Source organism: Niveispirillum sp. BGYR6 (assembly GCF_027568365.1).
Taxonomy (GTDB): domain Bacteria; phylum Pseudomonadota; class Alphaproteobacteria; order Azospirillales; family Azospirillaceae; genus Niveispirillum.
This window is the reverse complement of record NZ_JANLNL010000007.1, coordinates 1-57323: the sequence shown is the minus strand read 5'-3', so window position 1 is coordinate 57323 and position 57323 is coordinate 1. Positions and strand designations below refer to the sequence as shown.

Below are 57323 nucleotides of genomic sequence, written 5' to 3'. Positions count from 1 at the left end.
ACCTTCTACCGCAAGGCGGCAGGTGCCGCCGCCCTGCCATCGGTGCCCCCCTCAACGCTGGTGGTGCCGATACTGCCGGCACCGCCCACCCTGGCCCCTGCCCCTCCGCCCTTGTCCCCCCAGGGGCCGGATGATCTGCTGGCCCAGGTGCAGCCACTGTACCAGCAGGGACGCTATCGGGAGGCTATCGCCCTGCTGCGGGCCGATCCGGTGGTGCTGGAGGCCGATGGTACCGCCCTGGCCATGCTGGCCCGGCTGCACGCCAATGAAGGCCGCCTGGAAGAGGCAGCGCTTTGGTGTCAACGGGCGCTGAGCCTGGACCGAACCGCCCCGGAGCGGCATTACCTGCTGGCCATGATCAGCCAGGAGCGCGGGGAGCTGAAACAGGCCGCCGAGGCCCTGCGCCGTGCCCTGTTTCTGGACCCCGGCTTTGTGCTGGCCCATTTCGCCCTGGCACGGTTGGCCCTGGGGGAAGGCCGGGTGGTCGATGCCCGCCGGCATTATCGCAATACACTGGATTTGTTGCGCCGCCATGCGCCGGAGGACACATTGCCTGAATCCGACGGGCTGACCGTCGGCCGTCTGACGGAGATCATCCGCGTCGCCAGCGCCGAGGTTGGGTTATGAGTGAGAGCAGGATCGACTGGACCGCGATGCATCTGCGCCTTGCCGCCGCCCGTGAAGGGCTGGCGCGCGGGTTCGAGCCGGGGGAGGCGGAGACAAGCCGCCGGTTGCGGGAACGCGCCCGGCAACTGGCCCGCAAACCGGTGGAGCCGGCAGATGCGGCCGCGCAGCTCACCCTGCTGGAATTCCAGCTACAGGGTCGGCCCTTTGCCGTGGAAGGCCATCTGGTGCGGGAGGTGGCGACGGAACTGCGCCCCACCCCGGTGCCCTGCACCCCATCCTTCCTGGCCGGCATCTTCTATCTGCGCGGACAGGTGGTCTCGGCCATCGATTTCGGCCTGCTCTGCGGCCTGCCAGCGACGCCGGAAGCCGATGCCATCATCGTGCTGGAACAGGGGAAGCGGATGCTGGGCCTGCTGGCAGAACGGGTGATCGGCATGACCAGCATCGCCCGTGACCAGATCGACAACCTGCCGGCAACCGTTCAACAGGGCCGGCGTTTTTTCCATGGCATTTCACGGACCGGTACCATCCTGCTGGATGGGGCCGTGCTGTTCAATGATGACGACAATGGTTTCGCACAAGCGGGCCTGCCGGGACCGGCGACAAGGGGGCAATGATCATGCGCATCACCGTGGGCACGAAAATCTGGGGCAGCCTGTGCATGGTGCTGCTGGTTCTGCTGGTGGTCGGCGGCGTCTCCCTGCGGGTGACCGATCGGCTGACCGCCGACGCCGCCTGGCGCAGCCACACCTATCAGGTACAGGGCGCCATCACCGAACTGCTGTCCATCATGCAGGATGTGGAGACGGGGCAGCGCGGCTTCCTGATTACCGGCGACCCGAAATTCCTGGAACCTTATGAAAATGCGCTGGGCCGGCTGCAGCCGGGGGTCCGCAGTTTGCGTAATCTGATCGCGGATAATCCGGATCAGGTGCGCAATATGGACCGGGCGGAGGAATTCATCGCGGTGAAAACCGAATCCATGCGCATGAATGTGGATATCCGCCGCAACCAGGGTTTCCAGGAAAGCCAGGCGGCGGTGATGACCCTGCGGGGCCAGAAGGCGATGGATGATTTCCGCGGCGTCATTGCCCAGATGCACGCGGTGGAAGACACCCTGCTCCGCCAGCGGGAGGCGGAGCTGGAGGATACGACCGAAATGGCGCGGGCCAGCGTGATCGGCGGCGCGCTGATCGCCGGCCTGCTGGTGCTGGCCTCCGGCCTTTATCTCAGCCGCAACATTGCCACCCCGTTGCAGGAGATCACCCGCATTGCGGAGCGGATCGGCACCGGCGATCTGACCGTGACGCTGACACCCTCCAGCCGCACGGACGAGGTGGGCATCCTCTCCGACACCTTCATGCGGATGACGCGCAGCCTGCGGCAACTGATGCAGGAACTGTCGGAAGGCATCAATGTGCTGGGCTCCGCCGGCAGCCAGATTGTCAGCACCACGGCCCAGGTGGCCGCATCGGCGGCAGAGACGGCCACGGCCCTGGCTGAAACCTCCTCCACCATGGAGGAGGTGCGCAAGACCTCCCAGCTTTCCACCGAAAAGGCCCGCCATGTCGCCGATACAGCCCAGGCGACGGCACAAATCTCCGCCACCGGCAAGCGGGCGGTGGAACAGAGCATCGCCGGCATCAATCTGGTGCGCGACCAGATCGGCGCCATCGCCGAGGCGGTGATCAAACTATCTGAACAGAGCCAGGCCATCGGCACCATCGTCGCCTCCGTCAATGATCTGGCCGAACAATCCAACCTGCTGGCCGTCAATGCCGCCATCGAGGCGGCGCGGGCGGGAGAACAGGGCAAAGGTTTCGTGGTGGTGGCCACGGAGGTGAAAAGCCTGGCCGAACAGTCCAAGGAAGCGACGGCCCAGGTCCGCGCCATCCTGACCGATATTCAGAAGGCCACGGCCACCGCCGTGCTGGCCGCCGAACAGGGCTCCAAGGCGGTGGATGCCGGGGTGCGCCAGTCGCTGGAAGCGGGCCAGGCCATTGAGAACCTGGCCCACAATATCGCCATTGCCACCCAGGCCAGCACCCAGATCGTCGCGTCCAACCAGCAGCAGCAGGTGGGCATCGATCAGGTGGCGCTGGCCATGGACAGCATCCGGCAGGCCAGCACCCAGAATACCGTGGCCACCAAACAGGCGGAAACCGCGGCGCATAACCTGAATGCGCTGGGGCACAAGCTGAAATCGCTGGTCAGCCAGTATCGCGCCTGACGGGCGGCGGCGGGGACGGTCCATGAACAGCAGGAATGAACAGCTTCTGCAACGGCTGCTGGCCATGTTCACCGTGGAAGCGGAGGACCATGCCACCGCCCTGGGTGCGGCACTGCTGGAACTGGATCGCGGTGTCACGCAGGAGCGGCGGCGCGAACTGGTGGAACAGACCTTCCGGCAGGTCCACACCCTGAAAGGGGCGGCGCGCACGGTCAATCTGGGGTCGCTGGTGGCGCTGTGCCATGCGCTGGAATCCCTGCTGGCCCTGGTGAAGCAGGGCAGCATGGCGCTGGATGACGACCTGCGCGACCTGATGCATCGCAGTTTGGGGGCCATCCGCGTGATGATCCCCGGTGGTGGCAATGGCCCCAGCCCGACCGACCCGCCGGGGCTGGACCGGCTGGTCAGCGATATCAACCAGAAGGCAGGGGCGCCGGGCATGGCCAGCCCGCCACCCCCGCCCCTGCCGCCCCTGCCGCCGCCCATTCCGGCCGCGGCCCCTTCTGTGGCGACAAGTGCGGAAATTCCCGTCACCACCGCACCCGTCCCCACCCCCGATCATGCCGCCCCCCGACCCGTAAAACAGACGGTGCGGGTGCCCATCGTCCAGTTGGACCGGCTGCTGCATCAGGCAGAAGAGCTGATCAGCGCCAAACTGTCCGGCGTGGAGCGGGCGGCCATGCTGCGCGGGCTGGGACGGGAACTGGGGGAGCGCACGCGCAGCCGGAGCCGGTTGGGCCGGGCCGCCCAGGCTGACCATGACGCACAGACGCTGGCCTGGCTGGGATCGCGCTTGAGCAAGCTGGCCACGGAGGCCGATCAGGAGGCGCGCGGGCTGGCCAAAAGCGTGGACGGGCTGTTGAGCGGCACCAAACAGGTGCTGATGCAGCCCGCCACCAACCTGCTGGATCTGGTGGCGCAGAATGTGCGCGAACTGTCGCGCGAACAGGGCAAGGATATCCAGCTTGTCGTCGCCGGGGAAGGGCTGGAGCTGGACCGGCGGGTGCAGGAGGAGCTGCGCGATGCCCTGCTGCACCTGATCCGCAACGCCATCGGCCATGGGCTGGAGACGCCGGCCGAACGGCTGGCGCAGGGCAAGCCGGGCCAGGGCACCCTGTCGATCAGCCTGGCCCCCCGCGATGGCGGGCGGGCGGAGATCACCATCAGCGATGATGGGCGCGGCATGGATGGCGCCCGGCTGGTGGCGGAAGCCATCGCCCAGGGCGTGGTGGATGCAGAGGAGGCGGCAGCCCTGAACCAGGGGCAAATCCTGGCACTGGCTTTCCAGTCCGGCCTGTCCACCAGCAGCGGGTTGACCGACCTGTCCGGCCGGGGGCTGGGGCTGGCCATCGTGCAGGAGAAGGTGGAGCGGCTGGGCGGCACCATCGCGGTGGAAACCGCCCCCGGTGCCGGTACAACCTTCCGCCTGCTGCTGCCGGTGACGATGGCGGCCTTCCGCGTGGTGATGACGCGGGTGGGCACGCAATGTCTGGCCCTGCCCACCAACCGGGTGGAACGGGTGGCGCGCATTCCCTGGCGGGCGGTGGAGCTGGTGGACCAGCGGGAGGTGGTGCGGGTGGATGGCAAGGCCGTCGGGCTGGTGCGGCTGGCCGATCTGCTGCGCCTGTCGGGCGGGCCGGAACCGGAAGGGGAATTCCGGCATTATCTGGTGGTGGCCGCCGCCGGCCAGCGTATCGCCATCGAGGTGGACCAGATTATCGGCGAAACCGAAATCCTGATGAAAAGCCTGGGCTGGCCCCTGGCGCAGGTGGCCTGCGTCGCCGGGGCCATCATGCTGCCATCGGGCGGGCTGGGCTTTGTGCTGAATGTGCATGAGCTGCTGCGCAGCGCGCTGCGCCAGGATTTCCCGGCGCGCCCGGCCCGCAGCCTGACCAGCATGGCCGCCCCGGCGCGCAAATCCATCCTGATCGCCGAAGACAGCATCACCGCGCGCACCCTGTTCAAGCATGTGCTGGAAGCGGCCGGATACCGGGTGCGCACCGCCGTGGATGGGCTGGAAGCCTGGGGTCTGCTGGCGGAGGAGAGTTTCGACCTGATCGTCTCTGACGTGGAAATGCCGCGGATGAGCGGGTTTGAACTGACCGGCAAAATCCGCCACGATCCCCGGACGGCCGACCTGCCGGTGATCCTGATTACCTCGCTGGAAACGCGGGAGGATAGGGAACGTGGGGTTGATGTCGGCGCCAGTGCTTATATCGTCAAGAAAAGTTTCGACCAAAGCGATCTGCTGGATATGATCGGTCGCCTGATTTAAGGACGTACGTTGTGATTAAGGTTCTGGTCGCCGAAGATTCCCCCACGATACGGGCCTTCCTGGTCAGTATCCTGGAAACCCAGCCCGACATGCGGGTGGTGGGCGCCGTTTCCAGTGGCGAGGAAGCGGTAACGGCTGTGCAGGATCTGAAACCCGACGTGGTGACGATGGACATCCATATGCCTGGCATGGATGGTTTCACCGCCACCCGCCGCATCATGGAGACGCTGCCGGTCCCCATCGTCATTGTTTCCGGCATGATGACCGATCAGGTCGCCGCCACCTTCCGCGCGGTGGAGGCGGGCGCCCTGGCCTTTGTCCGCCGGCCGGCCGGCATCGGCCATGCCGACCATGATCGGGAGGTGGCCGATCTGGTGATGACCGTGCGGCTGATGTCGGAAGTGCGGGTGGTGCGCCGCTGGCGCCGCCCGCCACCGCTGGGCAGCACCCCCCGCACCGGGGCGGTTACTGGCGATCCGGCAGGCGGGCGCAGCCGACCCCGGCTGGTGGCCATCGGTGCGTCCACCGGGGGACCGATGGCGTTGCAGACCATCCTGTCCAGCCTGCCGGCGGATTTCCCCCTGCCCATCCTGGTGGTGCAGCATATTGCCAATGGCTTTGTCGAAGGCTTTGCCGAATGGCTGCGGCTTTCCAGCGCGCTGGAGGTGCAGGTGGCACGCGATTTCACCGGTACAATGCCGGGCCATGTCTATCTGGCGCCGGATGACCGGCATCTGGGCATTGACCGCAACGGGGTGATCCGCCTGTCCGACGCCGCCCCGGAAAGCGGCCTGCGCCCCGCCGTTTCCCACCTGTTCCGCAGCGTGGCGGACCAGTTCGGGGCAGAGGTGGTGGGCGTGCTGCTGTCAGGCATGGGGGCCGACGGCTCCGCCGAACTGGCCCATCTGCACGCGCTGGGTGCCACCACCATCGCCCAGGACAAGGCCAGCTCCGTGGTCCACGGAATGCCCGGCGTCGCCATCGACATGGGCGGCGCCAGCCATGTGCTGAACCCGACGGAGATCGGGGCGAAGCTGGTGGGGCTGGTGCGGGGGTAGGGGGAAGGGCTGCTACGCCCGTCACAACCCCGCAGCTTTACGCAGCGTTTCATTGATGCGGCTTTGCCAGCCGGGCCCCGTGGCCCGGAAATGATCCACCACCGCCGGGTCCAGGCGCAGCGTCAGCGCAACCTTGGGCGCTGGCCTAACAGCGATCAATCCTTGGGAGCCGGGCGGCCAGACCGGTTGGGTAACCCATCCTACGCAACACTACGCAACACTACGCAACACATTTTCACGCCCCGTTGCGCAGCCCCCTTCCCCAGGCACAAAACCCCAAACTAGGACTTTCACCCTATCACATCCCCACCCCCCGCACAATCCGCCTACCCCCGCCCGAGCATCTCCGCCAGTGCATTGCCCAGGAAATCGGCGACGCGGCGGATGCGGGGGTTGGTGCGGACGTCTTCCTGCATCACCAGCCAGACCGGCAAGGAGGGGCAGCGCAGCGGGAGCGGGACGGGCAGCAGGTCCGGCTGGCGGCGGGCGAGCAGGTGCTGGGCGAAGCCAAGGCCGGCGCCGGCCAGCAGCAAGTGCCAGTACAGCATCTGATCATCACAGCGCAGGGCGAAATCCTCCCGCGCCAGGGACAGGCCGTTTTCGGCCGCCAGCCGGATGATCATGTCACTGCGGTCAAAACCCAACAGGGTGTGGGCCGCCAAATCCTGCACGGTTTCAGGCAAACCATGGCGGGCGGCATAATCGCGGCTGGCGAACAGGCCGATGGGCGTATCCCCAAGCTTGCGGGCGATCAGGGCTTGCTGCGTCGGTGCCACCATGCGGATGGCGATATCCGCATCCCGATGCAGCAGGTTCTGGATCGTATCCGACGCCACAATCTCCACCTGAATAAGCGGTTCCGCCTGCCGCAGGGCCACAATCAGGGACGGCAACAGCAGGTTGGCGACAATCACCGATGCGGTCAGGCGAACCGTGCCGCGCAATGTCTGGGCCTGTCCCTGGGCCTTGAAACCCAGACGCTGGGCGGCCTGGCCCATGGCCCGGGCATCATCGATCAGGCGCAGGGCCGCTTCCGTGGGCTGCAGCCCACGGGCCGAGCGGGTGAACAGCAGCACGCCCAACAGCCGCTCCAACTCCCGGATATGGCGGCTGAGGGTGGGTTGCGTGGTGGCGCTCCGCAGCGCTGCCGCCGACAGGGAGCCGGTTTCCACCACCGCCAGGAAGGAGCGCAGCAAGGCCCAATCAATATCTTTCATTTTTGAAATATCCTTATCAGTTTTTCGGATATTACCATGCGAAAATGAATAAGGGAGAGTGGCCACACCAAGCATAAACGATCAAGGATCCATCATGCCGGGCATGGTTAATGGCACGCCAAAAGCACTGCTGCATCTGGAGGCCCTGGGCCTGTTTGCCGCCACACTCTGGGCCTATGGCCATCAGGGCGGGAATTGGGGGCTGTTCGCGGTGCTGTTCCTGCTGCCCGACCTGTCGATGCTGGGCTATCTGGCCGGGCCCAAGGCGGGGGCGCGGCTTTACAATCTGTTTCACGCCTATCTGCTGCCGGCGGCGGGGCTGGCCTGGGGCCTGGGGGCGGGGTGGGACTGGGCCAGCCATCTGGCGCTGATCTGGATCGCCCATATCGCCCTGGATCGTGCGCTGGGCTTCGGGCTGAAATATGAACAGGGGTTCCGGTTCAGCCATCTGGGTGGGGGTCTGCTGTCCCCCCGCCCTACCCCATCACCGGCTGAAACCGTTCTTCCAGATAGCTGAGGGCGTGGCCGGCGGCGGTGCAGAAATCCGTCAGCCGGGTCAAGGCCGGGTCAGGCTGCGCAGCGCGGAGGGCGGCCTCTACCTCCCGGCCCAGAACCACCAGATCGCGACAGCCAAAGCTGCCGGTGGTGCTGATCAGATCATGCAGGTCGTGGCCCAGCGCCCCCAGATCGCCAGACAGGCGTGCCGCCTCCACCCGCGCCAGCCGCTGGCGGGAGTTGGTCAGGAAATTGCCCATCAGGGTGGTGAATTGCGGCGGTGGCATCAGGGCCTGGATTTGCAGGATCGCCGCCTCGTCAATCCCTGGCGGCGGGGCCGGATCGGTCGCCGCCACGGCGTCGGGCGCGCGGCCGCGCCCGGACCAGGACCGTACCTTGGTCAGAAAAGCCTGATATTCCACCGGCTTGGAGATGTAATCATCCATGCCGGCGGCACGATAGCTTTCCTCCAGCCCCGTCATGGCATGGGCGGTCATGGCGATGATGGGGATGTGGCGGCCCGGCCCTTCATCGGCGCGGATGCGGCGCGTCGCCTCCACCCCATCCATCACCGGCATCTGCACATCCATCAGGATCAGGTCATAAGCGCCGCGACCCAGGGCGGCCAGTGCCTCGGCCCCATTGCCCACAATATCAACGGTGAAGCCAGCCCCCGTCAGCATATGCAGGGCCACCTGCTGGTTGATATAATTATCTTCTGCCAGCAGGATATGCCCGCTGCTGCCCGGTTCCTCCCGGCATGGGGAGGGATCGGCCGGGGCGGCCACCGGCAGCGGGCGGCCCGTCAACACCGCCAGCAGCGTGTTGCGCAACATGTCGTGCAACACCGGCTTGTCCAATGCCGCATCGGCCAGTTCAACATCAACCGGATCGCCCACCGACCCGATGGGGCGCAGGGCGATCAGGGCCGCCGATGGGAAGCGCTGGCGCAGGGCCGCCGCCTGTTCCGCCGTCAGGCTGCGCGCATCCACCAGCAACAGGTCTGCTGCCACCACGCCCGGTGCCGATGCGGCTGGTTCCAGGGACAGGGTGTCCACCTGCAGACCCAGGCTTTCCAGATCGGCGGTCAGGGCCGCCGTCACCAATGGGCTGGGATCGGCCAACAGGGCATGACGCCCCACCAGTTCCGCCGGTGGCGGGGCGGTGGGGGCGGGTTCCGCCACCGGGCGCAGGGCCACGCGGAACCAAAAGCTGGAACCGGCCCCCACCTGGCTGTCCACCCCGATATGGCCATCCATCAATTCCATGGTCTGGCGACAGATGGCCAGACCCAGCCCGGTGCCGCCGAACCGGCGGGTGACGGAACTGTCGGCCTGTACAAACTTGTCGAACAGCCGCGCCTGCGCTTCCTTCGGGATGCCGATACCGGTATCGGTCACCCGCACCGACAAAAGCGGGATGCCCGCGTCCCCTTCCAGCCGCACCGCCACCACCACCCCGCCCCGGTTGGTGAATTTGATGGCATTGCCCACCAGATTAAGCACCACCTGACGCAACCGCATCGGATCGCTGATGGCGCGGGTACGGGCGGCGGGGGCGATATCCAAAACCAGTTCGATCCCCTGCTCCGCCGCCTTGGGGGCCATCAATTGCACCACCTCTGCGAACAAAGCGGGGATATCGAAATCGAGATATTCCAGCTTCACCTGCCGCGCCTCCAGCTTGGAGACGTCCAGAATATCGTTCAGCAGGCCCAGCAGCAGCTTGGCAGATGATCCCACCAGTTCGGCAGAATGGCGCTGTTCCGGCGTCAGGCTGGTGGAGAGCAGCAGCGCATTCATGCCGATGATGCCATTCATCGGCGTGCGCAGCTCATGGCTCATATTGGCCAGGAATTCGGATTTGGCCTGATTGGCGGCCTCTGCCGCCTCCTTGGCGCGGGTCAGTTCGACCTGGGCCTGGGTCAGCTTGGCATTGGTGGCGGCCAGTTCGCGGTTGGAGCGTTCCAGCGCCTCCACCAGGGAGGCGCGGGCTTCGGCCAGCCGCACCTCGTCGCGGGTGCGCTCCAGCTCCTGTTCCTTGCGGCGGAACTCCATGGAGATGCGCAGATTTTCCTCATGCAGCCTTTTGCGGCGCACCAGGGCGCGGATACGGGCCTTGATGATCTCCACATCATTGCCCTTGGTGACATAATCGTCGGCCCCGGCCTCCAGCCCGCGCATCAGGTCGGTCTTGCTGTCGCTGGCGGTCAGCATGACGATCTGGAACAGATCCTCCCGCCGGCGGCGGATGGCATCCAGCTTGGCGCAGAGCGCCACGCCGTCAATCTCCGGCATATGCAGGTCGACGATGATGCAGTCGAAGCTTTCCTGCTGCACCAGGGCGGCGGCGGCCAGCCCGCTTTGCAGGGCCACCACCTCATAGCCTTCTTCCTGCAACAGCAGGCGCAGATATTCCAGGAAGGTCGGGCTGTCATCGACGATCAGCAGGCGCGACGCGCGCAACGAGGGGGCCGCCAGCCCGCTGGAACCCGGCCCGCTGCCGGCGGCCCGGCGCAGCAGGCCGCTGATGCGCAACACCAGTTCATCAGCATCGGCGGATTTGGGCAGATAGGAATCCGCCCCGCTTTCCAACCCCTTGAACTCCGCCTCGGCCGTGGCCTCATCCGTCAGCATGATGACGGGAAGCGGGCGGGTGACGGCATTCAGGCGCAATTGGCGGATGAATTCATCCCCGCTCATCCGGGGCAGGTGGTAATCCACCACCAGCAGATCCGGGTGAAGATGGGTGAGTGCCGCCAGCGCCGCCTCTGCCGTGCCGCAGATGGTGGAGGTCCAGCCCTGCCCGTCCAGGATCAGCTCCAGCTGAAGCGCCTGGGTGGGTGAATCCTCCACAATCAGAATATGCGGCGCATTGCTGCCGGACATGGCCCCCCGACCGATCCATCCAGGTCTTTACTATGCCCTTATTATGGGAAGCGGCGGATAATGCCCACCCAAAACTGTACAAAATGCAGCATTTCAGGCCCGCCACGGCGGCGGGGGGAGAGAGGCGGATTGCGTTCAACCGCAAACCGCCCCCGCTTCATCAGAAGGTGATGCCGCCTTTCAGCCAGAAGGTGCGGCCCGGTTCATTGACACGGATGGTCTGGACATAGCCCTGGCCAACCAGACTGGGCGTGCCGGACCGGCTGAGGGCTTCGGCATAGGTGCGGTCGAAGAGGTTATCGACGCCCAGCGTCAGCGTCACCCCCGCCGCCGGCCGCCAGCCGGCAGAGGCGGAGAAAACGGCGAAACCGTCATTCTTGCCGATATCGGTGCCGGCAATATTGCCCCAGCCAATATCCACCCGGTTCTGCGCCGCCACGAACCGGGCCAGACCGCCGGCCATCCAGGTGCCATCATCATAGTTCAGGCCCAGCTTGGCCTCCAGCGGCGGCATCTGGGCCAGCGGCCTGTCCTCGCTGCGGTTGCGGCCATGCACATAGGCCAGCGAGACATCCGCCCGCCAGGCGCTGGCAATGGCATAGGCCAGTTCCGCCTCCCCGCCCCATTGGCTGGCACCGATATTCTTGCCCGTGCTGCCGGACAGCAGCATGTAATCATCGATCCGGTTGGCGAAGAGAGAGACGGAGCCCGTCCAGCGGTCGGACCGGTGCATCAGACCGGCATCGATCTGCGTGGTCTTTTCCGGGTCCAGAGCGAAGTTACGGTTGCGCTCCCAATAATCCGGCGCGCGTTCGCTGTGGCCGACACCGACATGCAGGGTCAGCGGCAGTGCGCCCGCAATCTCCTGTTCCAGCCGCAGGAAGCCATTATGCAGCACGTCGCTGTCGGTCGGGCCGTTGGCGATGGTCAGCCTTTCCGCCTTGGTGCGGTTCAGGCGATAGCCACCCACCAGCATCCGGTCGGCAGACAGGGCGTAACTGGTTTCCATGAATGCGCCGATGCTGTTGAACTCCAGATCGGGTAGGCGCGGCTTTTGTTCGTAATTCACCCCGGCGCGATATTCGGCCACCGACAGGTTGCGCACAGCGTGCCGGTCATGGCTGGCATCAGCCCCCAGGGTCACGGTCCAGTTGGGTTGCGGGCGCAGTTCCACGGCGGCGCGGCCGCCATAGCCCTTGCGATCGGGGTTGCTGAGCGGCCCCATCATGCCGCCGGTCCAGCGGCGCAGGCTGAAACTATCCATCACATGGTCGACATAATCGTAATAGGCGCTGGCCTCCACCCGGCCGATCAGGGGGGAGAGATCATCGCGGCCAAAGCGCAGCCGGTGGGATTCCCGGTCAAACTTGGAGCCATCCATCATGCGGTCGGCATAGGCGGCCCGTGCCTTGCTGAATTCGCTGCTGGCTTCCAACAGGGTCTGGTCGTCCGGCGTCCAACCCGCCAGCAGGGTGGCGCTGCTGCGGTTATAGGCGGAATGGACCTTGTTGCCGTCGCCATCCTCATAATCATCGCTATGGGCGCGGGTGCCGATCATGCGGATATAGGCCTGCGACGTGCCGGCCGTCAGGTCGGCCAACTGGTCATTGCGGCCGGTGCTGCCGCCCAGCAGGTTGAGATTGCCCCGCACCCCCGGTGCCGTGAACCGTTCGGTATTGCGTTCGAACAGCACGGCGGCACCGGACATGCCACCGCCATAGCGCACGCTTTGCGGGCCCTTCAGCAGGGTGATCTTGTCAAACGCCTCCGGGAAGGCATAGGCGGTGGGCGGGTCCATGCGCATCCCGCAGCCGCCCAGCACGGGCGACCCATCAACCATCATGCCCAGGCGGGAACCGGACTGGCCCCGGAATACCGGGTCGCCGCCCGTGCCGCCCTTGCGGATGATGGAGAAGCCGGGGATGGATTTCAGATAGCCCGCCCCGTCATTGGCCGGCACCGGCTGGCGCGGCTGGCGGGGATCGGTTTCCACCATCAATGGCGTGGACATGGCCGGGGCGGTGACGACCAGCGTCGGCAGCAGCATCGATTGGGCGGGGGCGGGCGGCTGGTCGGCAGCCTGGGCGGCGGCGGGCAGCACGGTGCCGAGCAGCAGACAGGCGGAGAGGCGTGCCGCGATTTTAGTGGCAGACATGATTTCTTGGTCTTTCCGCAAAAGGCGCGCGCGACAGCGCCGCCGGCACAAGGGGTGTGCGGGCAAGGCCCCCCTTGTGCCCATCAACAGGGATTGTGTGAAAAGGCGGGATCAGACCAAGGGCGGGGCGCGGGCGTTCCAGGGAATAAACTGGGCCGTGACGGCCAGCAGCAGACGGTCCGGCCACAGGCGGAACAGTGACAGCCACGAGAGAACGGGTAGCGGCAGGCCGGCCGGCGGGGCGGCAAGGCCCACAGCCAGCAGCCCCAACGGGCAATGTCGCGCGCTGAGATCGACATGCCCCACACCCTTGCCATCGGGGGATTTGCTGATCGGGGCAGCACAGATCGGCGTGGTGATGCCGGCCGCCATGGCAGGCGCATAAAGTGACCACACCAAAAGGTTCAGCAGCAAAGCCAAACAGGCCAGGAAGCTGCCCCCCAGCGCCAAACGGCGCGCCCATCCGGGAATGGCGGTACGATGCCTGAAGCAGCCCCCTGTCATGAGGGACACCATAATGGAGCGAACAACAAAGCGGCAGTTCCATTTCGCCGCAGGGAGTGGCAGGCTATCCCATCCATTCATGACGATTAACAAATAATGATAGCGTTATCATTGTTGTTTTACATCGCATAAGGCCGTATCGACCAAGAGGGTTGGTTGGGACCACCCTTTCTATCCATCTGCAAAGCCCGCCTTGTGCGGGGCCGGGACATCATGGGCAGCGCGTCTGACAAAAACAAAATCATCCGGACCAGACGCCGCAAAGGCAGCGCTGTCACCATTGAGGATGTGGCGCGGGAAGCTGGCGTTTCCGCCATGACCGTTTCCCGCGTCATCAATGGCGAAAGCGTGGTGCGGGATCAGACGCGGGCCCTGGTGCAGCAGGCCATCGAGAAGCTGAATTACAAGCCCAACAATGCCGCCCGCAGCCTGGCCGCCGGCGGGGCCACCCAGGTGGGGCTGCTTTACGCCAACCCCAGTGCGGCCTATCTGGGCCAGTTCCTGATCGGGGCGCTGGAAGGGGCGCGGCGCGGCGGGTCACACCTGACCGTGGAATCCTGTGATCAGGAGGGGGCAGAGGCGCAGGGGGAGGCGGCGCGGCTGTTCGCCCGCTCCAATATTGAAGGCATCCTGCTGCCGCCGCCGCTCTGCGAAGCACCGGCCGTGCTGGCCGCCATCGAGGCTGCCGATATCCAGATGGTGACGGTGGCCATGGGCCGGCCGCAGCCGGGCGGCATCAATGTGCGCATCGATGATTTTGCCGCCGCCCGCGCCATGACCCGTTATCTGCTGGAAAAGGGCCATCGCCGTATCGGCTTCGTGCGTGGCCATCCCAACCAGACCGCCAGCGAGGAACGCTGGCGCGGGTTCAAGGCCGCGCTGGAGGAAGCCGGGCTGGATGCGGCCAATGCGCCGGTGGAACAGGGCTATTTCAGCTATCGTTCCGGGATCATTGCCGCCGAGCGGCTGTTGGGTGGGGCCGACCGGCCCACCGCCATCTTCGCCAGCAATGATGAAATGGCGGCCGCCACGGTGAATGTGGCCCACCGCCATGGGCTGTCAGTGCCGGCCGACCTGTCGGTGGTCGGGTTCGATGATACGCCGCTGGCCACCATGGTCTGGCCGGAACTGACCACCATCCGCCAGCCGGTGGCCGCCATGGCCGAACGCGCCCTGGAACTGCTGATCGCCGCCGTGCGCACGGCCCGCGATGGCGGCACGCCGCTGCCGGTGGAAGAGGTGCTGGATTTCGAACTGGTGGAACGCAAATCCGTGGCGGCGCCACCGAAGGGTTGAGCCAACGGATGGAATGCGCCCCCCATTTTCCGAAAACCAGCCCGTTCCATTTAAAACAGCTTGATTGATAGCGCTAACTTCCGCATCTTTCCCCCATAAGAAGCGCCATACGGCGCCAATTCGGAAACAAAAGTCCGGGCGATCCGGACAGGGGGAGGAACATGGCACATTTCGCGGCCAGCGGACCCGCCACCGCCGATGCGGGGGATGAGCAGGCCAATCACGGGCTGATCCTGCTGATCGTCGCCGTGGCGACCATCGGCGGTTTCATGTTCGGCTATGATAGCGGCGTCATCAACGGCACCGTTGACGGGCTGCAAAAGGCCTTCGGGTCCGACAGTGTCGGCACCGGTTTCAATGTCGCCTCCATCCTGCTGGGCTGTGCGGTGGGTGCCTTTGCCGCCGGGCGGCTGGCCGACCGCTGGGGCCGGCGGGCGGTGATGCTGGTTTCCGCCCTGCTGTTCATCGTTACCGCCTGGGGGGCCGGGGCCGCCAACAGTTCCGGTACCTTCGTCTTTGCCCGCTTCATCGGCGGGCTGGCGGTGGGGGCCGCATCGGTGCTGGCACCGGCCTATATCAGCGAGGTGACGCCCGCCAACATCCGGGGCCGGCTGGCCTCCATCCAGCAGATCATGATCATTTCCGGCCTGACCGGGGCGTTCCTGGGCAATTACGTCATCGCCCATGCCGCCGGTGGTTCGACAGAACCGTTCTGGTGGGGCTTTGCCGCCTGGCGCTGGATGTTCTGGGTGCAGGTGATCCCGGCGGGCCTGTTCCTGCTGGCCCTGCTGCTGATCCCGGAAAGCCCGCGCTATCTGGTGGCCAAGGGCCGGCTGGCGGAGGCCGAACAGGTGCTGACCCGCCTGTTCGGCGAACGGGCCGCCCGCCGCAAGGTGGCGGAAATCAGCGCCTCGCTGGCCGGCGACCATCAGCCGCGCCTGTCCGATCTGGTGGAAAAGACCGCCAGCGGCAGCCGCATCCGCCCCATCGTCTGGGCCGGGTTGGTGCTGGCGATTTTCCAGCAGCTGGTCGGCATCAATGTGGTGTTCTATTACGGGGCCGTGCTGTGGCAGGCCGTGGGCTTCACCGAAGGTGATGCGCTGAAAATCAACGTGTTGTCAGGTGTGCTGTCCATCCTGGCCTGCATCGTCGCCATGATGGTGATCGACAAGGTGGGGCGCAAGCCGCTGCTGCTGATCGGTTCGGCCGGCATGGCCATCACCCTGGGGGCCATGGCCGCCGCCTTTTCCACCGGCACGCTGGAGGGCGGTTCGCTGCACCTGTCGGATACTGCCGGCCTGATCGCCCTGGTCAGCGCCAATGCCTATGCCGTGCTGTTCAACCTGTCCTGGGGCACGGTGATGTGGGTGATGCTGGGGGAGATGTTCCCCAACCAGATCCGGGGTTCCGGTCTGGCGGTCAGCGGCTTTGCCCAGTGGATCGCCAATTTCGCCATCACCATCAGCTTCCCCGTGCTGCTGGTCAGTGTCGGGTTGACGGGGGCCTATGGGTTCTATGCCGCCTCGGCACTGGTCTCCTTCTTCTTCGTTCGTGCCTTGGTGAAGGAGACGAAGGGGCGGGAGTTGGAGGATATGCAGGGGTAAGGGGGCACTTCCTCCGATATGTCTTAGGGGGGGGATATAAGGCTTTCACGATCATTCTACCGTCACCCCGGCGCAGGCCGGGGTCCAGCATCGTAGAGCAAGGCGCTTGTAAACCTGGACCCCGGCCACAGCATGGGTGACGGTAGATGATAGCAGGCCGCTTCCTGAGATAACCCCATTCAACGCCCCCACCACCTCCCTTCCCACCCCCATTCAATGATGGTAGCGTTATCAACACCAACACCTGCCAAACAGAGAAATCACCATGGGAAACGCCGTCGCAAATTCCGTTGATCTGCTGCCCGCCGATGCGGCGGCCGGGGTCTTTGTCGGTCGCCTTCAGCTTGATGCCGGCCCCACCCCGGTGATCATCCGCCAGGGCAAGGTGGAAGACGTGTCCGACACCGCCGCCACCGTGGCCGACCTGCTGGCGCTGGATAACCCGGCCGCCGTGACCGGCCGGCCGCTGTTCGATGTGGCCGAGCTGGCGGCCCGTGCGGCGGCACAGGATGCCCAGTCCCCCTTCATCCTGGCCCCCATCGACCTGCAGGTGGTGAAGGCCGCCGGCGTCACGTTTGCCATTTCCGCCATTGAGCGGGTGATTGAGGAGCGGGTGCGCGGCGATGCCAATGCGGCGGCTGCCGTCCGCGCCTCCATCGAAAGCCGCATCGGCGGCGGCATCCGCGCCGTGGTGCCGGGATCGGAAGAAGCGGCCAAGCTGAAGCAGGTGCTGATCAATGACGGCATGTGGTCGCAATATCTGGAAGTCGCCATCGGCCCGGATGCGGAGATTTTCACCAAATGCGCCGTGCTGGCCTCTGTGGGCTGGGGCGCGGAAATTGGCGTGCGCTCGGATTCAAGCTGGAACAACCCGGAACCGGAAGTGGTGCTGGCGGTGGATGCCAAGGGCCGCATCCTGGGCGCCACGCTGGGCAATGATGTGAACCTGCGTGACTTTGAAGGCCGCAGCGCCCTGCTGCTGTCCAAGGCGAAGGATAATAACGCCTCCTGCTCCATCGGGCCGTTCATCCGCCTGTTCGATGCCGGTTTCACCCTGGATGATGTGCGCAACGCCGTGGTCGATCTGCGGATCGACGGGCCGGAAGGCTATGTGCTGACCGGGCGCAGCACCATGCGGGAGATCAGCCGCGATCCGGCGGAACTGGTGCGTCAGGCGATGAGCGAGCATCACTTCCCCGATGGGTTCGTGCTGTTCCTGGGCACCCTGTTCGCGCCGACGCAGGATCGGGACGATCCGGGCCGCGGCTTCACCCATAAGGTGGGCGATGTGGTGCGGATTTCCGCTGAACGCCTGGGCGCCTTGTCCAACCGGGTAACGACGGCGCGCGATGCCGCCCCCTGGCATTTCGGCCTGCGCGATCTGATGCGCAATCTGGCGGGGCGCGGGCTGCTGCGCTGACGCGCGCAGCCCCTTCCCTTTCCCCATTCTTATTCTTTGACGTGATTGGAATAAATCCATGTCGGCAACTGAAACGGCCGGTGCGCTCACCGCCATCTATCCCAGCCTGCGGGGCAAGCGCGTGCTGGTCACCGGTGGCGGGTCCGGCATTGGGGCGGGTATTGTCGAAGCCTTCGTCGCCCAGGGGGCCGAGGTGGTGTTCTTCGACATTGCCGAAGAGGATTCCCTGGCGCTGGTGGCCAGCCTGTCCGGTGCCAACCCGGCCCCGCGCTTTCTGCGCATGGACCTGAAGGATATCGCCGCCACCCAGGCCGCCATTGCCGGGCTGGTGGCCGAGGGCGGGCCGTTCCATGTGCTGGTGAACAACGCCGCCAATGATGACCGGCATGGGCTGGACCAGATCACCGAAGCCTATTGGGATGACCGCATGGCGGTGAACCTGAAGCATAAGCTGTTCTGCGCCCAGGCCGTGGTGCCAGGGATGCGGGCGGCCGGCGGCGGGGCCATCATCAATCTGGGCTCCATCTCCTGGCACCTGGCCTTGCCGGAACTGTCGCTCTATCAGACGGCCAAGGCGGCGATTGAGGGCATGACCCGTTCGCTGGCCCGCGAATTGGGGCCGGATAATATCCGCGTCACCTGCGTGGTGCCCGGCAATGTCCGCACGCCGCGACAGGAGAAATGGTACACGCCAGAGGGCGAGGCGGAGATCGTCGCCGCCCAGTGCCTGAAGGGGCGGCTGGTGCCGCGCGATGTGGCGGCCCTGATCCTGTTCCTGGCATCGGATGATGCGCGGCTGATCACGGCCCATGAATATTTCATCGATGCGGGGTGGCGATGAGCGTCGTAACCAGCCAGCCGGTCAGCGTCTGGTCGCTGGGCGCCACCCTGGGCGAAGGCCCGGTCTGGGTGGCCCGCGACGCCGCGCTGTGGTTCGTGGATATCAAGAAGCAGCATGTCCACCGCTATGACCCGGCCAGCGGGTCGCGGCAAAGCTGGGACGCGCCGGGCCAGTGCGGTTTCGTGCTGCCGGTGGCCGGCGGTGGGTTCATCGCCGGGTTGCAGCAGGGGCTGCACCGGTTCGATCCCGCGACGGGGGCCTTCACCCCGCTGGTGGCCCCGGAACCGCATTTGCCGGGTAACCGGCTGAATGATGGCACAGTGGATAGCCAGGGCCGGCTGTGGTTCGGCAGCATGGATGATGCGGAGATTGCCGATAGTGGCAGCATCTATCGGCTGGCCGCCGATGGCACCTGTGTGGCCAGCACGCCCAAGGTTTGCATCACCAATGGCCCGGCGCACAGTCCGGACGGGTCGGTGCTTTACCATATCGACACGCTGGGCGGCCGGGTCCATGCCTGCGCGCTGGGGGCGGACGGGTCGGTCCGCTCCAGCGACGTGCTGATCGCCATGGATGTGGCCGAAGGCTATCCGGACGGGCCGGTGGTGGATGCCGAGGGCTGCCTGTGGATCGGCCTGTTTGCCGGCTGGGGCGCCCGGCGCTATTCCCCCAAAGGGGAATTGCTGGAAACGGTGCGCTTCCCCGTGGCCAATATCACCAAGCTGGCCTTTGGCGGGGCGGATGGCACTACCCTGTTCGCCACCACCGCCGCCAAGGGCCTGTCGGATGCCGAGCGCGCCCAGCAGCCGCAGGCGGGCGACCTGTTCCAGTTCAGCGCCAGCGTGCCGGGCCTGCCGGGTGTGGAGATTGCGGTGGGGGTGTGAGGCAGGGGGCAAGGACTCTGTCCGTTTCAGGATGACACAACCCCACCGTCACCCCGGCGCAGGCCCTCGTTCTGACCGAAGCCGACAATCGCGATGTGGCGGTGTCGGGATCGGGGCGATAGCCGTGTTTTCCAGTGCGTTCGATCCAGTCGAGAATGGTGCCGAACTCGCCTTGCAGGGTGATGTGGAGTTGGCCGCCGGCTCGTCGTCACGGCTCATGACGACCTTTCCGATCATCGCGCCGCTTTCGACCAGCCTATGCGCCTCCATCAGCTTGAGTGGCGAGAACGGCGTAAGACAGCGAGTTAATGTCGAGCGCAGGATACCCGCGTCCACAAGCGCAGCCACTTCGTTTAGGATCTGGTGCTGGCCGATGAGATCTGCCGTTTCGTAAAATGCCCGCGTGAAAACCATCTCCCAATGCAACGATATGCTTTTGGATTTGAGGGGCACGGCGTCGAGTTGATCATGATCGTCGATGACACCAATCTTTCCGTGCGGCGCGACAATATCGACCAAAGCCGACATGTGCTTTGCCGTATGCGTGAGAGAGGCGACGTAAGAGACCGGCGGAACGGACAGGCCAGCGATTTGCTGCGGCATGTGCCTCGTGTGGTCGATGACGTGATGCGCTCCCATCTGCTTACACCAGTCACTGGTTTCCGGCCGCGATGCGGTGGCAATCACCGTCAATCCCGTGAGACGCCGGGCAAGCTGGATGAGTATCGAGCCAACGCCGCCTGCTCCACCCACGACAAGCAGGGACCCTGCATTGACGGGTTTGCCGATAGGCACGGCGAGGCGATCAAACAGCAACTGCCACGCTGTCAGGCTCGTCAACGGAAGGGCAGCAGCCTGAGCAAATGAAAGCGATGACGGCTTGAAGCCAACCATGCGTTCATCGACGAGATGCAGATCGACATTCGCGCCGGATCGCGTGAAAGTGCCCGCATAGAATACGTCCTGTCCGGGCCTGAAGAGCTGGACGTTGGTGCCGACCGCAACCACGGTTCCTGCAGCGTCCCACCCAAGGACATCGACCGTGTCGGGCACCGGTACGACTCCTGACCGTACCTTCGTATCGACGGGATTTACGGAGACGGCTTTCACCGAGACCAAAAGATCATGCGGGCTAGGCACCGGTCTCGGTACCTCGACTTCGATGAATGGCGAGCAGTCATCACTGCGGGAATGCGAGCGGAAGCGAATGGCTTTCATGGGTTGGTCCAAATATTCTCGATATTTGGCAAATTACCCTAGCGCCCCACTTTCGCAAGTACGGCAAATATGCGTACATAGTACCCGAAAGGGAAGTTTTATGAAAGATCGACATTACAGATCAGTCCCAGGCTGCCCAGTTGAGGTGACGCTCGATCTGATCGACGGTCGCTGGAAAGGCGTCGTCCTATTCCATCTTCTGTCGGAGGGCTGCCTGCGCTTTAACGAGTTGCACCGCCGGCTGCCGGGTATCACCCAGCGTCTCCTGACAAAGCAGCTTCGTGAACTTGAAGCGGCCGAACTCGTGACGCGGACTGTTTATGCCGAGGTGCCTCCACGGGTGGAATACCGACCAACTGAAGAAGGGCAAAGCCTGCGTCCGCTGCTCGATCTCGCCGAAGCTTGGGGAAAGCAGCGGATGGCGAGAAGCTCCGCCAACAATAAGTAATTGCATTGGACTTGCCCTGGCAAAGTGGAGAGCCATCATCCTGAAATTTGGGATTGATGGAGGTTTTGATGGTTCGAGTTAAGCAGGGGAAGGTCACGGCAGAATTGAAGCGTGATGCGCTGCGCATTTTGTCGACGAGCGGTCGGACGGTGGCGGAAGTTGCCGCCGATCTTGGGATTGGGAAATCGACTCTGCAGCGCTGGAAGACGGAAGCGACGGAGACGGACTTTTGTCTGGCCCCCATCCGGACGTTGAAAAGGAACTGGCACGGCTTCGGCACGAGAACAAGGTTCTACGTCAAGAGCGGGATCTGTTAGAAAACGTAGCAGCCTTCTGCGCCCGGTAGACAAGTCGATGATTTATCAGCTCATCGATGCGAAGAAGGCAGAAATACCGGTTGGTCGGAGCTATGGCTCTCCACTTTGCCAGGGCAAGTCCAGGCCATTCCCTTCAAGGTTTCCGAACCGCCTCACACCTCGACGGTCATCAAATGTCTCGCTCGGTCGAAACGTGCCGTGGTCCAGGGTCACAAGCGCTTTGCTCTACGAAACTGGACCCCGGCCTGCGCCGGGGTGACGGGAGTGAGAACCATTTCGGTTCTACGCAAACCCGCAAACTATAAATGGAATCCGATCAGACACACCCTAATCCGCCACCCGCCGGGGCGGTGGCGGCAGGGCGATGATGTTGCTGGTGGGGGACGGGTCGGGTTCCACCGGGCGGGCCAGATCGGGGTCAGGGGTCGGTTCCGGCTCCGGTTCTGGTTCTGGTTCCGGATTGGCATTCATCTGTTCCCGTGCCTCGGCAATGGCGGCGATCTTCGCCTGCATGGCCGCGTTATTTTCCAGCGTCTTATGGAAGGCGCTGCCGCCCAGTTCCAGCAGATGGCAATGGGTCAGCGCCACCACGTCGGCGCTGCGGGGTTTGCGGGCGATCAGGCCCATTTCACCGAAGAAATCGCTGCGGCCCAGGCGGATACGCCGCTTCTCCAGCAAAATCTCCACCGCGCCGGAGGCGATGAAGAACATGCTGTCGGCCTTGGCCCCCTGGCTGATCAGCTTTTCCCCCGGCCGCGCGAAACGGGGACGCAGCAGCCCGGCCAGCTTGCCCAACTCCTCTTCGCTCAAGGTGGCGAACATGGGGAACTGGGCCAGCAGGGTCTGCGGTTCCAGCCGCAAATCCAGCCGGGGACGGCGCAGCACCGTATCCTGTTCCTCCTGCAATTCCACCCGCAGGTTATGGAACAGTTCCGAACCGATCAGCCCATCTTCCAGCAGGGTGCGGTATTCCCGCTCCTCCAGCCGCAGGGCGTATTGGCGCAGGAAACGGCGTTCCAGCGCGGCGGCATAGCCGGGATATTGCAGATGCTGGGCATCCAGCGCCTTGGATGTCGCCTCGATCCGGTTATCCAGCATTTCCCGCAGGATGGCGGTCATGCGCGGCCCCAGCACGGGCAGCAGCTTGGCGGTGGCGAAGCGGCGCAGATCCTCCAGCACGATCCGGCTGACCAGCAGGGTTTCAAACCGGTCGGCCAGCCGCTGCGCCAGCATGGATTCCAGCCGTGTCAGCCGGTGCAGCGCCACGGCAACGCGCAGGGGCCGGTCGAATTCCAGCCAGCCGCGCGCCGCCTTCTTATAGTCCGACCGGCCCTGGCGCGCCGCCTCCACAATGCGGTCAGCCTGCTGCAGCATCGCCTCCAGCACTTTGGGTGAGGCGGTCTTGCGGTGGAAATGTTCCAGCAGCACGTCACGCTCCCGCCCCGCCAGCGCCACCAGCCCGATGGACAGCCGGTCGCGTTCGGAAATCCCTTCACTGGCGGCCTGGGCCTCTGCCACCAGGGCGATGCGATCCTCATAGGGGCGCACGGTGGCGGCCAGCGTTTCATCGGACAGGTGATAGGCCTGGGCGCGGCTCGCCACCTCGTCCCGCACGGAGACCAGGGAAATGGCCAGCACCCGGTTGCGCAATGCCAGATCAACGGGGCTCAACTGGTCCAGCCGCAGCAGCTTGATCACCGGGCGCAGACTGGTGCCGTTCACCAGCAGGGTGAACAGCACATAGCCGGTGGCGACAATGGCGATGAAGCGCTGGATATCGTGGGAAACGGCACGGTTTTCCGTGATGGAGAGCGCCAGGGCCAGGGTGACGGCACCGCGCAGGCCGCCCCACAGGATCACCGTTTTATAGGGGGTGGAGACACGCTGCCCCAGTCGCAGCAGCGACAGAAACGGCAGCAGGCCGAACAGCACGGCCGCGCGCGCCACCAGACAGGCCGCCACCACCACCAGCACCAGCCCGATATCGGCCAGATCGATGCCGCGCACCATCCTGGGCACCAGCATGGCCGCCAGGATGAAGATCAGCGAACTGGCCCAGAAACCCAGCTGTTCCCACACCTCATCCAGGAAGCGCCAGTTTTCCGGGGAGATGCGCGACCGGCCCATGGCCCCCAGCACCAGCCCGCCCGCCACCACCGCCACCACGCCGGAGACATGCAGATAGCGTTCGCAGATGATGAAGATCAGATAGGGCAAGGCCAGGGTCAGCGTCACCTCCGCCGCGCGCAGGTCACGCACCAGCGGCAGCAGCGCCACGAAGGCCCGGGCAATCAGCGCGCCCAGCAGCACCCCGCCGGCGAAGGTCCGCACAAAGCCCAGCAGCACGGCCCCCACCGCCGGCGGCTGCTCCGCAGTGATATAGCCCAGCAGCACGGCGAAAATGGCAATGGCGGTGGCATCGTTCAGCAGGCTTTCACCCTCCACCAGCCGCGTCAGGCGCGGCGGGGCGCCCAGATCGCGGAAGATGGCGACCACGGCGGCCGGGTCGGTGGTGGCGACAATGGCACCCAGCATCAGGCAGGCCGCCAGCGGCACCCCGGCAAACGGTTCCAGCGCCAGCCCGACCACGGCGGTGGTGACCACCACGGCCACCACCGCCATCACCAGAATGGGGGCCGCATCATCGGCAAGCCGCCGCACATCCAGCGTCAGCGAGGCCTGGAACAGCAGGATGGGCAGGAACAGGAAAATGAAAACCTGGGAGGTGATGGGGAAATCAAGGATCAGTTCCGCCGGCTTGTTGAACAGGTCGGTGAAACTGCTATGCAGCAGGAAGGAAGAAATGGCGGCGATGGCAATGCCGACCACAGCCAGAATCACTGTCTGGGAAACACGCAGCACGCGGGCCACAGGCTGTACCAGGCTGATCACCGCCAGCAGAAAGGCGACGATGATCAGGATGGACGGTAAATCCGACATGTATCCGTTTCCCCTCTGCGCCGCTATCCCGCTGGATGGCTGACAGAATGATAACGGGCGAAGGTGGATTTAAGGCAAACAACGCGGGCGACCGGGACAAAATGTGGCAGGCCCGTGGCATTGTTGCCGCTGGACAGACAATTTTGCGAGCGATTATCATGGATGTATCGATTAGACACACCATCCACGGGGTCGCCGCACCAATGCATATAAGACCTGATCCGGCGACCCCGAAGATCACCCTGGTCGCCGTCGCGGTCCTGCTGGCGCTGGCCCTGCTGGGCTTTCTGACGGCGGCGGGGGTATAGCACCTATGTACTGCGGGTAGAGCGGATCGCGGAAAAGCGGAATCGCTTTGGAGCGTGAATCCGCTCGCTGAACAAGGACTTAGAGCCGGGTGCGTTTCCGTTTAAACGCACCCGGCTCTAGGGGCGGTTTCCGGTTTGCCGAAAACCGCCCTTCTTATCTTTCCTCAATGTTCATATTGCCGATCATGCGGCAATGCTGTGGATGAAATGTTTTTCAAGCCACTTCACAATATCCTCAATTGCGGCGAGGTCTGTTTTGAAGTTGGTCACCCCGTTCACCGGGGGGAAGTCAAATTCCAGCGGGAACCCACTTCCAAGAATTGTCGTGATATAGGCAGGGACGTGCTGTTTTGCTGCAATCCCCAGGAATTCTTCTGCTGTGCTGGGGGTCGTGCCATAGGATGACGGGGTAAAGGTCTGATTGATCAGCCGCGTATAGGCAGTGGTGGAAGCGGCGCTGTCGGCAACCGCTGCCAGTATCGCCAGATTGATGAGCCCCGGAACCGGGGTGCCACCCGGGCTGGAGGAATTGCCATAAAGGGTGGGAATCTGGTTCAAGGTCGTCAAATTCCAGGCATGGGGTACAATGTCATATTGATTGTGGATCAGCATGTTCCACGACTGCCAAGGATTACCACCGATTACAGACTGAGGCGGCAATGCCAGAGAGAAGGCTATAGAAAACGCGGCATTTCCTGGCGTCGCGCCGGCTGTCGGATAGACCAGTGTTTTTTGAAAATTGGACAGAAGTTTCTGGGCCTCCAGATAAAAGGCAAAGGTGGGCGACAGAGCACCAGCCAAGCTGTGGCCGGCGAATATGATGCGGGTATTCGGCAACAGATTTCCGCTGTTGTTCAGCCCTGTAATGAATGCCAGCAGACTATCCGTGCCATTTGCTTGATTGGTGGGTGTCAGGTTCGCAATCTTACTGACGCCGATTGCGGTTCCCTGGGAAATCACCGGCGTCAAAGTGGCAAGCGGGGGGCCGGCTGGGAAAGGGGTTACAGTGGGGTTGTATTTTGTCCAATCAACAGTCGATGAAACGGAAAAATCTTCAACAACCCAATCATATTCAGAGATAAAATTTGTTGCAGCAATGGCAACGACATATGTCGGGTATGAAAGTCCGTCGTCAAACGTGACAGAATCATTGTAGAATACGGTTGCGGAATTTTGCGCAACCAATGAAGTGCTGTCACGATATACAGCGGGACCCCATTTAATTTCCCAACCAGAACCCAATCCATTGGAAACGGCGCTGTTTTTAAATGCAAGTGCAATATTAGCCACAAGCTGATTTTCGAGTGGATCTGCCCCTGTTCCTGGGTATTTTTTGTCGGCAATATAGCCTGAGGCGAGATTTGACAGCAAGGACAGGGTAAAGGTCTGTTCGAAAGCATCGAAGGTGCCGGACATGATAACCTCTTCGGTTGAGTGGATGTTCTCCACCAAGGAAAGCAGGAAGAGGTTTTATAACAACTATAGCTTGCTGTCACGTGAGTTGGAGTAGGCGAAAAACAATTGTTAATGCATTATTCCATATGGAAACACCCTTTCACTGTGTGCCCATTCCACCTTGGCTTTGACTGTATTAACTATATGAATCAATGAATTGCTTTGTATGGTCGATTGGAATTAGTGAACCGGGCCACCCTGTAGGGGTGCCCCGGCGGAGGATGAACAAGATATTATAGAAGATTGCGTCACAATTGATCATATTTAGGGAAAACCCCAATGATCAGCGCCGGAACTTATCCGACAGCACCAGGGACGACATGGTGCGTTCCACCCCCGTCACCAGGCCCAATTGGTCCAGCACCCGGTCAATATCCTGCACGGTCGGGGCGGCGACGACGGCCATCATGTCGTAACTGCCGGAAATGGCGCTGAGCGATTCCACCTCGGCAATGCGCTTCACATCGCCGACGATGCGGGCGATCATTTTCGGGTTGGTGGAGAGCAGCACATAGGCGCGGATCAGCCGGGCGGTGGCGTAATCGCTGCGCAACGTATAGCCCTGGATGATGCCCAGCCGTTCCAGCCGGGCAATCCGCGCCTGCACGCTGGACCGCGCCAGCCCCAGCTTGCGGGCCAGCGATGCCGTGGGTTCGCGCGCATTGGCGCGCAGCAATTGCAGCAGCGCCAGATCGGTGCCGTCCTGCTCCCCTGTATCGCTCACCAGCGCACCCGCCCCAGCAGCCCATCCGCATCCAGATGGTTCTGCAGCAGCCGGGCCAGCGCCTGCTGGGCCGGGTCGGCATGGATCTGGTGATGGGCCAGATTGACCGGGCCAACCCCATGTTCCCCGCTATAGCTGCCATCATAGTGGCCCACCAACAGGTCATAGATGCCACGGCGCACGCCATCCACCCGGTCGGGCGGGTAATCACCATCCAATTCCTTGGGGATCACCAGATTGAAATGGTCACCGCCATCGCCGCGATGGCCGAAACCGCAGATCAGCAGGCCCGGATGGTTGGCCCGCACCCATTCCGTCGCCTCCGCCCGGAACGCGCTCATCTTGCCGCGCGCCAGCGAGATATCCAGCCCGATCACCCGACCAAGGCCGCGCAACCCCTCTGAAATGGCGTGGCGTAGCGCCCATAGCTCCGCCGGCGGGCCGGGAATCGCGTCGGCGATCAGGCCGCTTTCATAGCCCTGTTCCAGCACCGCCAGCAGCAGCGCCTCCAGGTCCAACTGGCCCGCCCCGGTGGTGGACATCAGTTCCACCAGCAGGGTTTCATCCGGCGGGGGGCCACCGAACGGGTTGCGCAACTGGGGCCGGTGGTGCAGAGCGGCACCCAGGGCCGGCCCGCTCATGCTTTCAAAGGCGGAGAGGAATTCGCCTGCCTGCCCATCCAGCAGGGCCTGGATGGGGCCGATGGCCTCCAGGTCGCGCGGCACCACCAGGGCCGTCACCGTCTGTTTCGGCAGCGGCTGCAAATCCAGCACGGCGGCGGTGACGATGCCAAAACTGCCGCCGGTGCCGATGAAAAGCTGTTTGAAATCCAGCCCCGTGCTGTTCTTGCGCAGGCCCTTCAGGTCGCCGGCGGTGCTTCCATCGGGCAGCACGACTTGCAGCGACAGCACATTGCGCCGCGCATCGCCATAGCGCAGCACCCGCGACCCGCCGGCATTGGTGGAGATCATGCCGCCCACGCTGGGGCTGGCGGAAATATCGATGGGGAACCACAGGCCATGCGGGGCCAGTTTCTCATTCAACCGGTCCAGATCCCAGCCGGCCCCCACAGTGACAGCGCGGTTGGCGATATCCAGATCGAACAGCCCGGTCAACCGCGACAGTGACAGCACCAATTGCTCGCCCGAGCCATCGGGCACCGAGGCGCCGACCAGCCCAGTATTGGCCCCCTGCGGCACCAGCCGCACCTTGTGCTGGTGGCAGAGGCGCAGGATGGCAGCCACCTGTTCGGCGCTGTCCGGCCGCACCACCGCCAGCGCCCGCCCGCCGCCATAGCGCGCGGCGGTTTGATAGGGGGCCAGATCGCCCGCCTCGCTCAACACGTGACGCGGGCCGACGATAGCGGCCAGGCTGGTGATGAAGGAACCCAGGTCCATAAGGCTCAACACTCCGCAGCGGGTCCGGCTTTCTGTGCTGCCGTCATCTTGAAGATGCCCTGCGCGTTGGAACTGTCAAACCGCAAATCCAGGCCGCTGCTACGCGGCCCCGGCGGGGCCACCACGTCGCGGGAGATGAATTCATAGAAGGAACCGGGCACCGTGCGGGTAACGGTGCTGCCATCGGCGGCCCGGAAGGGCCGTTCCACCTGGGCGGCGCGGATGGCCGTCTGCCGCACGCTGCCCTGGGCGGAGATTTCCACCTTCTCCTTCATCGGAAACTGGCGCAGCTTCAATTCTTCGGCATGGGCCAGCACATCGGGCACCCGGTCGGTGGCATGGTTGAACCGGTTGCCCTCTGTGGCGATCCAGCCCATTTCGGCCGAGGCGGCCAGAACAGTTTCATAATCCGCCAGCGCCGGCACCGGGTGCTGGCGGTCGAAGCAACCGGCCAGGATGGGCAGCAGTTCCACCGCATCGGCCAGGGGCAGGAAGCGGCGGCTGGCCAGCCGATCCAGTGCCTGTTTGGCCCAGGGCGTCAGCGGGTCGCGGGAATTGCCGAAGATGCGCGATGCCGCCTGCTGCACCGGTTCGGGGAACCGGTCTGGGTGGATTTCGCTGACGAAATATTGCGCGATATCTTCCGGGAAATCCCGGTGGGCATAGGCCCGGCCGGTCATGCGCAATTTATCCAGCGGATAGAGACCGGCCACGGCATAGCCCAGCGGTTCCAGAATGCGACCGAAGGCAGCCGTGCCGCCGGGCAGGTCACCCGTTGCCATATCCACCGTGCGCAGGGCGCCATGGTCGAACACCAGCCGGGCGCGCTGCGATTGTTCGGCGACATAGCGCGCCCCCTCTGGCACCTCCTCCAGCAGGCGTTGGAACAGCACCATGGACAGGGCCATCGCCAGCACGGCGCGCGGTACGTTTGCCCCATCGCTGGCCAACAGGTCGGGGCGGATGTCCAACAGCCCCAACAGCCGCCCGCTGGCGGCTTCACCCAGGGCAGCACTGGTCAGGATGGACAGGTGGCTCATGGTGGGGGGCCTTTCTGGTGGGGGGGATGCTGGAAACAGTCACGACGTTCATTCTTCGAGTGCTTCATTGCCTCCCCCGCGAAAGCGGGGGTCCAGGGGCCAAGGGGGCCAATGCGTCGTTCCTGTGGCTCTGGACCCCCGCTTTCGCGGGGGAGGCAGGAAAGTGCTGACTGCGCGACTTATCGCTCAGTCAGCAAACTCAACTCTACAAACCGTTGAAAGTGCCATCCCCCCTCACCCAATCTCCGGAAACTCAATCCCCTGTGCCAGGGGCAGCGAGGTGCCGTAATTGATGGCCGAGGTCTGGCGGCGCATATATTGTTTCCAGGCGTCGGAGCCGCTTTCGCGCCCGCCGCCGGTTTCCTTCTCCCCGCCGAAGGCCCCGCCAATTTCCGCCCCGCTGGGCCCCATATTGACATTGGCGATGCCACAGTCAGAGCCATCGGGCGCCAGGAAGCGCTCAGCCTCCAGCAAATCGCGGGTGATGATGGAAGAGGAAAGGCCCTGCGGCACGTCATTCTGCAACGCTACCGCCGCGTCAAAATCGCTGTAGCGCAGCACATAGAGGATGGGGCCGAACGTTTCGTGCTTCACGATCGCCGTCTGGCCCGGCATCTCCACCAAGGCAGGATAGGCGTAATACGCATCTGGGAACGTTTCGGCCAGCGCTCGCCCGCCGCCATGCACCACGCCACCCTGCGCCTTCGCCTGGGTGAGCGCCGCTTCCACCGCGTCAAAGGCGGGTTTGTCGATCAGCGGCCCCATCAGGGTGTTGCCCTCGCGCGGGTCGCCCGGCTGGATGGCGGCAAAGGCGGTTTTCACCGCCGCCACCACCTTGTCATAGCAGTCCGTATGCACGATCAGCCGGCGCAGGCTGGTGCAGCGCTGGCCCGCCGTGCCGACGGCGGCGAACAGGATGGCCCGCACCGCCAGCTTCAGATCAGCCGAGGGGGTGACGATCATGGCGTTGTTGCCGCCCAGCTCCAGGATCGAGCGGCCAAAGCGCCCAGCCACCACGGGCGCAACCTCGCGACCCATGCGGGTGGAGCCGGTGGCGCTGACCAGCGGAATGCGTGGATCGGCGGCCAGCTTTTCGCCCACATCCTTCAGCCCGAACAGCAGTTCCGACAGGCCTGCCGGCGCATCGCCGAAGCGGGCCAGGGCCTTTTCGAACAGCTTTTGCGTGGCCAGGGCGGTCAGCGGCGTCTTTTCCGACGGTTTCCAGATCACCGGATCGCCCGCGACCAGGGCCAGCGCCGCGTTCCAGGCCCAGACGGCGACGGGGAAATTGAACGCCGTGATGATGGCGACCGGCCCCAGCGGCTGCCACGTTTCCACCATCCGGTGGCGCGGCCGTTCGGATGCGATGGTCAGGCCATGCAGCTGGCGCGACAGGCCGACGGCGAAGTCGCAGATATCAATCATCTCCTGCACCTCGCCCAGCCCTTCCTGGACGATCTTGCCGGCCTCCAGCGTCACCAGCGCGCCCAGGTCGGCCTTATGTTCCCGCAGCACCTCACCGAACAGGCGCACCAGCTCACCACGCCTTGGGGCGGGAACGGTGCGCCAGACCTTGAAGGCGGCCGTTGAACGGGCGATGGCTGCTTCCACCTGTTGGGGATCATGCGCCTGAACCGCCCCGATGATGGCGCCATCAATGGGGGAGCGGGAAAGTATGTCGCCATCGGTGACCAAGCCGTTAAGGCCAAGCCGGTGCAGCAGGGCGGAAAGGTCGGACATGGGGCAGGCCTCCGGTATTGTGTATGGATTGTTTTTTGGTGTCTTGAGAAGATGGGGTCAGGACTCTCTACCGTCACCCATGCTGCGGCCGGGGTGACGGTAGAGGGTAATGGAAACAAGCATCACGCAAGTTTAAGCAGACAAGGGCGGGGACGCCCCCCCCTCACGCATAAACCTTGCCGAACCGGTTAGCCAGGAACCGGTCCAGCTTCATCTCCTCCTGCCGGACGAAGCCCTTGGCCGGCAGGTGGCCTTGCGCCTGCAGGTCCAGCATGGCACAGATGCCGGCCGCCGTGCTCATCTGGATGGCCGAGAGGAAATGGCCGTCCACTTCCTCGCCATGGATATGGCGCACGATGCTTTCCTGTTCCAGCCGGCCATGGCGCTTGCCGGAAACGGTGCAGAAGACCAGGACCACATCCTGCATGGTGATGGGCAGCGCCTCTTCCAGCACTTCCTTCAACAGGTCGCGCCGGCGGGCCAGCCGCAAATCCTCCACCAGCAGCTTGATCAGGGCGCAATGGCCGGGATAGCGGATGGATTTATAGGTCAGGTTTTCCACCCGGCCCGCCAGGGTTTCCACCAGCGATCCCAGCCCGCCCGAGGTGTTGAACGCCTCATAGGTTACCCCTTCCAGGGCGAATTCTTCCAGGTCTTCCAGCGGCGGCAGTTCCACCTTATGGCCGTCCTGCACCGCCTCGCACGGGTTCAGATATTCGTTGATCAACCCGTCGGTGGACCAGGTGAGGTTATATTTCAAGGCATTGGTGGGATAGCGCGGCAGCGCGCCGACGCGCAGTTGCACATCGCGCAAACTGTCAAACCCTTCGGCCAGCCCATGGGCGGCGATGGAAACAAAGCCCGGTGCCAGCCCGCATTGCGGCACAAAGGCGCTGTTGGCCTTGGCCGCCACTTCCTTCACCACGCGGGTGGAGGCGACATCTTCCGTCAGGTCGAAATAATGGATACCGGCGTCAAAGGCGCCATAGGCAATGGTGGAGGTGGCATGGAACGGCAGGGCATTCAGCACCGCATAGCGGCCCGCCATGGCGCGGCGCAGGGCCGGGCCGTCGTTAATATCCAGCGCCAGCGTCTCCACCCCCAGATCGGTGAAGCGCTTCAGGGCGGCGGCACTATGGTCGGCCACCGTCACATTGTAATCGCCGCTGCGGCGCAGCAGCAGCGTGATGGCAAGGCCGATCTTGCCGGCACCCAGCAACAGGATGTTCTTCATAACGCCCTCACCTACCTGGATTATTTTCATCCATGGTCAGGGCTGGGGCGACCGGCGGGAAGCCGGCGAAGTGACGGAAAGACGGATAAGTATCGGCGGATTGACGGTTTGGCCGGCGAATTGCCAAACCGTCAATCTAACAGATTCCCCATCAGGCGGGCAGGCTGGGGAAACCGGGCTTCGGGGTGAAGCGGCGTTCCAGCCGGCCGCGATGGCCGGTGCGGTAGACCAGCAGATTGCCAGCCTGCGGCTGGGCGGCCAATGCCTCTTCTGACAGATCGACGGTGGCCGTCGTCACCAGCAGCAGGTCCAGATCCGGGCCGCCAAAGGCAACACAGGTGGGCTGGGAGGCCGGCACCGGCAGGATCAGGTCAATTTCCCCATCCGGGCGGAAGCGGACAATGCGGGAAGCACCCCATTGCGCACTCCAGAGATAACCGTCGGCATCCACCGTCGCCCCATCGGGCGAGGCCCCATCGGGCGTGCGGGCAAAGGGGCGACGGTTGGATGGCAGCCCCGTCGTGGCATCCACATCATAGGCATACATTTCGCCGGGAATGCTGTCGGCGAAATACATGGTGGCGCCATCCGGGCTCCAGCAGGTGCCGTTAGAGATGTGGAAGCCGCCTTCATGCCGGGTCACCGTGCCATCACCGGCCAGGGTGAACTGGCTGCCCAGGTTGGCAGCACCGGCCTTGGCCGCATCTTCCACCATGGTGCCGGCCCAGAACAGGCCGTTGGGACCGACGCGCCCATCATTGAAGCGGATGCCGCAGCCCTGTTCCAGCAACTGGTCGATCCAGTGCAGCCGGCCGCTGGGCGGATCGAACAGGGCAAACCCCTGCTCAAAGGCGCAGACCAGCGCATCCATCCCCTCCACCAGCCCGAAGGAGCCGAGGCGCTGCGGCGTGGGGAAGGTTTCCAGCGCGCCGCCGGGCGTCCAGCGATGCATCCGGCGGCCGACAATATCGGTCCACCAAGCCACACCCTTGCGGTCATCCCACAGCACCCCCTCGCCCAGCGCGTCCCGCGTAGCGACGATGTCAATCGGTTCGGTCGTCATGATTTCCCCCCTGATTCAGAATTTGCTTGAGAGCGGCGCCGGGATGGATGTGGGCGCTCAGTTAACCTCTTGCAACGGCGTGCTTTCCCCGCGGAAGCGGGGATCCAGGGGCCACCTGTACCCACGCTTCAGCGCCCTTGGCCCCTGGACCCCCGCTTACGCGGGGGAGGCAGGGAAGGTGCGAGGCCCTATCCTAGCGCCCTTGCGGGAAAGCCGGGATGACGGAAAGACACAGGACCAGCCCCCGCTCACCCCTTGGCGCAAGCCGCCACCAGCGCCGCGGCGCGGCGGTCGATTTCGGCCAGATCGCGGCCGGGCTGGTAAATCTCCGACCCGATGCCGAAGCCGACGGCACCGGCATTGCGCCAGGACTCCATCTCCGCCGCCCCCACGCCACCGACGGCATAGACACCGACATCGCGCGGCAGCACGGCCTTGATGGCCTTCAGATGGCCCGTCCCCACCGTGGCGGCGGGGAACAGTTTGATATGGCGGGCACCGGCACCGATGGCGGCGAAAGCCTCCGTCGGGGTCATGAAGCCGGGGAAAGGCACCAGCCCCCGTTCCACTGCGCGGCGGATCACCGACACATCGCTGTTGGGAGTGACGATCAGCCGGCCGCTGGCATCGGCCACCCGGTCCACATCCGCCGGGGTCAGCACCGTGCCGGCGCCATGCAGGCACTGGTCGCCCAGCGCCTCCCCCAGGCGGCGGATGCTTTCAAACGGCTCGGGGGAGTTCAGCGGCACCTCAATCACGCGGATGCCATGGCCGATCAGCACGCGGGAAACGTCCAGCACCTCATCCGGTTTCACCCCGCGCAGGATGGCCACCAGCGGCACGGCGGACAGATACTCGTTCAGCAGGTCGGCAGCGTTCTTTTCCATCATCCTCACCATTGGGTCCGTTCCATCACGGCGGCCAGGCCCGCCAACACGCAATCCCCGCCATCCAGCCGCCGGCTGGACACATCCAGCAGCGACAAAGCCTCCGCATAAAGCCCCGTCAGGGCCGGTTCACCCACCAGCACCACGGTGGCGGCGCGCTGGCCGCCATAGGCCGGGAACAGGCTGATCGCCTGGGCCACATCGGCGCCGATGATCAGGCCGGACAGGAAGCTGCCGGCCAGCGCCGGATCCAACTGGCCACGCATCTGGCGGGCGCGGGTTTCAAACAGCCGGTGCAGGATCGCCCCACCCGAGGCCACGCCGCGTTCGGCCCCCTGGCGGAAGGTGGCGGCATCGGTGGGCGCCTTGCGATGCGGCGGCGGCACCAGCACCGACCCGCCATTCAGCAGGGCGAACAGCTCCCCGGACAGGGCGGTCTGAAAGGTTTCCACCACCCCATCCTTCACCAAAGCCCATTTGGCATGGGTGCCGGGCAGGCAGATCAGGTGGCGGCCCCGGCGCAGTTCCGGGTACAGCGCCAGCAGGCCGATCAGCTGGGTTTCCTCCCCCCGCATCACATCGGGCGCACCGGCCGGGTTGACACAGGCCAGGCCGGGCACGATGCGCACACCGGGCCGCACCTCCAGCAGGGCCGATCCCAGCGCCTCCGCCCCGGCCGGGCAATCCAGATAGGGGGTCTGCACCCAACCGATGGAAGAACCGACCATGCCGGCCAGCAGGACCGGCAAGCTGCCATGCTGGGTCACCCAGGGGCGGGTCAGCTCATCCAGCAATTCCCCCGCCTTGCCGCCCGCCGTGGCGATACCCGGCCCATCCACCCGCGCCTGCACACCCGCAGGGCCATTCAAGTAAAGGCGCAGGTTGCTGGTGCCCCAGTCACCGGCGATGTAAAGCCTTGTCATCTCGCCATTCCCATCCCAGCGCATCCGCCCTTGGCCGGGCGTCGCATTAGAGCAGATCGCGGAAAAGCGGAATCGCTTTGCAGCGTGAATCTGCTCGCTGAACAAAAGCTTAGAGCCTGATGCCTTTACGATTAAAGGCATCAGGTTCTAACTCTCATTTATATGATAATTTTCCCCCTGCCAAGGGTAGGGTGGCGATAAGGCGCACCGGGCGGCCACCCCATACAAAAGCATATACCCTATCAATTTGATATTGTTGGAGGCTGCAATTTCCCGCCCCGTCGGCTAGGATCATGAAAACAAGCAAAAGCGGAGGGTCCGCGATGCGGGCGGCCTTTAACCGGCTTCTGGCAGGGGTCTGGCTGATGGCGCTGCTGGCGGGGGCGGCCAGCGCACAGGCACCGGTGGAATACCGGATCGAATATAATGGCTCTGCCGCCGGGCAGAATGTCCGCTCCTATTACCGTGACCTGATCCAACTGGTGCTGGCGCGGACCGAACATGATTTTGGACCGGCGCGCCTGCTGGATGTGCCCGGGTCCAGCCCGCAGGGGCGGCTGCTGGCCATGCTGGAACATGGCAAGCTGGATGTGCTGTGGACCGCCACCAGCCGGCAGCGCGAAAGCCAGGCCCTGCCCATCCGCATTCCGCTGGATATGGGCCTGACCGGCCAGCGGGCGCTGGTGATCCGCAAGCAGGATGTCGCCCGCTTTGATGCCATCCGCGATTTGAATGATTTGCGGCGGTTCAAGGCCTGCCAGGGTGCCTATTGGCCGGATAATGACATTCTGCGTGCCGGCGGCCTGCGGGTGGTCGAATATGACTGGATCGATCTGGCCTATCCGGCCATGCGCACGCACGAGTGCGACTATCTGCCCCGCGCGGTGAATGAGATTGATGGGGAGGTGGCGACGCTCGGCGGTGATGATCTGGTGGTTTATGACCGGCTGATCATCGCCTATCCGATGCCGATGTATCTGTTTGTGTCCAGCCGTAACACGGCGCTGGCCGCGCGGCTGCAGGCCGGGCTAGAAGGGTTGGTGGCGGATGGTGGGTTGCGCCGCTTCATGGCGGGCCATCCGGCCACAGCCCCGGTTTTCCGGCCCAATCGCTTTCAGGGGGTGCGGGTGCTGCGGCTGGATAACCCGGACCTGCCGGCCGACACACCCTTGGGCGACCACCGGCTCTGGCTGGACCTGACGGCCCTGTCCCCGCCGGCCTGATCAGCCTTGCAGCAGCCGATCCGCCAGCCGGCCCAGCACCGGGGCGGGCGCGGCCCCCGCCGGCTGGCGGGGCAGGTTTAAACAGGGAATGGCGGGGAAATGCCGGGCCACGGCCTGTTCCACCGCACCGAGGGTCACCGTGGCCCCCGGCGTTTCGCTGACCACCAGCCCCGCCACCCTTTGCCCCCGGTCGGCTAGCACGGTCAGCGCCGTCAGCGTGTGGCTGATGCTGCCCAGATAGGAGCCGGCAACCAGCAGCACCGGCAATTCCAGGGCGCGCAGCCAGTCCAGCACAGTGCGATCATCATCGACCGGCGCCATCAGGCCCCCCACCCCTTCCACCAGCAGGGGGGCTGTCGGGCTGGCGGCGGCAATGCGGGTGCGGCAGGCGGTGAGCAGCCCGGCATAATCCACCGCCTTGCCTTCCAAAGCTGCCGCCATATTGGGGGCCAGCGGCGCGCGGAATCGCCAGGGGGAAATGGCGTCCAGCGTCGCCGGGGTGACATCCTGCCCCATGGCCGCCAGCAGGGCGGCCGGGTCGCTGCCGGCGGGATCGGCATCGTCAATGCCGCTGACCAGCGGCTTGAAAGCCTGTGCCATCAATCCCTTGGCCCGCCAATGGCGGATCAGGCCGGCGCAAACGAAGGTTTTCCCGATATCCGTCCCGGTAGCGGTAACGAAGAAGGCGGGCATGACAGCATACTCCCGAAGGTAATCTTTGCTTGACCGGATATGCGCTTACGGCCAGTCATGTGGCAATGATTTGACATTCGCCAATGAGGAACAGCAATGCCGGATAATGTCGTGATGGAGGGAACCCTGGCCCAGGCCGCAGCCCCCGCCACCATCCGCAATGACTGGACACGGGAACAGGTGGCCGACCTGTTCGCCATGCCCTTCATGGACCTGCTGTTCAAGGCCCAGACCCTGCACCGGCAATACTTTGATGCCAATGAGGTGCAAATCTCCACCCTGCTGTCGATCAAGACCGGCGGTTGCCCGGAAGATTGCGGCTATTGCCCGCAGAGCGCCAGCTTCGATACCGGCCTGAAGGCTTCCAAGCTGATGGAAGTGGAAAAGGTGCTGGAAGAAGCCCGCGCCGCCAAGGAGCGCGGGGCCAGCCGCTTCTGCATGGGTGCCGCCTGGCGTTCGCCCAAGGACCGCGACCTGGATACGGTCTGCGCCATGATTGAGGGCGTGAAGTCGCTGGGCATGGAAAGCTGCGTCACCCTGGGCATGTTGCGCCCGGAACAGGCGACGAAGCTGAAAGAGGCGGGGCTGGATTATTATAATCACAACCTCGACACCTCGCCGGAGCACTATAACAACATCATCACCACCCGCACCTATCAGGAGCGGCTGGACACGCTGGATAATGTCCGCAATGCCGGCATCAATGTCTGCTGCGGCGGCATTCTGGGCCTGGGCGAAGACCGGGAAGACCGGGTGGGCCTGATCCAGACCCTGGCCAGCCTGCCCAAGCACCCGGAAAGCGTGCCGATCAACCTGCTGGTCAAGGTCAAGGGCACCTCCCTGGACAAGGCCGAAGAGGTCGACCCGATTGAGTTCGTGCGCACCATTGCGGTCGCCCGCATCACCATGCCCTCCAGCGCCGTCCGCCTGTCGGCCGGGCGGGAGGATATGAGCGATGAGATGCAGGCGCTTTGCTTCCTGGCCGGCGCCAATTCCATCTTCTATGGCGAGCGGCTGCTGACCACCGTGAACCCGGCACAGGAACGCGACATGAAGCTGTTCGACCGGCTGGGTCTGCGCCCGATGCAGGTGGAAGTGCGCGAATGAGCGATGCGCCCGGCTGGCTGACGGAAGGGCTAGGGCATATCTGGTTGCCCTATACCCAGATGCGCACAGCCGGCCCGCCCCTGCCCGTCACCGCCACCCACGGCACGCGCCTGCGGCTGGCGGACGGGCGGGAGCTGGTGGATGGCATTGCCTCCTGGTGGACGGCCTGCCACGGCTATAACCACCCGCATCTGCTGGCGGCCCTGCAAACCCAGGCGGCAGCGATGCCGCATGTCATGTTCGGCGGGCTGGGGCATGAACCGGCCTATCGGCTGGCCACCCGGCTGGCGGGGCTGCTGCCGGGCGATCTGACGCGGGTGTTCCTGGCGGAATCCGGTTCGGTATCGGTGGAAGTCGCCATGAAAATGGCGGTGCAGTACTGGCTGAACAAGGGGGAGCGGGGGCGCCACAAGATCCTGGCCTTCACCGGCTGCTATCACGGCGACACCATCGCCACCATGGCCGTCTGCGACCCGGAAGAGGGGATGCACGCCAAGTTCCGCGGCCTGCTGCCCGAACATCCCGTACTGCCCCTGCCGCGTGACGCGGAAAGCCTGGAGACGCTGGACCAGTTCCTGGCCCAGCAGGGCCACCGCATCGCCGCCATGCTGGTGGAACCGCTGGTGCAGGGTGCCGGCGGGATGCTGTTCCATGATTTGGCCGTGCTGCAGCGGCTGCGGGAACTAGCCGACCGTTACGGCATCCTGCTGATTTTCGATGAGATTTTTACCGGTTTCGGCCGCACCGGCAGCCTGTTCGCGTGCGAGGCGGCCGGCGTGGTGCCGGATATCGTCACCCTGTCCAAGGCGCTGACCGGCGGTGTTCTGCCCCTGTCCGCCGCCATTGCCAGCGCGCGGGTGTTCGATGCCTTCTGGTCGGAAGAGCCCAGCGCCGCCCTGATGCATGGCCCCACCTATATGGGCCATGCGCTGGCCTGCGCGGTGGCCAATGCCTCGCTGGACCTGTTCGAGACGGAACCGCGCCTGCAACAGGTGGCCACCATCTCCGCCGCCTTGTGCCGGGGGCTGGAACCCTGCCGCGACATGCCGGCGGTGGCCGATGTGCGCGTGCTGGGCGCCATTGGCGTGGTGGAACTGAAACAGGCCCCGGCGGACCTGCGCGGGTTGAAGGAAAAGCTGGTGGAACAGGGTGTGTGGATAAGGCCTTTTGGCCGCATTCTCTATCTGACGCCCGCCTTCACCATCGGGGAAGATGATCTGGAACGGCTGATGGCGGCCATCCGCAGCGTGACGGCGGGTTTGCCGGGATGAGTGGCCTGTTGGATGAACGGGCCGCCACCGTTCTGGACGGCCTGTCCGCCGCCAGCCGCCGCCGTACTTTGCGGCCGCTGGTGCGGGACGGGGTGCGGCTGCAATTGCCGGATGGGCGCTGGCTGATTGACGCGGCATCGAATGATTATCTGGGGCTGGCGCACGATCCCCGCGTGGCCGCCCGCGCCGCCGATTATGCGGCCAGGCACGGGGCGGGGTCGGCGGCGTCCCGGCTGGTGGCCGGTACGCTGGCCATTCACCGCGATGTCGAGGAAAAGCTGGCCGCTTTTCTGGGGGTGGAGGCGGTGCTGCTGCTGGGCACCGGCTTTCAGGCCAATGCCACCTTGCTGCCGGCGCTGGCGGAACTGCTGGGGCCGGGAACGGAACTGCTGGTGGACCGGCTGGCCCATGCCAGCCTGATCCAGGGCAGTTTCGGGGCCGGGCTGAAGGCCAAGCGCTTTCGCCATAATGACCTGTCGCATCTGGAAAGCCTGCTGCGGGAAAGGGCCGGGGCGGCCCCGCCGCTGGTGGTGACGGAATCCGTCTTCTCCATGGATGGTGACCGCTGCGACCTGCCGGCCCTGTTGGATTTGTGTGACCGGTTCGGCGCCCCGCTTTACCTGGACGAGGCCCATGCGGTGGGCGTGCTGGGGCCGGGCGGACGCGGGCTGTCGGCGGGCTTACCGGGCCGGGTCGCCATCACCATGGGTACGTTCGGCAAGGCGTTCGGCGGGTTTGGTGCCTATGTCGCCGGCTCGCGCCAGTTGATTGATTACCTGATCAACCGCTGCGGCGGCTTCATCTATACCACCGCCCTGCCCCCCGCCGTGCTGGGTGCGCTGGATGCGGCCCTGGACCTGATGCCGGCGCTGGAGGGCGCGCGGGGTCGGCTGGCCGGGATGGGCGCACAGGTGCGTGCTGCCGTCACCACCGCCGGCTATGATGTACTGGACAGCAGCACCCAGATCATCCCGCTGGTGGCCGGTGATGATGCGGCGGCCCTGGCCCTGGCGGCAAAGCTGGAACAGGCGGGATATCTGGTGGTGGCGATCCGGCCGCCCACCGTCCCCCCCGTCACCGCCCGCCTGCGTATCAGCCTGTCCAGCGCCCTGTCGGATGCCGACATTGCCGGCCTGCTGGCCGCCATCGCTGCCCTGCCCAGGGGGCCGCTAGGATGAAGAATGGCAAGGGGATGGGGCATGTGGGGCGCGAAGGCTTCCACTTCTCTACCGTCACCCCGGCGCAGGCCGGGGTCCAGGTTCGTGGAGCGAGGCGCCTGTGGCCCCTGGACCCCGGCCGCAGCATGGGTGACGGTCAAGGTGGGCGAGCCCGATGGAAAATGGCAGTGGAGCCGTACCGGTGAGCAACCCCCTTTTCCTGCTGGCCCATGGCTGGGCTGGGGCCCCCGGCATCTGGACGGAACTGGTGGGCCATCTGCAGGATGCCGGCATCCCGGCGGAGGATATCCGGCACTGGGATCAGGGCTATTTCGGCGCGGCCGATGAACCCGTGCTGCCCCCCGGCCGGCCCGTCATCGGTATCGGCCATTCGCTGGGGGCGGCCCTGTTGCTGGGGCGGGCTGGGCTGGCGGGGTTGCTGGCAATCAATGGCTTCAGCCGCTTCACGGCCCAGGCGGATTTCCCCGCGGGCACCCCACCCCGCCTGCTGGCCCAGATGCGCCGCCGCTTTGCCGCCGATCCTGCCGCCGTGCTGGCGGATTTCACCGCCCGCGCCGGCCTGCCCCTGCCCAGCGGGGCGGCGGACAACGACCGGCTGGGCCAGGGGCTGCAATGGCTGGCGGAGATCGACCACCGTACAGCCCCCCTGCCCCCGCATTTCCATACGCTGGCCGGGCGGGATGACCCGATTGTCACACAAGCACATAGCGAAGCCTGCTTCCCCAACCGGGTGGAATGGCTGCCGGGCGGGCACGCCCTGCCCCTGACGGCGGCACCGGCCTGTGCTGCCGCCGCCCTGAATCTCGCCGCTTCATGCTGAGCCCGGCCGACAAGCGCGCCGTGGCGCGGCAGTTTGGCCGCGCCGCCGCCTCCTATGATGCCAATGCCCGTATCCAGGCCCAGGTGGCGGGGGAGCTGGCAGCCCTGCTGCCCGGCCTGGACCTGCCCGCCGGGGCGCGGGTGCTGGAAATTGGCTGCGGTACCGGGCTGCTGACGCGCCGGGCCTTGCCACTGTTGCCCGATATCGGCCAATGGCTGGCCAGCGACCTTTCCCCCGCCATGGCCGCCCGTTGCCGCATCGCCTGCGGCGGTGATCCGCGCCTGCGCTTCGCCGCCATGGATGGGGAGGCCCCGGCCTTGGCCCCCGGCAGCGTCGATCTGGTCTGTTCCAGCCTGGCTCTGCAATGGTTCGCCGATCCGGCGGCTTCCTTGGCAGCCTGGCGCCGGTTGCTGCGCCCCGGCGGGCGGCTGCTGGTGGCCACGCTGGCCGATGGCACCTTCCAGGAATGGCAGGCCGCCCTGGCGGCTGCGGGGGCCGGGCCGGTTGGGCTTTCCTATCCGTCATTGTCCGCGATGCGCGGCTGGCTGCCCGGCCTTACCGTCACCAGCCACGCACTGGTGGAAACCCATCCCGATTCGCGGCATTTCCTGCTGGGCTTGCGCGATATCGGCGCCGGTTTTGCCGCCCGTCGGCTGGATGCGGCCCGGCTGCGGCGGGCCATGCGGGCGCTGGAAGCGGCGGGACCGGTACAGATCACCTATCAGCTGGCCATTCTGCGGGCAGCGACGGAATGCCACCCATGAGCGGGGCAGACTAAACAGCCGCCTCATGTCATGATACTAAGAGTAATTATTAGTGACTCTTGGTTTGGGGGCGGAATAATGGCGGATCAGACAATGGCGGGGTTCTATTTCCCCGACAGTTCGCCAACGCATGGATCGGGGGCTGCCCGGCTGTCAGCCGGGCCGCTCTCCTCGCGGATGTTTTCCATCGCCTGTGTGGTGGCCCTGCATCTGGCAGTGGGCAGCCTGATCGTCATGCAGCACCGGGAAGTGCCGTTCCTGCCGGAAGAGCCCCTGCATGTCTCCCTGGTGGAGGAGGTGGTTGAACCGCCACCGCCCCCACCCCCGCCGCCCCCGCCCACCCTGCAAATGACGCCGCCACCGGCCCCGCAACTGGCCATGCCCGTGATTCCAGTCCCGGTGGTGGTGCCCCCCAATGCCCGCCCCATGGCCGCCACCCCGCAGCCGCCGGTGGAAACGATACAGGGGCCGCCGGTGCCGCCGCCCCCACCGGTGAAGGCCGTCGCCGGCCCGCCGCCGGATTATGCCGCCACCCTGGTGATGACCCTGCAGCGGGCCAAGCAATATCCCCTGGCCGCCCGCAAGCAGCGCCAGGAAGGGGTGGCCTATGTCCGTTTCGTGATGAACCGGGCCGGCAATATCCTGAGCGTCAAGCTGGAACGGTCCAGCGGTTTCCCGCTGCTGGATGAGGAGGCGGTGGCCTTGTTCGGCCGCGTCAGTGCCCTGCCGCCCCTGCCGGCGGAATTGCCGGACCCGATGGAAATGGTCATCCCCATCGATTTCAGCATGTCTCAGGGTGGCCGGCACCGCCACTGACCGCCATCAGGGGCGGGGCTGCGCCCGCCACGCCCCCGGCGCCAGCCCCGTCCATTTGCGAAAGGCCCGCTGAAAGGCGCTGGGTTCGGCAAAGCCCAGCATGGCGGCAACCTCGGCGATGGACTGGGCGGGGTCGGCCAGGGCGGCCATGGCCAGTTCCTGGCGCAACTTGTCTTTCATATCCTGGAAAGGCCGCCCCTCCTGCCGCAGGCCGCGCCGCAAGGTGGCGGGGGAGCAGCGCAGCTGCTGCGCCACCCTCTCAAAATCCGGCCAGTCCGTCGGCGGGCACTGGCGCAGCAGGCTGCGCACCCGTTGGCTGTAGCTGTCCGGGTTTTTATATTTCACCAGAAAACTGTCCGGCGCCTGGTTGAGGAAGCTGCGGGCCGAGCGTTCATCCTGCTGCACCGGCAGGGAGAGCAGTTTGGCGTCAAAACGCAGCCGGGTTGCCGGCTGGTTGAAGCGCAGGGTGGAACTGTAGAGCAGGAAATATTCATCCACCTGCGGCGGCTCACCATAGGCGAAATCCGCCGCCAGGATGGGGATGCGCTGGCGCACCAGCCAGCAGGCCACGCCATGGATATAAACCAGCAGGGTTTCATAGGCGAAGATCGGCAGCGGCCGCGCCGGGTCCAGCGGCCGCACCTCCAGCCAGGCCGTGCCATCGCCATGGCAGAGCGCCACATGCACATCATCGAATAAGGCGCGATAGCCATGGGTCAGCCGCTGCAAGGCGCGGCCCAGATTGCGGGCCCCCACCGCCAGCAAGCAGAGCATACTGAAACTGCCCAGCTTCATCCGGCGGCGATCCATGCCGAAAAACTCATCATCCAGCAACTGCGCCACCTCCCGCAGCAGGATGCCATAGGCCGATACCGGCACACGTGCTGCTGGATCGGCCAGCAATGCGGGATCAATCCCGGCCTTGCGCAGCAGCGGTTCCAACGCCACCCCCTTGGCGGCAGCACAATCGGCAATACCCTGAACGAAATGGATGGAGACACTATCCTTATCCATGGCGGCGGGCTTCCTGCGTGGATGACAAAAACGATCACATTGAATGATCGTTTCGGCTCTACCCGAGCGGTTCGATCATGTCTAGACTTGCCGCCAAAGGGGTGCCGTCTGAACGCCCCCCACATCCGGTAGAGGAAACGCCCCCCATGGCCACCGATCCCATTGTCATTGCCGCCGCCGCCCGTACCGCCATGGGCGGCATGATGGGCGACCTGTCCGCTCTGACCGCCGCCCAGCTGGGGGCGGCCGCCATCAGCGCCGCCCTGGCACGCTCCGGCCTGCCCGGCGATGCGGTGGGAGAGGTGGTCATGGGTAACGTGCTGCAGGCCGGCCAGGGCCAAGCACCGGGCCGCCAAGCCGCCTTGGGTGCCGGCCTGCCGCAATCCGTCCCCTGCACCACCCTGAACAAGATGTGCGGCAGCGGCATGAAGGCCACCATGGCCATCCATGATGGCATCCTGGCCGGCAGCATTGATATCGGCATCGCGGCGGGGATGGAGAGCATGTCGAATGCGCCCTATCTGCTGGACCGGGCGCGCGGTGGCTATCGTTACGGTCATGCCACGATGTACGATCATATGGCGCTGGACGGGCTGGAAGATGCCTATGACCGCGGCCGCGCCATGGGCACCTTTGCCGAGGATACGGCCAGCCATTACCAGTTCACCCGCCAGATGCAGGATGATTACGCGCTGGAAAGCCTGCGCCGTGCCAAGGCGGCGGTGGATGAAGGCAAGTTCGCAGGCGAAATCACCGGGGTCACGGTGAAAACCCGTTCCGGCGAGGTGCTGGTGGACAAGGATGAACAGCCCGGCAAGGGCCGCCCGGACAAGATCCCCACCCTGAAGCCAGCCTTCGCCAAGGATGGCACGGTGACGGCGGCCAATAGCAGTTCCATCAGCGATGGGGCCGCCGCCCTGGTGCTGATGCGGGCGTCAGAGGCGGAAAAGCGCGGCATCACCCCGCTGGCCCGCATTGTCGGCCATGCCAGCCACGCCCAGGCCCCCGCCTGGTTCACCACCGCCCCGGTGGGGGCGATGCAGAAGCTGTTCGCCAAGACCGGCTGGCAGGCCGGCGATGTTGACCTGTTTGAGATCAACGAGGCCTTTGCCATCGTCGCCATGGCGGCGATGCGCGACCTGGACCTGCCCCATGACAAGGTGAATGTGCATGGCGGGGCCTGCGCCCTGGGCCACCCGATCGGCGCATCGGGTGCCCGCATCCTGGTAACGCTGCTGGCAGCCCTGGAACGCTATGGCCTGCGGCGCGGTGTGGCCTCGCTCTGCATCGGCGGTGGCGAAGCCACGGCCATGGCCGTGGAACGGATGGGCTGATCCGATGATCCTTTCCGAAGAACAGGCGATGGTGCGCGAGATGGCGCGCCAGTTCGCCCGCGAAAGGCTGGCCCCTGGGGCGGCGGAACGCGACCGTACCGGTGCCTTCCCCGCCGCCGAACTGGCGGAGATGGGGGAACTGGGCCTGCTGGGCATGGTGGTGCCGGAGGAGTGGGGTGGGGCCGGGGCGGATGCCATCGCCTATGCCCTGGCGATTGAGGAAATCGCCGCCGGCGATGGCGCCATCTCCACCATCATGAGCGTGCATAATTCAGTCGGCTGTGCGCCGATCCTGAAATTCGGCACCATGGCGCAGAAGGAACGCTTCCTGCGCCCGATGGCGGCGGGGCAGATGCTGGGCGCCTTCTGCCTGACCGAACCGCAGGCGGGTTCCGATGCCTCGGCCTTGAAAACCCGCGCGGTGCGCGATGGCGACCATTATGTGCTGAACGGCGCCAAGCAGTTCATCACCAATGGCCAACATGCCGGCGTGGCGCTGGTCTTCGCCATCACCGACCCGGCGGCCGGTAAGAAGGGGATGTCCGCCTTCCTGGTGCCGACCGACACAGCCGGTTATCAGGTGGCACGGCTGGAGGATAAGCTGGGCCAGCGCTGTTCCGATACGGCCCAGATCGTGCTGGACGATGTGCGGGTACCGGCAGACCTGATGCTGGGCGAACCGGGCCAGGGCTATCGCATCGCGCTGGCCAATCTGGAAGGCGGGCGCATCGGCATTGCTGCCCAGTCGGTCGGCATGGCCCAGGCGGCATTTGAGGCGGCGCGCGATTACGCCCGTGACCGGGTTTCCATGGGCGTGCCCATCATCGAGCATCAGGCGGTGGCCTTCCGGCTGGCCGACATGGCCACCCGGATTGAGGCGGCGCGCCAATTGGTGCTGCACGCCGCCAGCCTGCGCGGGGCCGGCCAGCCCTGCCTGAAAGAGGCATCGATGGCCAAGCTGTTTGCCTCTGAAATGGCGGAGCGCGTCTGTTCCGACGCCATCCAGACCTTTGGCGGCTATGGCTATGTCAATGATTTCCCGGTCGAACGCATCTACCGCGACGTCCGCGTCTGCCAGATTTATGAGGGTACCAGCGATATCCAACGTCTGGTCATCGCCCGCAATCTTTGAATTTTGAATCGAACCTGAGAGACATCTCATGAAACTCCTGGTCGCCGTAAAGCGCGTTGTTGATTACAACGTGAAGGTCCGCGTGAAGCCCGACGAGAGCGGTGTCGAGCTTGCGAATGTGAAGATGTCGATGAACCCGTTCGACGAGATCGCGGTTGAAGAGGCGGTTCGCCTGAAGGAAGCCGGCAAGGCGACGGAGATTGTGGTTGTCTCCATCGGCCCGGCGGGCGCGCAGGAGACGATCCGCACCGGTCTGGCCATGGGTGGCGACCGGGGCATTCTGGTGCAGACCGACGCGGAGGTGCAGCCGCTGGCGGTCGCCAAGCTGCTGAAGGCCGTGGTGGCCAAGGAAGCGCCCGATCTGGTGATTCTGGGCAAGCAGGCCATTGATGATGATGCCAACCAGACCGGTCAGGCGCTGGCGGCCCTGCTGGGCTGGGGCCAGGGCACGTTTGCCTCCAAGGTGGCGCCGGCCGATGGCAAGGTTGCGGTGACGCGCGAAATCGATGGCGGTCTGGAGACGGTGGAACTGAAGCTGCCGGCGGTGGTGACCACCGACCTGCGCCTGAACGAGCCGCGCTATGCCTCCCTGCCCAACATCATGAAGGCGAAGAAGAAGCCGATCGAGGTGCTGGCGCCGGACGCGCTGGGCGTGGATATCACCCCGCGCCTGACCACGCTGAAAGTGACCGAACCGCCCAAGCGCAAGGGCGGCATCAAGGTCGCCAGCGTGGACGAGCTGGTTGCCAAGCTGCGCGATGAAGCGCGCGTGATCTGAGCCTGCTGTAACGCCTGACGGTTTTGTGGGCGGTTGTTTTCTGGCTGTGGAGGGTTCCACCCCGCTTTTCAAAATCTCTCCCGTCACCCCGGCGCAGGCCGGGGTGACGGTTGAGAGAGACGAGAGCGAGGCAACAAATCTTCCCCGTCGATGCCAGAACTACCGCCGCAAAGCCGCTCCCCCCGATTGAGGAGACACCCATCATGAGCATTCTGGTAATCGCCGAACCCACGAGCGGCGCTGTGAAGAAGCCGACGCTGACCACCCTGGGGGCGGCGGCGAAGATTGGCGGGGAAACCCATGTGCTGGTGGCCGGCCAGGGCGTGGCTGACGCCGGTGCAGCCGCCGCCAAGGCCGCCGGTGTGGCCAAGGCGCTGGTGGCCGATGCCGCCGAATATGCCCAGCCGCTGGCCGAGAACTTTGCCCCGCTGGTGGTGGCGGCCGTGAAGGCCGGTGGCTATGGCCATGTGCTGTTCCCGGCCACCACCTTCGGCAAGAATCTGGCCCCGCGCGTGGCGGCCTTGCTGGATGTGCAGCAGATCAGCGAGATCAGCGGCGTGGTGTCGCCCGACACGTTCGAACGCCCGATCTATGCCGGCAATGCCATTGCCACGGTGAAGTCAGCCGACGCCATCAAGGTGATCACCGTGCGCGGCACAGCGTTTGAGGCGGCGGCAGAGACGGGCGGTGCCGGTGTGGTGGAAACGCTCGCCGCCACCGGTGATGCCGGCCTGTCGGCTTTCGTGTCCGCCGAACTGACCAAGTCCGAACGGCCGGAACTGACGGCGGCGCGGGTGATCGTCTCCGGCGGTCGTGGGATGCAGTCGGGCGAGAATTTCCCGCTGCTGGACGCGCTGGCCGACAAGCTGGGCGCGGCCGTGGGCGCATCCCGCGCGGCGGTGGATGCCGGTTTCGTGCCCAACGATTATCAGGTCGGCCAGACCGGCAAGATCGTGGCGCCGGAACTGTACATCGCCGTCGGTATCTCCGGCGCCATCCAGCATCTGGCCGGCATGAAGGACAGCAAGGTCATTGTCGCCATCAACAAGGATGAAGAGGCGCCGATGTTCCAGGTGGCCGATTACGGCATCGTCGGCGATCTGTTCAAGATCGTCCCGGAACTGACCGCCGCATTGGCAAAGTAAGGACCATGGACAGCAAAAGCGCGGGGCCGTCACAACCCCGCGCTTTTTTATTCAACCCGCTGAAAGCGGCTTACTTCTCCACAAACGCCTTTTCGATCACGTAATCGCCGGGCGTGTGGGCGGCCCCTTCCTTGAAGCCGCGTTCCTGCAGCAGCTCCACCGTCTCCGCCAACACGGCCGGGCCGCCGCAGATCATCACCCGGTCGGTTTCCGGGTTCAGCGGGGCGGCCTTGATATCCTCAAACAGCTTGTGATTGCGGATCAGGTCGGTGATGCGGCCTTGGTTGCGGAAAGCCTCACGGGTCACCGTGGGGTAATAGGTCAGCTTTTCCTTGAGCTGTTCGCCAAAGAACTCATTATTCGGCAGCTCGTTGGTGATCAGGTCGTGATAGGCCAGTTCCCCCACCTCGCGGCAGGTATGGGTCAGGATCAGACGGTCATATTGTTCATAAAGTTCCGGATCGCGGATCAAGCTCATGAACGGGGCAAGCCCGGTGCCGGTGGAGAACATGTAAAGGTTCTTGCCGGGCTTCAGGCTGCTGGTCACCAGCGTGCCCACCGACTTGCGGCCATGAATCACCGTGTCGCCCACCTGGATATGCTGCAGGCGGCTGGTCAGCGGGCCGTTGGGCACCTTGATCGACAGGAACTCCAGATGTTCTTCGTAATTCGGGCTGACGATGGAATAGGCGCGGGTCAGCGGCTTGCCATCGACCATCAGCCCGATCATCACGAAATGCCCGTTCTCAAACCGGAAGGCCGGGTCGCGCGTGCAGGTGAAGCTGAACAGCGTGTCGGTCCAATGGTGGACGGACAGCACCTTGCCTTCGATGAACGCGCTCATAACTCGACTTCCTTCAATCCGGCGGGTGGGGTCATGGGCGATGACAGAGTCCCGGCACCCTGATGCGATGCACTATCAGCTAAAATACATAGGCGTTGCGTTCAACAGCCTATTTCACATCAGAATGTGCAGCATGTGCATGGCTGCTGTGACGCCCAACAGCAGCATTAACGTATATGATAATCATTATCAATGAAATTTCGTTGATTTTCCTCGATTTTTTGCTCAAATGGGAAACTCTATATTTAACGTAGGGATATTGGAGAAATAATATTTCACCTCGACAAGCGGCGCTGCACATCCCAAACCATTGGCTATGCCGCGACTGCGGTAAGGGAGGGATGGGTTACCATGGCGTTGCGTGGTTTTCCGGTGACATTGCCCCTGGAGGGGCAGCCGGTACTGGTGGTAGGGGGTGGTGAACTGGCGCTGCGCAAGGCGCGGCTGGTTGCCAAATCCGCCTGCCGCCTGACCATCGTAGCCCGTAACCCCTTGCCGGCTTTGGTCGCCCTGGCTTCTGAAATTCGTGAGCGGGATTTCACACCGGCTGATCTGGAAAATCACCGGCTGGTCTTCGCTGCCACCGATGATGAGGCGGTGGATATGTCGGTGGCCGAAGCAGCGCACAAGGCCGGCGTGCTGGTCAATGTGCCGGACAAGCCGCGACTCTGCAGCTTCATCATGCCGGCCATCATTGACCGCGAACCGATCAGCATCGCCATCACCAGCGGCGGGGCCAGCCCGGTGCTGGTGCGCCGCCTGCGCGAACGGCTGGAAGCCGCCCTGGAACCGGGCCTGGGCAAGTTCGCCCGCTTCCTGGACGGGTTCCGCAGTGCCGTGAAGGCCACCCGTGATGATGAAACCGCCCGCCGCCGCTTCTGGGAAGCGGTGATTGACGGGCCGGTGGCCAAATCCTTCCTGGCGGGGGACGAAAAGGCCGCCCATGAAAAGCTGATGCTGGCGCTGAACGATGCCCAGTTCGGCCAGCAGGCCGGCGGGCGCGTGGCGCTGGTCGGTGCCGGCCCCGGCGACCCGGACCTGTTGACCCTGCGCGCGCTGCGCGTGCTGCAGGATGCCGATGTGGTGGTGCATGACAAGCTGGTGGATGAGCGGATCATGGATTATGTCCGCCGCGACGCCCGCCGCCACTATGTCGGCAAATCCAAATCCCATCACACGATGAGCCAGGAGGCCATCAACCAGTTGCTGGTGGCCGAGGCCAAGGCCGGCCACCGCGTCGTGCGGCTGAAGGGGGGCGACCCCTTCATGTTCGGGCGCGGCGGGGAGGAGCTGGAGGTGCTGCGCGCCGAAGGCATTCCGGTGGAAATCGTGCCCGGCATCACGGCAGCGCTCGGCTGCGGAGCATCGACCACCATCCCCGTCACCCATCGCGACCATGCGCCGGGCGTCACCTTTGTGACCGGCCATGGCAAGGATGGCGAACCGGATTTGGATTGGCAGGCGCTGGCCCGGCTGCGCCATACGCTGGTGATCTATATGGGGCTGACGGCAGCGGGTGCCATTGCCCGCCGGCTGGTGGAAGCCGGCATGGCTGGCGATACCCCGGCGGCCCTGGTGGAAAAGGGCACGCGCCCCGACCAGAAGCTGGTGGTGGGCACGTTGGAAGCCCTGCCCGATCTGGCGGCCGCCCACGGGCTGACCGGTCCCGCCATCATCATTGTCGGGTCCGTCGTCACGCTGGCCGACCCCGCCCGCATCACTGAACTTGTCCCGGCGCATCTGCGCCAAGCCGTCTGACGAAAGCAGCAGGAAGGTCGATCCCCAAATGTTGGTCAAAGCCAAGGGTGCCCAGCAATCCATCACCGGCAGCCGTCTGATCGACGGCGTGGCCGTCTGGCTGGGTGCGGGCAATCAGTGGGTGGAGCGTGTGGCCGATGCCGCCATTTTCGAAGGCGAGGCCATTGCCCAGGCGCTGGATACCGCCAAGGCGGACGAGAAGCGGCAGATCGTCGTCGATGTCTATCCGCTGGATGTGGAAGCCACAGCCGATGGCACCCGCCCGCTGCATATCCGCGAACGCATGAAGGCCATCGGCCCCAGCGTGCGCCGTGACCTGGGCAAGCAGGTCACCGGCCCCACGCCCGCCCTTTGATCCATGACCGGTAACCTAGGCTTCACCCCCATGCCTGACACGACCGTGACCAGCCCCCGCAGCAATCAGCCGGCAGACGCGCACGCCGCCGTTTACCGTTATGACGAGTTCGACAAGACCTTCATCTTTGAGCGGGTGGAGCAGTTCCGCGCCCAGGTGGAACGCCGCCTGAAGGGTGAGATCACGGAGGAAGAGTTCAAGCCGATCCGGCTGATGAACGGGCTCTACCTTCAGCTTCACGCCTATATGCTGCGGGTTGCCGTGCCCTATGGCATGTTGGACAGCACCAAGCTGCGCCGTCTGGCCCGCATTGCGCGCGTCTATGACAAGGGCTATGGCCACCTGACCACCCGGCAGAACATCCAGTTCAACTGGCCGGAACTGAAGGACATTCCCGCCATCCTGCATGAGCTGGCGGAAGTGGATATGCACGCCATCCAGACCAGCGGCAACTGCATCCGCAATGTCACCACCGACCAGTTCTGCGGTGCGGCGGCGGATGAGCTGGTGGACCCGCGCGTCTATGCCGAAATTCTGCGGCAATGGTCCACGCTGCACCCGGAATTCACCTATCTGCCGCGTAAGTTCAAGATCGCCATTTCCGGCGCGCCGAACGACCGCGCCGCCGTGCAGATCCATGATGTTGGCCTGATCGCCAAGAAGAATGAAGCCGGCGAGATCGGCTTCACCGTCTATGTCGGCGGCGGGCTGGGCCGCACGCCCTATCTGGCGACCAAGGCGCGCGACTTTGTGCCGGTGCCGGAAATCCTGGGCTATCTGGAAGCGGTGCTGCGCACCTATAACCAGCTGGGCCGGCGCGATAATATCTACAAGGCGCGCATCAAGATCACCGTCAATGAGATGGGGCCGGAAAAGTTCATCGGCCTGATCGAAGAGGAATATGCCCGCCTGCCCCGGCAGAAATATTATCTCGACCCCGCCATTGTCGCGGCGATCGAACAGCATTTCACCTCCCCGCCGTGGGAAAGCCTGCCGGCGGTATCGGAGAAGTTTGAGGCGGCCAAGGCGGCCGATCCGGCCTTTGCCCGCTGGACCCGCAGCAACCTGAGCGCCCACCGGGCACCGGGCTATGCCATCGCCACCATCAGCGTGAAGCCCATCGGCGGCATCCCCGGCGATATTGAGGCGGACCAGATGGAAGTGGTGGCCGATCTGGCCGAACGCTACAGCTTTGGCGAGTTGCGCGTCAGCCACGAGCAGAATCTGGTGCTGGCCCATGTCAAACAGGATGACCTGTATGATCTGTGGCTGGGCCTGGACAAGGTGGGGTTGGGCACGGCCAATGCCGGCTTGATCTCCGACATCATTGCCTGCCCCGGCCTGGATTATTGCGCCCTGGCCAATACCCGCTCCATCCCCATCGCGCAGGAAATTTCCGAGCGCTTTGCCGATCTGGACCGCCAGCATGATCTGGGTGAACTGAAGATCAAGATCAGCGGCTGCATCAATGCCTGCGGCCATCACCATGTCGGCCATATCGGCATTCTGGGTGTGGACAAGAAGGGCGAGGAATTCTTCCAGATTCTGCTGGGTGGCGATGCCACCAACACCGCCGCCCTGGCGGAGATTGTCGGCCCCGGCTTCTCCTATGACGAGATCGTCAATGCGGTGGAAACCGTGGTGACCACCTTTGTCGGCCTGCGTCAGCCGGGGGAACGTTTCATCGACACCTTGGCCCGTACCGGCCACGCCCCGTTCAAGGAGGCCCTCTATGCCCGTGCTTGATCATGGCCGCGAGATTGAAGACCGTTGGACCGATCTGGCCGATGATGCGGCCCTTCCCGCCGATGGTGGGGTGATCGTTTCCCTGGACCGCTGGCGGGCGGAGCGTGACGCGCTGATCGCGCGCGGCCAGCCGGTGGGGGTGCGGCTGAAATCCAATCAGTTGGCCACGGAACTGGCGGACGATCTGGCCCATCTGGGCGTGGTGACCGTGGAGTTCCCCAAATTCCGCGATGGCCGCGCCTTTTCCGCCGCGCGGGAACTGCGGGAGCGGTTTGGCTACAAGGGCGAAATCCGCGCCTTCGGCCACATCATCCCCGACCAGTACCAGTTCCTGACCCGGTTGGGTGTGGATACGGTGGTGGTGCCGGCCGATCGCGTCGGCCCCGCCTGGGCCCATGCGCTGACGGAGATTTCCATCGCCTATCAGCCGGGCCTGCAGGATCACGGCACCGTCTCCCTGCTGCGCCGGCATCTGAAGGCAGAGGTAGAGGGATGAGCATGAAAGCGCTGGCCGCGAAGGCGCGCGATTTGACCGCCGCCTATGGCCATCTGGAAGGCGAGGCGCTGCTGCGCCCGCTGATCGAAGAGGTTTTCAAGGGCAAGCTGGCGCTGGTGTCGTCCTTCGGGACGGAATCGGCGGTGCTGCTGCACCAGATCGCGCAGATCGACCCGTCGCTGCCGGTGCTGTTCGTCAATACCCGCAAGCTGTTCGGGGAGACGCTGCGGTATCGCCGCACCCTGGAACAGCGCCTGGGCCTGACCGGCATCCGCGAATTGTCGCCGACGCCGGAGGCGGAGGCGACACATGACAAGGATGGCGTGCTGTGGCGGGCCGATAACCTGGCCTGCTGCGATTTTCGCAAGGTGAAGGTGCTGGATGCGGGTTTGGCCCCGTTCGATGCCTGGATCACCGGCCGCAAGCGCTATCAGGCCAGCACCCGCATCGAACTGCCCTTGTTTGAGGCGGCGGATGGCCGGATCAAGATCAACCCGCTGGCCGGTTGGGACCGGGCGGATGTGGAAGACTATCTGGACCGGTACGACCTGCCCCGGCATCCGCTGGAGGAGGATGGTTATCCTTCCATCGGCTGTATGCCCTGTACCGACCGGGTCGCCCCCGGTGAAGATATTCGAGCCGGCCGCTGGCGCGGCCAGGAAAAGACGGAATGCGGAATCCACCTGCCGCTTTCGCCGATAAACAGCTAAGGGGTGGGAGCCTCCAAATGAGCAGCCTCGACCAACAGCATCTCGACCATCTCGACCAACTGGAAGCCCAGAGCATCTATATCCTGCGCGAGGCGCGCGTGCGCCTGAAGCGGCTGGGTCTGCTCTGGTCGCTGGGCAAGGACAGCAATGTCCTGATCTGGCTGTGCCGCAAGGCCTTCTTAGGCGAGCTTCCCTTCCCGGTGGCGCACCTGGATACCGGTCTGGAATTCCCCGAATCTTACGAATTCCGTGATCGCTACACCCAGGAATGGGGCCTGAACCTGATCAAGGATGAGTGCCCGCCGATTGAGATGACCGACCCGACCCTGCCGCCCGGCACCCGTGTGGCCGCGCGCAAATCGCTGGGTCTGGCGGCTGCGCTGGAGAAGTACCAGTTTGACGGGCTGATCACCGGCATCCGCCGTGATGAACAGGCCACCCGTGCCAAGGAACGCATTTTCAGCCCCCGCGGGCTGGATGGTTCCTGGCAGGCGGCCAACCAGCCGCCGGAATTCTGGGACCAGTTCACCATTGAACGCGCACCCGGCACCCATATGCGCGTGCATCCGCTGCTGGCCTGGACCGAACTGGATGTCTGGCGCTACATCCAGCGGGAAGAAATCCCCCTGGTGCCGCTCTATTTCGCCAAGGATGGCAAGCGCTTCCGCTCGCTGGGTGAAATCGGCATCACCTTCCCGGTGGACAGCAACGCCAGCACCATCGAGGAAATCATCGAGGAACTGGAGAATACCCGCACGCCCGAACGCGCCGGCCGGTCCATGGACCATGAGGCCGAAGACGCCTTCGAACGCCTGCGCACCACCGGTTACCTGTAAGCCTTCGCGGAAAAGAGCAAGATCATGGCAACCGCCGCTACCTTGGCCGCCCCACGCGCCGAAGCACCGATCCTGGCCCCGCGTAAGGCCCAGGCCCCCTATCCGATCGTGATTGTCGGCCATGTCGACCATGGCAAATCCACCCTGATCGGCCGTTTGCTGCATGATACGGACAGCCTGCCGGAAGGCCGTCTGGCCGAGTTGCAGAAGGTTTCCAGCCAGCGCGGGCTGGAACTGGAATGGTCCTTCCTGCTGGACGCCTTGCAGATCGAACGTGACCAGGGCATCACCCTGGATACCACGCGCATCTGGTTCAAGACGGCCAAGCGCCCCTATGTCATCATCGATGCGCCGGGCCACCGCGAATTCCTGCGCAACATGGTGACGGGTGCCTCGGGTGCCGATGCCGCCGTGCTGGTGACAGATGCCGAACGCGGCGTGTCGGAACAGACCCGCCGCCATGCCTATCTGCTGTCACTGCTGGGCGTCACCAAGGTCATCATCGCCGTCAACAAGATGGACCTGATGGGCCATGCGGAGGCGGCGTGGCAAGCCGTGAAGGACGAAGTTTCAGCCTATCTCGCCAAGCTGGGGATGCAGCCGCTGCACGTCATCCCGCTGTCGGCACGCCATGGCGACAATATCGCCACGCGCAGCCAGCAGATGGGCTGGTATCAGGGGCCGACCCTGCTGGAAGCGCTGGATTTGCTGACCCCGCCGGCAGGCCGGGCCGACGCCACCTTCCGGATGCCGATCCAGGACGTGTATCGCCGCGGCGACCGCCGTATGGCGGTGGGCCGGATCGAGACGGGCCGTATCCGCTTAGGCGACAAGGTGGAAATCGCGCCCACCGGCCAGCCGGCCACGGTGGCCAGCATTGATACCGGTCGCGGCGATGGCGAACAGTTCGCCCGCGCCGGCCAGTCCGCCGCCATCTCCTTCATTGAAGATGCGGCCCTGGCGCGTGGCCAGATCATCGCGCCCGCCGGCCATATGCCGCATCTGGCGCTGGCGCTGCGCGTGCGGGCCTTCTGGCTGGACAGCGAACCGCTGGTCGTCGGTTCCCGCCTGACCCTGCGCCTGACCACGGCCGAACATGCCGTGGTGGTGGAGAAGTTCGAACGCATCGTCGATGTGGAAAACCTCAACGATGCCGACACCCAGGAGTTGGGCCAGGGCGGTATTGCGGAGATTGTGCTGCGCAGTGCGGCCCCCATCGCCTTTGACCCCCATACCGATCTGCCGATCACCGGCCGTGCGGGTCTGGCCCGTGGCACCCGCATCGTCGGCGGGGCCGTCGTGCTGGGGGCGGCGGAGAATGCCGCCAGCGTCAAGGGCCCGGTGACGGCGGTTGACAGCTCCGTCGACCGTGCGGCGTTTGAGGCGCGCAACGGCCATCGCGGTGGTGTGCTGTGGCTGTCCGGCCTGTCGGGTGCCGGCAAGTCCACCGTGGCCATGGGGGCGCAGCGTCGTCTGTTTGATGATGGCTGGCGCGTGCTGGTGCTGGATGGCGACAATCTGCGCAAGGGCCTGAACAAGGATCTGGGCTTCAGCCCCGCCGAACGGCTGGAAAATGTCCGCCGCGTGGCCGAAGTGGCCAAGCTGATGGCGGAAAATGGCAGCGTCGTGCTGGTCAGCCTGATCTCCCCCACCGCTGAGTTGCGCGAACTGGCGCGCACCATCATCGGTGACGGGTTCCATGAAGTGTGGGTGAAGGCCGACGTCAACACCTGCGCCCAGCGTGACCCCAAGGGCCTTTACGCCGCCGCCCGCGACGGCAAGATCGCCCAGTTCACCGGCGTGTCCGCCCCGTTCGAGGCCCCGACCAGTCCCGATCTGGTGCTGGATACGGCGGAATTCGACATCCCCACCACCACCGAACTGCTGATCGCCCATATCCGCCGCAACCTGGCCCTGGACCAGGCCGACGGTCACGCTGTGGGTATCTGAGCAGTAATATTCAGGCAAAAGGGGCGGCCGGCACAGGCCGCCCCTCAGACTGCTGACAAACCCCGTCGAAATTCGGCGGGGTTTTGTTTTTGGTGATTTCAGGCGGCGATTGGTGTTTTGGGTGAGCCGATGAGGATGGCGGCGCGAATGAGGCGGCAGATTGCG

At 64.8% G+C, this 57323-nt stretch carries 50 protein-coding genes (1 of these 50 running past the window's edge); 31 read left to right on the top strand and 19 right to left on the bottom strand.

The genetic code is table 11. The features are described 5' to 3' along the window. The 5 genes in view from PCJ49_RS15445 to cheB are tightly spaced (at most 22 nt apart) and all read left to right on the top strand, a layout consistent with a single transcriptional unit that may run on beyond the window. On the top strand, positions 1–627 hold the final stretch of the coding sequence (locus PCJ49_RS15445) for a CheR family methyltransferase (protein WP_269911706.1). Its footprint begins 825 nt before the window's first position; the window shows 627 of its 1452 coding nt (coding positions 826–1452); its start codon lies beyond the left edge, outside the window; the stop codon is at positions 625–627. Further along, positions 624–1244, top strand: a complete 621-nt coding sequence (locus tag PCJ49_RS15440; RefSeq protein ID WP_089288294.1) for a chemotaxis protein CheW — start codon at positions 624–626, stop codon at positions 1242–1244. The genes PCJ49_RS15445 and PCJ49_RS15440 overlap by 4 nt, the downstream gene beginning before the upstream one ends. 2 nt (positions 1245–1246) lie before the next feature. After that, complete coding sequence (locus PCJ49_RS15435; protein WP_160105798.1) at positions 1247–2857, top strand: CHASE3 domain-containing protein; 1611 nt, start codon at positions 1247–1249, stop codon at positions 2855–2857. A 22-nt stretch (positions 2858–2879) separates the two neighbouring features. Beyond that, positions 2880–5132 (top strand): response regulator, encoded by a 2253-nt coding sequence (locus PCJ49_RS15430; RefSeq protein ID WP_269911705.1) that lies wholly within the window; start codon positions 2880–2882, stop codon positions 5130–5132. A gap of 11 nt (positions 5133–5143) precedes the next feature. Continuing rightward, a complete protein-coding gene (gene cheB, locus PCJ49_RS15425) occupies positions 5144–6190 on the top strand; it encodes a chemotaxis-specific protein-glutamate methyltransferase CheB (RefSeq protein ID WP_269911704.1) in 1047 nt (348 codons plus the stop codon). Positions 6191–6211: 21 nt separating this feature from the next. Here cheB and PCJ49_RS15420 read toward each other — a convergent pair whose 3' ends face one another. Together PCJ49_RS15420 and PCJ49_RS15415 are read right to left on the bottom strand one after the other, a co-directional pair. Next, positions 6212–6349, bottom strand: coding sequence for a BrnA antitoxin family protein (locus PCJ49_RS15420; protein ID WP_269911703.1), 138 nt, complete (start codon positions 6347–6349; stop codon positions 6212–6214). Between the two features lie 167 nt (positions 6350–6516). Continuing rightward, positions 6517–7407, bottom strand: coding sequence for a LysR family transcriptional regulator (locus tag PCJ49_RS15415; RefSeq protein ID WP_269911702.1), 891 nt, complete (start codon positions 7405–7407; stop codon positions 6517–6519). A gap of 94 nt (positions 7408–7501) precedes the next feature. Between PCJ49_RS15415 and PCJ49_RS15410 the strand changes: the two genes are divergently transcribed. Then, the gene (locus PCJ49_RS15410) at positions 7502–7924 is read left to right on the top strand and encodes a DUF4260 domain-containing protein (protein ID WP_269911701.1); all 423 of its coding nucleotides are present in this window, start codon (positions 7502–7504) and stop codon (positions 7922–7924) included. On the opposite strand, the gene PCJ49_RS15405 is transcribed toward PCJ49_RS15410, so the two are convergent. From PCJ49_RS15405 to PCJ49_RS15395, 3 genes are all read right to left on the bottom strand, one after another. Then, complete coding sequence (locus PCJ49_RS15405; RefSeq protein WP_269911700.1) at positions 7884–10790, bottom strand: response regulator; 2907 nt, start codon at positions 10788–10790, stop codon at positions 7884–7886. The genes PCJ49_RS15410 and PCJ49_RS15405 overlap by 41 nt on opposite strands. A gap of 160 nt (positions 10791–10950) precedes the next feature. Continuing rightward, positions 10951–12945: a TonB-dependent copper receptor gene (locus PCJ49_RS15400; protein WP_269911699.1), complete on the bottom strand. Its 1995-nt coding sequence runs from the start codon at positions 12943–12945 to the stop codon at positions 10951–10953. A gap of 111 nt (positions 12946–13056) precedes the next feature. Then, positions 13057–13449, bottom strand: a complete 393-nt coding sequence (locus PCJ49_RS15395; protein ID WP_269911698.1) for a hypothetical protein — start codon at positions 13447–13449, stop codon at positions 13057–13059. Positions 13450–13662: 213 nt separating this feature from the next. Between PCJ49_RS15395 and PCJ49_RS15390 the strand changes: the two genes are divergently transcribed. The 5 genes from PCJ49_RS15390 to PCJ49_RS15370 all read left to right on the top strand — a co-directional run bounded on the left by PCJ49_RS15390 (position 13663) and on the right by PCJ49_RS15370 (position 19494). Then, positions 13663–14745, top strand: coding sequence for a LacI family DNA-binding transcriptional regulator (locus PCJ49_RS15390; protein WP_269911697.1), 1083 nt, complete (start codon positions 13663–13665; stop codon positions 14743–14745). Positions 14746–14906: 161 nt separating this feature from the next. Then, complete coding sequence (locus PCJ49_RS15385; RefSeq protein WP_269911696.1) at positions 14907–16349, top strand: sugar porter family MFS transporter; 1443 nt, start codon at positions 14907–14909, stop codon at positions 16347–16349. Positions 16350–16614: 265 nt separating this feature from the next. After that, on the top strand, positions 16615–17769 hold the full coding sequence (locus PCJ49_RS15380) for a fumarylacetoacetate hydrolase family protein (RefSeq protein WP_269911695.1): 1155 nt from the start codon (positions 16615–16617) through the stop codon (positions 17767–17769). A gap of 58 nt (positions 17770–17827) precedes the next feature. Continuing rightward, positions 17828–18610 carry an SDR family oxidoreductase gene (locus PCJ49_RS15375; RefSeq protein ID WP_269911694.1) on the top strand — a complete coding sequence of 261 codons (783 nt, stop codon included), beginning with the start codon at positions 17828–17830 and terminating at the stop codon, positions 18608–18610. After that, complete coding sequence (locus tag PCJ49_RS15370) at positions 18607–19494, top strand: SMP-30/gluconolactonase/LRE family protein (RefSeq protein WP_269911693.1); 888 nt, start codon at positions 18607–18609, stop codon at positions 19492–19494. The genes PCJ49_RS15375 and PCJ49_RS15370 overlap by 4 nt, the downstream gene beginning before the upstream one ends. Before the next feature lie 48 nt (positions 19495–19542). On the opposite strand, the gene PCJ49_RS15365 is transcribed toward PCJ49_RS15370, so the two are convergent. Then, a complete protein-coding gene (locus tag PCJ49_RS15365; RefSeq protein WP_269911692.1) occupies positions 19543–20712 on the bottom strand; it encodes a zinc-binding alcohol dehydrogenase family protein in 1170 nt (389 codons plus the stop codon). 100 nt (positions 20713–20812) lie between these two features. Here PCJ49_RS15365 and PCJ49_RS15360 point away from each other — a divergent pair, with 100 nt between their 5' ends. Together PCJ49_RS15360 and PCJ49_RS15355 are read left to right on the top strand one after the other, a co-directional pair. Next, positions 20813–21160, top strand: a complete 348-nt coding sequence (locus PCJ49_RS15360) for a helix-turn-helix domain-containing protein (RefSeq protein WP_269911691.1) — start codon at positions 20813–20815, stop codon at positions 21158–21160. 68 nt (positions 21161–21228) lie between these two features. Beyond that, positions 21229–21477 carry a transposase gene (locus PCJ49_RS15355; RefSeq protein ID WP_269911690.1) on the top strand — a complete coding sequence of 83 codons (249 nt, stop codon included), beginning with the start codon at positions 21229–21231 and terminating at the stop codon, positions 21475–21477. A gap of 327 nt (positions 21478–21804) precedes the next feature. On the opposite strand, the gene PCJ49_RS15350 is transcribed toward PCJ49_RS15355, so the two are convergent. The 10 genes from PCJ49_RS15350 to PCJ49_RS15305 form a co-directional block, all read right to left on the bottom strand. Further along, positions 21805–24417, bottom strand: a complete 2613-nt coding sequence (locus tag PCJ49_RS15350; RefSeq protein WP_269911689.1) for a cation:proton antiporter — start codon at positions 24415–24417, stop codon at positions 21805–21807. A gap of 491 nt (positions 24418–24908) precedes the next feature. Next, positions 24909–26141, bottom strand: coding sequence for a hypothetical protein (locus tag PCJ49_RS15345; RefSeq protein WP_269911688.1), 1233 nt, complete (start codon positions 26139–26141; stop codon positions 24909–24911). Positions 26142–26463: 322 nt separating this feature from the next. Continuing rightward, positions 26464–26904: an AsnC family transcriptional regulator gene (locus PCJ49_RS15340; protein ID WP_269911687.1), complete on the bottom strand. Its 441-nt coding sequence runs from the start codon at positions 26902–26904 to the stop codon at positions 26464–26466. Next, the gene (locus PCJ49_RS15335; RefSeq protein ID WP_269911686.1) at positions 26901–28301 is read right to left on the bottom strand and encodes an FAD-binding oxidoreductase; all 1401 of its coding nucleotides are present in this window, start codon (positions 28299–28301) and stop codon (positions 26901–26903) included. Before PCJ49_RS15335 ends, PCJ49_RS15340 begins: the two co-directional genes overlap by 4 nt. Before the next feature lie 5 nt (positions 28302–28306). Continuing rightward, positions 28307–29341, bottom strand: coding sequence for a DUF1338 domain-containing protein (locus tag PCJ49_RS15330; protein ID WP_269911685.1), 1035 nt, complete (start codon positions 29339–29341; stop codon positions 28307–28309). 234 nt (positions 29342–29575) lie between these two features. Continuing rightward, positions 29576–31081, bottom strand: coding sequence for an aldehyde dehydrogenase family protein (locus PCJ49_RS15325; protein WP_269911684.1), 1506 nt, complete (start codon positions 31079–31081; stop codon positions 29576–29578). Between the two features lie 163 nt (positions 31082–31244). After that, positions 31245–32315 (bottom strand): saccharopine dehydrogenase C-terminal domain-containing protein, encoded by a 1071-nt coding sequence (locus tag PCJ49_RS15320; protein WP_269911683.1) that lies wholly within the window; start codon positions 32313–32315, stop codon positions 31245–31247. Positions 32316–32466: 151 nt separating this feature from the next. Then, entirely contained in the window at positions 32467–33378 is a 912-nt protein-coding gene (locus PCJ49_RS15315; RefSeq protein ID WP_269911682.1) for an SMP-30/gluconolactonase/LRE family protein, read from the bottom strand. Positions 33379–33626: 248 nt separating this feature from the next. After that, complete coding sequence (locus tag PCJ49_RS15310; protein ID WP_269911681.1) at positions 33627–34277, bottom strand: 2-dehydro-3-deoxy-6-phosphogalactonate aldolase; 651 nt, start codon at positions 34275–34277, stop codon at positions 33627–33629. Continuing rightward, entirely contained in the window at positions 34271–35188 is a 918-nt protein-coding gene (locus PCJ49_RS15305) for a 2-dehydro-3-deoxygalactonokinase (protein ID WP_269911680.1), read from the bottom strand. Before PCJ49_RS15305 ends, PCJ49_RS15310 begins: the two co-directional genes overlap by 7 nt. Before the next feature lie 323 nt (positions 35189–35511). On the opposite strand from PCJ49_RS15305, the gene PCJ49_RS15300 reads away from it, so the two are divergent. Next, positions 35512–36411 carry a transporter substrate-binding domain-containing protein gene (locus PCJ49_RS15300; protein WP_269911679.1) on the top strand — a complete coding sequence of 300 codons (900 nt, stop codon included), beginning with the start codon at positions 35512–35514 and terminating at the stop codon, positions 36409–36411. Here the strand turns inward: PCJ49_RS15300 and bioD are convergent, their stop codons facing one another. Further along, entirely contained in the window at positions 36412–37104 is a 693-nt protein-coding gene (gene bioD, locus PCJ49_RS15295) for a dethiobiotin synthase (RefSeq protein ID WP_269911678.1), read from the bottom strand. 96 nt (positions 37105–37200) lie between these two features. Here bioD and bioB point away from each other — a divergent pair, with 96 nt between their 5' ends. From bioB to PCJ49_RS15265, 6 genes are all read left to right on the top strand, one after another. Then, positions 37201–38211: a biotin synthase BioB gene (gene bioB / locus PCJ49_RS15290; protein ID WP_269911677.1), complete on the top strand. Its 1011-nt coding sequence runs from the start codon at positions 37201–37203 to the stop codon at positions 38209–38211. Next, the gene (locus PCJ49_RS15285; protein ID WP_269911676.1) at positions 38208–39482 is read left to right on the top strand and encodes an adenosylmethionine--8-amino-7-oxononanoate transaminase; all 1275 of its coding nucleotides are present in this window, start codon (positions 38208–38210) and stop codon (positions 39480–39482) included. Before bioB ends, PCJ49_RS15285 begins: the two co-directional genes overlap by 4 nt. Beyond that, positions 39479–40660, top strand: coding sequence for an 8-amino-7-oxononanoate synthase (locus tag PCJ49_RS15280; RefSeq protein ID WP_269911675.1), 1182 nt, complete (start codon positions 39479–39481; stop codon positions 40658–40660). The genes PCJ49_RS15285 and PCJ49_RS15280 overlap by 4 nt, the downstream gene beginning before the upstream one ends. 181 nt (positions 40661–40841) lie before the next feature. Next, positions 40842–41480: a hypothetical protein gene (locus PCJ49_RS15275; RefSeq protein ID WP_269911674.1), complete on the top strand. Its 639-nt coding sequence runs from the start codon at positions 40842–40844 to the stop codon at positions 41478–41480. Next, complete coding sequence (locus tag PCJ49_RS15270) at positions 41474–42244, top strand: methyltransferase domain-containing protein (RefSeq protein ID WP_269911673.1); 771 nt, start codon at positions 41474–41476, stop codon at positions 42242–42244. Before PCJ49_RS15275 ends, PCJ49_RS15270 begins: the two co-directional genes overlap by 7 nt. A 78-nt stretch (positions 42245–42322) precedes the next feature. Next, complete coding sequence (locus PCJ49_RS15265) at positions 42323–43060, top strand: energy transducer TonB (protein ID WP_269911672.1); 738 nt, start codon at positions 42323–42325, stop codon at positions 43058–43060. 6 nt (positions 43061–43066) lie between these two features. Here PCJ49_RS15265 and PCJ49_RS15260 read toward each other — a convergent pair whose 3' ends face one another. Further along, a complete protein-coding gene (locus PCJ49_RS15260; RefSeq protein ID WP_269911671.1) occupies positions 43067–44074 on the bottom strand; it encodes an AraC family transcriptional regulator in 1008 nt (335 codons plus the stop codon). A gap of 146 nt (positions 44075–44220) precedes the next feature. On the opposite strand from PCJ49_RS15260, the gene PCJ49_RS15255 reads away from it, so the two are divergent. The 4 genes from PCJ49_RS15255 to PCJ49_RS15240 all read left to right on the top strand — a co-directional run bounded on the left by PCJ49_RS15255 (position 44221) and on the right by PCJ49_RS15240 (position 48463). Continuing rightward, positions 44221–45408, top strand: coding sequence for an acetyl-CoA C-acyltransferase (locus PCJ49_RS15255; protein WP_269911670.1), 1188 nt, complete (start codon positions 44221–44223; stop codon positions 45406–45408). A 4-nt stretch (positions 45409–45412) separates the two neighbouring features. Beyond that, positions 45413–46540 carry an acyl-CoA dehydrogenase family protein gene (locus tag PCJ49_RS15250; RefSeq protein ID WP_269911669.1) on the top strand — a complete coding sequence of 376 codons (1128 nt, stop codon included), beginning with the start codon at positions 45413–45415 and terminating at the stop codon, positions 46538–46540. 28 nt (positions 46541–46568) lie between these two features. Continuing rightward, positions 46569–47318, top strand: coding sequence for an electron transfer flavoprotein subunit beta/FixA family protein (locus PCJ49_RS15245; protein WP_089285958.1), 750 nt, complete (start codon positions 46569–46571; stop codon positions 47316–47318). A gap of 203 nt (positions 47319–47521) precedes the next feature. After that, positions 47522–48463, top strand: coding sequence for an FAD-binding protein (locus PCJ49_RS15240; RefSeq protein ID WP_269911668.1), 942 nt, complete (start codon positions 47522–47524; stop codon positions 48461–48463). 70 nt (positions 48464–48533) lie between these two features. Here PCJ49_RS15240 and PCJ49_RS15235 read toward each other — a convergent pair whose 3' ends face one another. Then, entirely contained in the window at positions 48534–49307 is a 774-nt protein-coding gene (locus PCJ49_RS15235; protein ID WP_089288280.1) for a ferredoxin--NADP reductase, read from the bottom strand. 351 nt (positions 49308–49658) lie between these two features. On the opposite strand from PCJ49_RS15235, the gene cysG reads away from it, so the two are divergent. From cysG to cysC, 7 genes are read left to right on the top strand one after another with little or no spacing between them, the layout of a single operon-like run. After that, complete coding sequence (cysG, locus tag PCJ49_RS15230) at positions 49659–51065, top strand: siroheme synthase CysG (RefSeq protein WP_269911667.1); 1407 nt, start codon at positions 49659–49661, stop codon at positions 51063–51065. A 28-nt stretch (positions 51066–51093) separates the two neighbouring features. Then, a complete protein-coding gene (locus PCJ49_RS15225) occupies positions 51094–51420 on the top strand; it encodes a DUF2849 domain-containing protein (protein ID WP_089288279.1) in 327 nt (108 codons plus the stop codon). Positions 51421–51450: 30 nt separating this feature from the next. Next, positions 51451–53166, top strand: a complete 1716-nt coding sequence (locus tag PCJ49_RS15220; protein WP_269911666.1) for a nitrite/sulfite reductase — start codon at positions 51451–51453, stop codon at positions 53164–53166. Next, positions 53153–53662 carry a DUF934 domain-containing protein gene (locus PCJ49_RS15215; protein ID WP_269911665.1) on the top strand — a complete coding sequence of 170 codons (510 nt, stop codon included), beginning with the start codon at positions 53153–53155 and terminating at the stop codon, positions 53660–53662. The genes PCJ49_RS15220 and PCJ49_RS15215 overlap by 14 nt, the downstream gene beginning before the upstream one ends. After that, complete coding sequence (locus PCJ49_RS15210) at positions 53659–54372, top strand: phosphoadenylyl-sulfate reductase (protein WP_347710438.1); 714 nt, start codon at positions 53659–53661, stop codon at positions 54370–54372. Before PCJ49_RS15215 ends, PCJ49_RS15210 begins: the two co-directional genes overlap by 4 nt. A gap of 17 nt (positions 54373–54389) precedes the next feature. After that, positions 54390–55208 carry a sulfate adenylyltransferase subunit CysD gene (gene cysD / locus PCJ49_RS15205; RefSeq protein WP_269911664.1) on the top strand — a complete coding sequence of 273 codons (819 nt, stop codon included), beginning with the start codon at positions 54390–54392 and terminating at the stop codon, positions 55206–55208. 24 nt (positions 55209–55232) lie between these two features. Then, complete coding sequence (gene cysC, locus PCJ49_RS15200) at positions 55233–57158, top strand: adenylyl-sulfate kinase (protein WP_269911663.1); 1926 nt, start codon at positions 55233–55235, stop codon at positions 57156–57158. The last annotated feature ends 165 nt before the right edge of the window (positions 57159–57323 follow it).

What these genes read in the sequence shown, in the direction of transcription:
- PCJ49_RS15440 (WP_089288294.1), top strand. Translation starts at nt 624, where the DNA reads ATGAGTGAGAGCAGGATCGACTGGACCGCGATGCATCTGCGCCTTGCC.
- PCJ49_RS15435 (WP_160105798.1), top strand. Translation starts at nt 1,247, where the DNA reads ATGCGCATCACCGTGGGCACGAAAATCTGGGGCAGCCTGTGCATGGTG.
- PCJ49_RS15430 (WP_269911705.1), top strand. Translation starts at nt 2,880, where the DNA reads ATGAACAGCAGGAATGAACAGCTTCTGCAACGGCTGCTGGCCATGTTC.
- PCJ49_RS15415 (WP_269911702.1), bottom strand. Translation starts at nt 7,407, where the DNA reads ATGAAAGATATTGATTGGGCCTTGCTGCGCTCCTTCCTGGCGGTGGTG.
- PCJ49_RS15410 (WP_269911701.1), top strand. Translation starts at nt 7,502, where the DNA reads ATGCCGGGCATGGTTAATGGCACGCCAAAAGCACTGCTGCATCTGGAG.
- PCJ49_RS15405 (WP_269911700.1), bottom strand. Translation starts at nt 10,790, where the DNA reads ATGTCCGGCAGCAATGCGCCGCATATTCTGATTGTGGAGGATTCACCC.
- PCJ49_RS15400 (WP_269911699.1), bottom strand. Translation starts at nt 12,945, where the DNA reads ATGTCTGCCACTAAAATCGCGGCACGCCTCTCCGCCTGTCTGCTGCTC.
- PCJ49_RS15395 (WP_269911698.1), bottom strand. Translation starts at nt 13,449, where the DNA reads ATGACAGGGGGCTGCTTCAGGCATCGTACCGCCATTCCCGGATGGGCG.
- PCJ49_RS15390 (WP_269911697.1), top strand. Translation starts at nt 13,663, where the DNA reads ATGGGCAGCGCGTCTGACAAAAACAAAATCATCCGGACCAGACGCCGC.
- PCJ49_RS15385 (WP_269911696.1), top strand. Translation starts at nt 14,907, where the DNA reads ATGGCACATTTCGCGGCCAGCGGACCCGCCACCGCCGATGCGGGGGAT.
- PCJ49_RS15380 (WP_269911695.1), top strand. Translation starts at nt 16,615, where the DNA reads ATGGGAAACGCCGTCGCAAATTCCGTTGATCTGCTGCCCGCCGATGCG.
- PCJ49_RS15375 (WP_269911694.1), top strand. Translation starts at nt 17,828, where the DNA reads ATGTCGGCAACTGAAACGGCCGGTGCGCTCACCGCCATCTATCCCAGC.
- PCJ49_RS15370 (WP_269911693.1), top strand. Translation starts at nt 18,607, where the DNA reads ATGAGCGTCGTAACCAGCCAGCCGGTCAGCGTCTGGTCGCTGGGCGCC.
- PCJ49_RS15365 (WP_269911692.1), bottom strand. Translation starts at nt 20,712, where the DNA reads ATGAAAGCCATTCGCTTCCGCTCGCATTCCCGCAGTGATGACTGCTCG.
- PCJ49_RS15360 (WP_269911691.1), top strand. Translation starts at nt 20,813, where the DNA reads ATGAAAGATCGACATTACAGATCAGTCCCAGGCTGCCCAGTTGAGGTG.
- PCJ49_RS15355 (WP_269911690.1), top strand. Translation starts at nt 21,229, where the DNA reads ATGGTTCGAGTTAAGCAGGGGAAGGTCACGGCAGAATTGAAGCGTGAT.
- PCJ49_RS15350 (WP_269911689.1), bottom strand. Translation starts at nt 24,417, where the DNA reads ATGTCGGATTTACCGTCCATCCTGATCATCGTCGCCTTTCTGCTGGCG.
- PCJ49_RS15345 (WP_269911688.1), bottom strand. Translation starts at nt 26,141, where the DNA reads ATGTCCGGCACCTTCGATGCTTTCGAACAGACCTTTACCCTGTCCTTG.
- PCJ49_RS15335 (WP_269911686.1), bottom strand. Translation starts at nt 28,301, where the DNA reads ATGGACCTGGGTTCCTTCATCACCAGCCTGGCCGCTATCGTCGGCCCG.
- PCJ49_RS15330 (WP_269911685.1), bottom strand. Translation starts at nt 29,341, where the DNA reads ATGAGCCACCTGTCCATCCTGACCAGTGCTGCCCTGGGTGAAGCCGCC.
- PCJ49_RS15325 (WP_269911684.1), bottom strand. Translation starts at nt 31,081, where the DNA reads ATGTCCGACCTTTCCGCCCTGCTGCACCGGCTTGGCCTTAACGGCTTG.
- PCJ49_RS15320 (WP_269911683.1), bottom strand. Translation starts at nt 32,315, where the DNA reads ATGAAGAACATCCTGTTGCTGGGTGCCGGCAAGATCGGCCTTGCCATC.
- PCJ49_RS15315 (WP_269911682.1), bottom strand. Translation starts at nt 33,378, where the DNA reads ATGACGACCGAACCGATTGACATCGTCGCTACGCGGGACGCGCTGGGC.
- PCJ49_RS15310 (WP_269911681.1), bottom strand. Translation starts at nt 34,277, where the DNA reads ATGGTGAGGATGATGGAAAAGAACGCTGCCGACCTGCTGAACGAGTAT.
- PCJ49_RS15305 (WP_269911680.1), bottom strand. Translation starts at nt 35,188, where the DNA reads ATGACAAGGCTTTACATCGCCGGTGACTGGGGCACCAGCAACCTGCGC.
- PCJ49_RS15300 (WP_269911679.1), top strand. Translation starts at nt 35,512, where the DNA reads ATGCGGGCGGCCTTTAACCGGCTTCTGGCAGGGGTCTGGCTGATGGCG.
- bioD (WP_269911678.1), bottom strand. Translation starts at nt 37,104, where the DNA reads ATGCCCGCCTTCTTCGTTACCGCTACCGGGACGGATATCGGGAAAACC.
- bioB (WP_269911677.1), top strand. Translation starts at nt 37,201, where the DNA reads ATGCCGGATAATGTCGTGATGGAGGGAACCCTGGCCCAGGCCGCAGCC.
- PCJ49_RS15285 (WP_269911676.1), top strand. Translation starts at nt 38,208, where the DNA reads ATGAGCGATGCGCCCGGCTGGCTGACGGAAGGGCTAGGGCATATCTGG.
- PCJ49_RS15280 (WP_269911675.1), top strand. Translation starts at nt 39,479, where the DNA reads ATGAGTGGCCTGTTGGATGAACGGGCCGCCACCGTTCTGGACGGCCTG.
- PCJ49_RS15270 (WP_269911673.1), top strand. Translation starts at nt 41,474, where the DNA reads ATGCTGAGCCCGGCCGACAAGCGCGCCGTGGCGCGGCAGTTTGGCCGC.
- PCJ49_RS15265 (WP_269911672.1), top strand. Translation starts at nt 42,323, where the DNA reads ATGGCGGATCAGACAATGGCGGGGTTCTATTTCCCCGACAGTTCGCCA.
- PCJ49_RS15260 (WP_269911671.1), bottom strand. Translation starts at nt 44,074, where the DNA reads ATGGATAAGGATAGTGTCTCCATCCATTTCGTTCAGGGTATTGCCGAT.
- PCJ49_RS15255 (WP_269911670.1), top strand. Translation starts at nt 44,221, where the DNA reads ATGGCCACCGATCCCATTGTCATTGCCGCCGCCGCCCGTACCGCCATG.
- PCJ49_RS15250 (WP_269911669.1), top strand. Translation starts at nt 45,413, where the DNA reads ATGATCCTTTCCGAAGAACAGGCGATGGTGCGCGAGATGGCGCGCCAG.
- PCJ49_RS15245 (WP_089285958.1), top strand. Translation starts at nt 46,569, where the DNA reads ATGAAACTCCTGGTCGCCGTAAAGCGCGTTGTTGATTACAACGTGAAG.
- PCJ49_RS15240 (WP_269911668.1), top strand. Translation starts at nt 47,522, where the DNA reads ATGAGCATTCTGGTAATCGCCGAACCCACGAGCGGCGCTGTGAAGAAG.
- PCJ49_RS15235 (WP_089288280.1), bottom strand. Translation starts at nt 49,307, where the DNA reads ATGAGCGCGTTCATCGAAGGCAAGGTGCTGTCCGTCCACCATTGGACC.
- cysG (WP_269911667.1), top strand. Translation starts at nt 49,659, where the DNA reads ATGGCGTTGCGTGGTTTTCCGGTGACATTGCCCCTGGAGGGGCAGCCG.
- PCJ49_RS15225 (WP_089288279.1), top strand. Translation starts at nt 51,094, where the DNA reads ATGTTGGTCAAAGCCAAGGGTGCCCAGCAATCCATCACCGGCAGCCGT.
- PCJ49_RS15220 (WP_269911666.1), top strand. Translation starts at nt 51,451, where the DNA reads ATGCCTGACACGACCGTGACCAGCCCCCGCAGCAATCAGCCGGCAGAC.
- PCJ49_RS15215 (WP_269911665.1), top strand. Translation starts at nt 53,153, where the DNA reads ATGCCCGTGCTTGATCATGGCCGCGAGATTGAAGACCGTTGGACCGAT.
- PCJ49_RS15210 (WP_347710438.1), top strand. Translation starts at nt 53,659, where the DNA reads ATGAGCATGAAAGCGCTGGCCGCGAAGGCGCGCGATTTGACCGCCGCC.
- cysD (WP_269911664.1), top strand. Translation starts at nt 54,390, where the DNA reads ATGAGCAGCCTCGACCAACAGCATCTCGACCATCTCGACCAACTGGAA.
- cysC (WP_269911663.1), top strand. Translation starts at nt 55,233, where the DNA reads ATGGCAACCGCCGCTACCTTGGCCGCCCCACGCGCCGAAGCACCGATC.